The organism is Microcoleus sp. BROC3 (genome assembly GCF_036702515.1).
Taxonomy (GTDB): Bacteria; Cyanobacteriota; Cyanobacteriia; order Cyanobacteriales; family Microcoleaceae; genus Microcoleus.
Window position 1 is genome coordinate 1 of record NZ_JAUBTQ010000030.1, and the last position, 57,478, is coordinate 57,478.

Annotated in this window: 54 protein-coding genes and 2 pseudogenes (1 of these 56 cut by a window edge); 22 read left to right on the forward strand and 34 right to left on the reverse strand. The window is 44.9% G+C overall.

Translation table 11 applies throughout. The features are described from left to right. Positions 1–3: 3 nt before the first annotated feature. Both QUB30_RS19445 and QUB30_RS19450 read right to left on the reverse strand, forming a co-directional pair. Positions 4–294 carry a hypothetical protein gene (locus QUB30_RS19445; protein ID WP_333336549.1) on the reverse strand — a complete coding sequence of 97 codons (291 nt, stop codon included), beginning with the start codon at positions 292–294 and terminating at the stop codon, positions 4–6. Between the two features lie 223 nt (positions 295–517). Further along, positions 518–1,042 (reverse strand): transposase, encoded by a 525-nt coding sequence (locus QUB30_RS19450; RefSeq protein WP_333336687.1) that lies wholly within the window; start codon positions 1,040–1,042, stop codon positions 518–520. Between the two features lie 29 nt (positions 1,043–1,071). Here QUB30_RS19450 and QUB30_RS19455 point away from each other — a divergent pair. After that, positions 1,072–2,181, forward strand: a pseudogene (locus tag QUB30_RS19455) (IS630 family transposase). Positions 2,182–2,290: 109 nt separating this feature from the next. Here the strand turns inward: QUB30_RS19455 and QUB30_RS33910 are convergent. Continuing rightward, positions 2,291–2,524 carry a transposase gene (locus QUB30_RS33910; RefSeq protein ID WP_445300520.1) on the reverse strand — a complete coding sequence of 78 codons (234 nt, stop codon included), beginning with the start codon at positions 2,522–2,524 and terminating at the stop codon, positions 2,291–2,293. A gap of 474 nt (positions 2,525–2,998) precedes the next feature. Between QUB30_RS33910 and QUB30_RS19460 the strand changes: the two genes are divergently transcribed. The 6 genes and pseudogenes from QUB30_RS19460 (at position 2,999) to QUB30_RS19485 (ending at position 8,051) form a co-directional block, all read left to right on the forward strand. Next, the gene (locus tag QUB30_RS19460; RefSeq protein ID WP_333336551.1) at positions 2,999–4,081 is read left to right on the forward strand and encodes an ATP-dependent 6-phosphofructokinase; all 1,083 of its coding nucleotides are present in this window, start codon (positions 2,999–3,001) and stop codon (positions 4,079–4,081) included. 122 nt (positions 4,082–4,203) lie between these two features. Next, positions 4,204–4,665: a GNAT family N-acetyltransferase gene (locus QUB30_RS19465; protein ID WP_333336553.1), complete on the forward strand. Its 462-nt coding sequence runs from the start codon at positions 4,204–4,206 to the stop codon at positions 4,663–4,665. A gap of 49 nt (positions 4,666–4,714) precedes the next feature. Continuing rightward, positions 4,715–5,086 (forward strand): DUF2237 domain-containing protein, encoded by a 372-nt coding sequence (locus tag QUB30_RS19470; RefSeq protein ID WP_333041417.1) that lies wholly within the window; start codon positions 4,715–4,717, stop codon positions 5,084–5,086. 113 nt (positions 5,087–5,199) lie between these two features. Next, positions 5,200–5,454 (forward strand): annotated as a pseudogene (locus QUB30_RS19475) (ABC transporter ATP-binding protein); the annotation flags it as partial. A 404-nt stretch (positions 5,455–5,858) separates the two neighbouring features. Continuing rightward, positions 5,859–5,987, forward strand: coding sequence for a hypothetical protein (locus QUB30_RS19480; protein WP_333336555.1), 129 nt, complete (start codon positions 5,859–5,861; stop codon positions 5,985–5,987). 420 nt (positions 5,988–6,407) lie between these two features. Next, positions 6,408–8,051 (forward strand): alkaline phosphatase D family protein, encoded by a 1,644-nt coding sequence (locus QUB30_RS19485; RefSeq protein WP_333336557.1) that lies wholly within the window; start codon positions 6,408–6,410, stop codon positions 8,049–8,051. A 144-nt stretch (positions 8,052–8,195) separates the two neighbouring features. Here the strand turns inward: QUB30_RS19485 and QUB30_RS19490 are convergent, their stop codons facing one another. The 3 genes from QUB30_RS19490 to QUB30_RS19500 all read right to left on the reverse strand — a co-directional run bounded on the left by QUB30_RS19490 (position 8,196) and on the right by QUB30_RS19500 (position 11,967). Beyond that, positions 8,196–9,206, reverse strand: coding sequence for a leucine-rich repeat domain-containing protein (locus tag QUB30_RS19490; protein ID WP_333336559.1), 1,011 nt, complete (start codon positions 9,204–9,206; stop codon positions 8,196–8,198). A gap of 42 nt (positions 9,207–9,248) precedes the next feature. Beyond that, positions 9,249–10,589 (reverse strand): leucine-rich repeat protein, encoded by a 1,341-nt coding sequence (locus QUB30_RS19495; protein WP_333336561.1) that lies wholly within the window; start codon positions 10,587–10,589, stop codon positions 9,249–9,251. A 178-nt stretch (positions 10,590–10,767) separates the two neighbouring features. Next, on the reverse strand, positions 10,768–11,967 hold the full coding sequence (locus QUB30_RS19500) for a Coenzyme F420 hydrogenase/dehydrogenase, beta subunit C-terminal domain (RefSeq protein WP_333336563.1): 1,200 nt from the start codon (positions 11,965–11,967) through the stop codon (positions 10,768–10,770). 406 nt (positions 11,968–12,373) lie between these two features. Here QUB30_RS19500 and QUB30_RS19505 point away from each other — a divergent pair, with 406 nt between their 5' ends. Next, entirely contained in the window at positions 12,374–12,925 is a 552-nt protein-coding gene (locus QUB30_RS19505) for a hypothetical protein (protein ID WP_333336565.1), read from the forward strand. A 135-nt stretch (positions 12,926–13,060) separates the two neighbouring features. Here the strand turns inward: QUB30_RS19505 and QUB30_RS19510 are convergent, their stop codons facing one another. The 10 genes from QUB30_RS19510 to psbZ form a co-directional block, all read right to left on the reverse strand. Beyond that, positions 13,061–13,408 carry a hypothetical protein gene (locus QUB30_RS19510; protein WP_333336567.1) on the reverse strand — a complete coding sequence of 116 codons (348 nt, stop codon included), beginning with the start codon at positions 13,406–13,408 and terminating at the stop codon, positions 13,061–13,063. Between the two features lie 1,303 nt (positions 13,409–14,711). Beyond that, entirely contained in the window at positions 14,712–16,199 is a 1,488-nt protein-coding gene (locus QUB30_RS19515; RefSeq protein WP_333041424.1) for a DEAD/DEAH box helicase, read from the reverse strand. A gap of 774 nt (positions 16,200–16,973) precedes the next feature. Further along, a complete protein-coding gene (gene rimO, locus QUB30_RS19520; protein ID WP_333041425.1) occupies positions 16,974–18,284 on the reverse strand; it encodes a 30S ribosomal protein S12 methylthiotransferase RimO in 1,311 nt (436 codons plus the stop codon). Positions 18,285–18,399: 115 nt separating this feature from the next. Continuing rightward, positions 18,400–19,494: an ATP-binding protein gene (locus tag QUB30_RS19525; protein ID WP_333336569.1), complete on the reverse strand. Its 1,095-nt coding sequence runs from the start codon at positions 19,492–19,494 to the stop codon at positions 18,400–18,402. Positions 19,495–19,511: 17 nt separating this feature from the next. Further along, entirely contained in the window at positions 19,512–20,891 is a 1,380-nt protein-coding gene (locus QUB30_RS19530; protein WP_333336570.1) for an ATP-grasp domain-containing protein, read from the reverse strand. Positions 20,892–21,430: 539 nt separating this feature from the next. Next, positions 21,431–22,822: an ATP-grasp enzyme gene (locus tag QUB30_RS19535; protein ID WP_333336572.1), complete on the reverse strand. Its 1,392-nt coding sequence runs from the start codon at positions 22,820–22,822 to the stop codon at positions 21,431–21,433. Between the two features lie 240 nt (positions 22,823–23,062). Beyond that, complete coding sequence (locus QUB30_RS19540) at positions 23,063–23,866, reverse strand: class I SAM-dependent methyltransferase (RefSeq protein ID WP_333336573.1); 804 nt, start codon at positions 23,864–23,866, stop codon at positions 23,063–23,065. 2 nt (positions 23,867–23,868) lie between these two features. After that, positions 23,869–25,107, reverse strand: coding sequence for a sedoheptulose 7-phosphate cyclase (locus tag QUB30_RS19545; RefSeq protein ID WP_333336575.1), 1,239 nt, complete (start codon positions 25,105–25,107; stop codon positions 23,869–23,871). Between the two features lie 484 nt (positions 25,108–25,591). Beyond that, the gene (ribH, locus tag QUB30_RS19550; RefSeq protein WP_333336577.1) at positions 25,592–26,179 is read right to left on the reverse strand and encodes a 6,7-dimethyl-8-ribityllumazine synthase; all 588 of its coding nucleotides are present in this window, start codon (positions 26,177–26,179) and stop codon (positions 25,592–25,594) included. Positions 26,180–26,406: 227 nt separating this feature from the next. Beyond that, positions 26,407–26,598, reverse strand: coding sequence for a photosystem II reaction center protein PsbZ (gene psbZ, locus QUB30_RS19555; RefSeq protein ID WP_333243618.1), 192 nt, complete (start codon positions 26,596–26,598; stop codon positions 26,407–26,409). Between the two features lie 316 nt (positions 26,599–26,914). On the opposite strand from psbZ, the gene QUB30_RS19560 reads away from it, so the two are divergent. Next, positions 26,915–29,941 carry a CBS domain-containing protein gene (locus QUB30_RS19560; protein ID WP_333336579.1) on the forward strand — a complete coding sequence of 1,009 codons (3,027 nt, stop codon included), beginning with the start codon at positions 26,915–26,917 and terminating at the stop codon, positions 29,939–29,941. A gap of 750 nt (positions 29,942–30,691) precedes the next feature. Here QUB30_RS19560 and QUB30_RS19565 read toward each other — a convergent pair. Then, positions 30,692–32,911, reverse strand: coding sequence for an FAD-dependent oxidoreductase (locus tag QUB30_RS19565; protein WP_445300521.1), 2,220 nt, complete (start codon positions 32,909–32,911; stop codon positions 30,692–30,694). Between the two features lie 227 nt (positions 32,912–33,138). Here QUB30_RS19565 and QUB30_RS19570 point away from each other — a divergent pair, with 227 nt between their 5' ends. The 3 genes from QUB30_RS19570 to QUB30_RS19580 all read left to right on the forward strand — a co-directional run bounded on the left by QUB30_RS19570 (position 33,139) and on the right by QUB30_RS19580 (position 35,271). Then, positions 33,139–33,558 (forward strand): hypothetical protein, encoded by a 420-nt coding sequence (locus QUB30_RS19570; RefSeq protein WP_333336581.1) that lies wholly within the window; start codon positions 33,139–33,141, stop codon positions 33,556–33,558. A 91-nt stretch (positions 33,559–33,649) separates the two neighbouring features. Beyond that, complete coding sequence (locus QUB30_RS19575; RefSeq protein WP_333336584.1) at positions 33,650–34,414, forward strand: aldolase/citrate lyase family protein; 765 nt, start codon at positions 33,650–33,652, stop codon at positions 34,412–34,414. Between the two features lie 188 nt (positions 34,415–34,602). After that, positions 34,603–35,271 carry a 2OG-Fe dioxygenase family protein gene (locus tag QUB30_RS19580; protein WP_333336586.1) on the forward strand — a complete coding sequence of 223 codons (669 nt, stop codon included), beginning with the start codon at positions 34,603–34,605 and terminating at the stop codon, positions 35,269–35,271. A gap of 123 nt (positions 35,272–35,394) precedes the next feature. Here QUB30_RS19580 and QUB30_RS19585 read toward each other — a convergent pair whose 3' ends face one another. The 3 genes from QUB30_RS19585 to QUB30_RS19595 form a co-directional block, all read right to left on the reverse strand. Then, the gene (locus tag QUB30_RS19585) at positions 35,395–35,883 is read right to left on the reverse strand and encodes a hypothetical protein (protein ID WP_333336691.1); all 489 of its coding nucleotides are present in this window, start codon (positions 35,881–35,883) and stop codon (positions 35,395–35,397) included. A 362-nt stretch (positions 35,884–36,245) separates the two neighbouring features. Next, positions 36,246–36,659, reverse strand: a complete 414-nt coding sequence (locus QUB30_RS19590) for a nuclear transport factor 2 family protein (protein ID WP_333336588.1) — start codon at positions 36,657–36,659, stop codon at positions 36,246–36,248. A gap of 76 nt (positions 36,660–36,735) precedes the next feature. Beyond that, the gene (locus QUB30_RS19595; protein ID WP_333336590.1) at positions 36,736–37,575 is read right to left on the reverse strand and encodes a Uma2 family endonuclease; all 840 of its coding nucleotides are present in this window, start codon (positions 37,573–37,575) and stop codon (positions 36,736–36,738) included. A gap of 114 nt (positions 37,576–37,689) precedes the next feature. Here QUB30_RS19595 and QUB30_RS19600 point away from each other — a divergent pair, with 114 nt between their 5' ends. Beyond that, the gene (locus QUB30_RS19600) at positions 37,690–38,268 is read left to right on the forward strand and encodes a Uma2 family endonuclease (protein ID WP_333336592.1); all 579 of its coding nucleotides are present in this window, start codon (positions 37,690–37,692) and stop codon (positions 38,266–38,268) included. A 22-nt stretch (positions 38,269–38,290) separates the two neighbouring features. Here QUB30_RS19600 and QUB30_RS19605 read toward each other — a convergent pair whose 3' ends face one another. Beyond that, on the reverse strand, positions 38,291–38,512 hold the full coding sequence (locus QUB30_RS19605; protein ID WP_333336594.1) for a hypothetical protein: 222 nt from the start codon (positions 38,510–38,512) through the stop codon (positions 38,291–38,293). A 6-nt stretch (positions 38,513–38,518) separates the two neighbouring features. Continuing rightward, on the reverse strand, positions 38,519–39,697 hold the full coding sequence (locus tag QUB30_RS19610) for an ATP-binding protein (RefSeq protein ID WP_333336596.1): 1,179 nt from the start codon (positions 39,695–39,697) through the stop codon (positions 38,519–38,521). 197 nt (positions 39,698–39,894) lie between these two features. Between QUB30_RS19610 and QUB30_RS19615 the strand changes: the two genes are divergently transcribed. The 5 genes from QUB30_RS19615 (at position 39,895) to QUB30_RS19635 (ending at position 42,950) form a co-directional block, all read left to right on the forward strand. Continuing rightward, positions 39,895–40,113 (forward strand): hypothetical protein, encoded by a 219-nt coding sequence (locus QUB30_RS19615; protein ID WP_333336598.1) that lies wholly within the window; start codon positions 39,895–39,897, stop codon positions 40,111–40,113. A 77-nt stretch (positions 40,114–40,190) separates the two neighbouring features. Beyond that, complete coding sequence (locus QUB30_RS19620; RefSeq protein ID WP_333336600.1) at positions 40,191–40,988, forward strand: 2OG-Fe(II)-dependent halogenase WelO5 family protein; 798 nt, start codon at positions 40,191–40,193, stop codon at positions 40,986–40,988. Positions 40,989–41,048: 60 nt separating this feature from the next. Further along, complete coding sequence (locus tag QUB30_RS19625) at positions 41,049–41,555, forward strand: hypothetical protein (protein WP_333336601.1); 507 nt, start codon at positions 41,049–41,051, stop codon at positions 41,553–41,555. 67 nt (positions 41,556–41,622) lie between these two features. After that, the gene (locus QUB30_RS19630; protein ID WP_333336603.1) at positions 41,623–42,414 is read left to right on the forward strand and encodes a 2OG-Fe(II)-dependent halogenase WelO5 family protein; all 792 of its coding nucleotides are present in this window, start codon (positions 41,623–41,625) and stop codon (positions 42,412–42,414) included. Between the two features lie 26 nt (positions 42,415–42,440). Further along, positions 42,441–42,950 (forward strand): GNAT family N-acetyltransferase, encoded by a 510-nt coding sequence (locus tag QUB30_RS19635; protein ID WP_333336605.1) that lies wholly within the window; start codon positions 42,441–42,443, stop codon positions 42,948–42,950. Positions 42,951–43,149: 199 nt separating this feature from the next. On the opposite strand, the gene QUB30_RS19640 is transcribed toward QUB30_RS19635, so the two are convergent. From QUB30_RS19640 to patD, 9 genes are all read right to left on the reverse strand, one after another. After that, the gene (locus QUB30_RS19640; RefSeq protein WP_333336607.1) at positions 43,150–43,545 is read right to left on the reverse strand and encodes an ACP S-malonyltransferase; all 396 of its coding nucleotides are present in this window, start codon (positions 43,543–43,545) and stop codon (positions 43,150–43,152) included. Further along, entirely contained in the window at positions 43,542–43,916 is a 375-nt protein-coding gene (locus QUB30_RS19645; RefSeq protein WP_333336608.1) for a DUF433 domain-containing protein, read from the reverse strand. Before QUB30_RS19645 ends, QUB30_RS19640 begins: the two co-directional genes overlap by 4 nt. Positions 43,917–44,113: 197 nt before the next feature. Beyond that, entirely contained in the window at positions 44,114–45,109 is a 996-nt protein-coding gene (locus tag QUB30_RS19650; protein ID WP_333336611.1) for an AEC family transporter, read from the reverse strand. Positions 45,110–45,483: 374 nt separating this feature from the next. Beyond that, on the reverse strand, positions 45,484–45,690 hold the full coding sequence (locus tag QUB30_RS19655) for a hypothetical protein (RefSeq protein ID WP_015178896.1): 207 nt from the start codon (positions 45,688–45,690) through the stop codon (positions 45,484–45,486). A gap of 214 nt (positions 45,691–45,904) precedes the next feature. Next, the gene (locus QUB30_RS19660) at positions 45,905–46,405 is read right to left on the reverse strand and encodes a GNAT family N-acetyltransferase (RefSeq protein WP_333336692.1); all 501 of its coding nucleotides are present in this window, start codon (positions 46,403–46,405) and stop codon (positions 45,905–45,907) included. A gap of 171 nt (positions 46,406–46,576) precedes the next feature. Beyond that, positions 46,577–47,650, reverse strand: coding sequence for an RNA polymerase sigma factor, RpoD/SigA family (locus QUB30_RS19665; RefSeq protein ID WP_333336613.1), 1,074 nt, complete (start codon positions 47,648–47,650; stop codon positions 46,577–46,579). A 161-nt stretch (positions 47,651–47,811) separates the two neighbouring features. Further along, positions 47,812–49,485 carry an ABC transporter ATP-binding protein gene (locus QUB30_RS19670; RefSeq protein ID WP_333336615.1) on the reverse strand — a complete coding sequence of 558 codons (1,674 nt, stop codon included), beginning with the start codon at positions 49,483–49,485 and terminating at the stop codon, positions 47,812–47,814. Between the two features lie 279 nt (positions 49,486–49,764). After that, complete coding sequence (locus QUB30_RS19675; protein ID WP_333336617.1) at positions 49,765–50,352, reverse strand: zf-TFIIB domain-containing protein; 588 nt, start codon at positions 50,350–50,352, stop codon at positions 49,765–49,767. A gap of 45 nt (positions 50,353–50,397) precedes the next feature. Then, positions 50,398–50,796 carry a heterocyst frequency control protein PatD gene (gene patD / locus QUB30_RS19680; RefSeq protein ID WP_333336619.1) on the reverse strand — a complete coding sequence of 133 codons (399 nt, stop codon included), beginning with the start codon at positions 50,794–50,796 and terminating at the stop codon, positions 50,398–50,400. Between the two features lie 171 nt (positions 50,797–50,967). Here patD and QUB30_RS19685 point away from each other — a divergent pair, with 171 nt between their 5' ends. Both QUB30_RS19685 and QUB30_RS19690 read left to right on the forward strand, forming a co-directional pair. Further along, positions 50,968–51,099, forward strand: coding sequence for a hypothetical protein (locus QUB30_RS19685; RefSeq protein WP_333336621.1), 132 nt, complete (start codon positions 50,968–50,970; stop codon positions 51,097–51,099). 151 nt (positions 51,100–51,250) lie between these two features. Continuing rightward, a complete protein-coding gene (locus tag QUB30_RS19690) occupies positions 51,251–53,527 on the forward strand; it encodes a bifunctional (p)ppGpp synthetase/guanosine-3',5'-bis(diphosphate) 3'-pyrophosphohydrolase (RefSeq protein ID WP_333336622.1) in 2,277 nt (758 codons plus the stop codon). 98 nt (positions 53,528–53,625) lie between these two features. Here QUB30_RS19690 and QUB30_RS19695 read toward each other — a convergent pair whose 3' ends face one another. The 3 genes from QUB30_RS19695 to QUB30_RS19705 all read right to left on the reverse strand — a co-directional run bounded on the left by QUB30_RS19695 (position 53,626) and on the right by QUB30_RS19705 (position 55,246). Next, a complete protein-coding gene (locus tag QUB30_RS19695) occupies positions 53,626–53,985 on the reverse strand; it encodes a type II toxin-antitoxin system PemK/MazF family toxin (RefSeq protein ID WP_333336624.1) in 360 nt (119 codons plus the stop codon). Next, positions 53,979–54,233 (reverse strand): hypothetical protein, encoded by a 255-nt coding sequence (locus tag QUB30_RS19700; protein ID WP_333336626.1) that lies wholly within the window; start codon positions 54,231–54,233, stop codon positions 53,979–53,981. Before QUB30_RS19700 ends, QUB30_RS19695 begins: the two co-directional genes overlap by 7 nt. A gap of 92 nt (positions 54,234–54,325) precedes the next feature. After that, positions 54,326–55,246: a glycine betaine ABC transporter substrate-binding protein gene (locus QUB30_RS19705; protein WP_333336628.1), complete on the reverse strand. Its 921-nt coding sequence runs from the start codon at positions 55,244–55,246 to the stop codon at positions 54,326–54,328. A gap of 178 nt (positions 55,247–55,424) precedes the next feature. Between QUB30_RS19705 and QUB30_RS19710 the strand changes: the two genes are divergently transcribed. Both QUB30_RS19710 and QUB30_RS19715 read left to right on the forward strand, forming a co-directional pair. After that, a complete protein-coding gene (locus QUB30_RS19710) occupies positions 55,425–56,792 on the forward strand; it encodes an aldehyde dehydrogenase (protein WP_333336630.1) in 1,368 nt (455 codons plus the stop codon). 389 nt (positions 56,793–57,181) lie between these two features. After that, positions 57,182–57,478, forward strand: partial view of a 4a-hydroxytetrahydrobiopterin dehydratase gene (locus QUB30_RS19715; RefSeq protein ID WP_333336632.1) — the 5' portion only. Its footprint extends 54 nt past the window's final position; 297 of the gene's 351 nt are visible here — the first part of the coding sequence; it begins with the start codon at positions 57,182–57,184; its stop codon lies beyond the right edge, outside the window.

The window sequence follows — 57,478 nt, forward strand, 5'->3', positions numbered from 1 at the left end:
ATTTTACTGATGATAGGTAAAAAAGTGATGGTAGTCTTTATCAGTATTTATACTCATAACATAAGTGACACGCTCCCCACCAAACTCTTGTTCTACATAAGTCACTAACTCATCTAAATTCCAATATTCTTTATTCATTAACCACTCGACTACTACATCCGTTTGTCGCTCGGTCAAATACCCTTGTGAGCCTTTATATCCTAGTTTTATTCCTTCGATGCCTTGGGTTTTAAGAATCTTTTTCCAATAACCCACAAAGAATTCACTTACACCGGCGCATTTTGCTGATTTCATAGTAAAGCTTACCGGAGAGCGCCATCCTGACAGCTATTGCTCGTTTTAGTTCTCTGGCATCGATATCGCTTTTAATGAAAGATTCTCATTGGGCTATTTCTTTTTCCATATCTTTTTGTGGAAGTTGTAAGTTATTCATTTTTTTTGTCATAATCAAGTATTGCATATAATTGTACCGTAATCCTGATAATGATTTAGGATTGCTATAGAACCCATTTGATATCTAAGAAGCCAGCCTCTTAATCATCAACCTAATAAAACAAAGATTCATCTTGGCAGTTGCATTATCTAAAGTTCTCTCGAAGTTTTTGATGAGAATTTTACACCGCTCCATCCAAGCATTCGAGCGCTCGATGACCCACCTCGCCTTAACTGGCACAAATCCCGATTGTCCTCTTTCTTCTTTTTGTTGTTTCGAGGGTTTTTCCGAGAGTTCAAACTTAATTTTGGTGAGAATCTGTGGGTAAATTTTCTTTAACTCAGTAGTCAAATGGTCGGGGTGATATCCGTGGTCTAGCAAGATAGTGATTTTGGGAACATTAACGGGTTTAGACTTGAAGTAATCGATGTTTTTAGTCAACATCTCAATCAAAGCTGCATCATCTGATAAACTTGCTTTTGTGCAGTGAGTGAAGAAGGGAAAGCCAAGCGTGTCAACTGCTAAGTGCCTTTTTATACCATTCGTTGATTTGTAGAAACAATATCCTTTCGATTCAATAAGCTGTTGTGCCTTTAAATAGGGTATAATAAAAGTTTAGTTAGTCAATCCATACAAAAATGCCAGCCCAAAACCATCTCAATCCCCAACAAATAGAAAAACTACAGAAAGCTTTAAAAGAGGAATAAAAGGCAAATGTCAGAGAAAAAATTATGATTTTATTATTGCTCAATGACGGTAAAACTCAATCTAAAATCGCTGATTTTTTGGTTGTTCAGTAAACAAAGTATCTTATTGGTGTGTAAAGGGAGACGCCGACAATCTAGAAACTCTAATAGATGAAAGGATGAAGGGAAATCACAAAAAAGCCACAGATAAATATATAGAGATATTATTAAAAACTATAGAAAAATACCCTCAAGAATTAGGATATGATTTTGGATGATGGACAGCGCAGAGATTAGCAACATACTTAGAAGAATCCACAGGAATAAAATTAAGTGGAGGACAAGTTCGGAGGATATTAAAGAAAAAAAAGTATGTTTACATCTGGGCTAAGTATAGCCTAGAGTCCAAGAAAAATCCTGAAAAAAGAACAGCGTTTAAAATAAAGATAGCAGAATATTTAAAAGTAGAAAAATCAACTCCAGAACGATTACAGGTATGGTTTTGGGACGAGAGTGGATTTAGTTTAAGAGTCACCTGAAGAAAGAACTGGTGTAAAAATGGAAGCCGAAAAAAGGTCAGAGGAGACCGAAGAAAAGGCAGGGTTAATGCAATGGGAGGAGTGAGAAATTCCGATAAAAAGGTGGGTAGAGTTCCTCAATAAAGGAAATTCATATAATTTTTATCAAGTGCTAAAACTGTTTCATGAATAGCTAATTAATGAATGGGTATCAGCAGGAAATCAAGCCTCAGAATTTGCCGATCGAGGAGCCAAAATAGTGATTATTCTTGATAATGCTAGTTTTCATAAGAAAGAAGAGTACCTGAAAATAATTGAAACAGAAATGCCTAATCTTCATTGAGAATTTCTCCCCGAATACAGCCCAGACTATAACTTAATTGAATTAGTATGGCATTCGGCAAAAGAATATATTGCCAATCGACTTTTTACATCTATTGAAGAGCTAGAGTATTTATTGCACCGCCTGTTAAATGAAGGGCAATTAATCATTAAATGGGGTCGTAAAATCAAAAATAAGGGCAATGCTTGTATCACAGTTTAAATGTGCAACAGCTTACTGGCATTACAGGTATTTTTTACTGCTTGCGAGTCGAGCATCATCAATGTAGTCCATTTCGGTTTTTTTTTACTTGCGCTCGAACTTGAAAATGTCAGACTCGCATTAATTCTTCTATTACCCCTTGTTGTCGCCACTGTTTGTAATGCCAATATACGGTTGAGTAGGGAGGTAAATCTTTGGGTAGGTCTGCCCAATTGCAACCATTCTTAAGTTGGTAGAATATGCCATTTAAAATTTCTCGCTCGTGTCCAGTTAGGGGGGCGAGTTTTCTTTTTGTGGGGCAATATTTGCTTGAGTAAGGGTGACAAAATTTCCCATTCGGCATCTGTAAGATTAGTAGAGTATGGCATCGCCCGAAAAAGTGTTTTGAGGGTAATTTTACATTAATTCAGTAATTAGGGACAACCAATAACCCTTCCCCGTTTTGGTTGACTCTCAAACATGGGGCAATTGAATGCCGAGCGCCCGAGAGTGTGCCAGCGCCCGAGAGTGTGCCAGCGCCCGAGAGTGCGCCAGCGTCAAAAGATGTCAAATGGGTTCTATATGACCAAATTACATGAATCAACCGGGTTTTTGCGTCCAGGACTGTTGGAGTTAGGTTTGCTTCTGCTTCGTTAACATAGAGGAGTAGAGTTTGTCAAGTGGATATCTAGAAATTATTGGAGATCGATCGCACCGTGAGGCATTAAGAGTGCGATCGATCCCCCGAAATTTCCAATTCTATCGAAATTCTGAAATTTTTCATAACTAATACCAGAGATTTTACAATCAGAGTTCCAAAAAAAGTCTGACAACAATTATGGGAAAACACAAGTGCATCGGCATCCTCACCAGCGGGGGTGACTGTGCGGGTTTAAATGCAGTGATTCGAGCCGTCGTACACCGCGCAGTCGGAACTTACAATTGGAAGGTTTTGGGAATTCGTCAAGCCACCAAAGGATTGATGAGCCGCCCCCCTCAAGGAATCCCCTTAGATATTGAAAAAGTAGACCCTTGGCTGAGTATTGGTGGCACGATGTTAGGCACGACAAATGAGGGAAATCCTTTTGCTTTTCCGATGTCAGATGGGACATTACTCGATCGTTCGGATGAAATTATCGAAGGCTATCATCTATTAGGTATTGATGCCTTAATTGGCATTGGCGGCGACGGCAGTCTCGCCATTCTCCGAAAGCTTGCAAAACAAGGCAATTTAAACTTAGTTGGTATTCCTAAAACTATTGATAATGATGTGGGAATTACCGAGCGTTCCATCGGTTTTGACACTGCTGTAAATATTGCCACAGAAGCACTCGATCGCTTGCATTTTACCGCAGCAAGTCACAGCCGCGTCATGATTCTTGAAGTCATGGGACGCGATGCCGGACATATTGCGATTAGTGCCGGAATTGCTGGGGGAGCTGATATAATTCTGATTCCAGAAATTCCTTACAAAATTTCCCAAATCTGCGAAAAAATCCGAGAACGTCAAGAACAGGGTAAAAACTACTGTTTAATTGTAGTAGCGGAGGCAGTTCGCACTGAAGAAGGCGAATTATTGATGCACACAAATCGATTAGGTCAAAGTCGGTTGGGGGGAATCGGTCAGTATTTAGCTGATACAATTTCTGACTGTAGCGGCGCAGAAACGCGGGTTACTGTTTTGGGACACATTCAGCGTGGGGGTACACCTTCGCCGCTAGAAAGATTGATTGCTTCGGCTTTTGGCATAGCCGCTGTTGATTTAATTGCTGAGGAAAAATACGATCGCATGGTAACTTGGCAGCAGCGGGAAGTTATGAGCGTTCCTTTAGAAGATGCTATCTCCAAATACAGAGCTGTAGAACCCTATTCTACTCTCGTAAAAACAGCTCGCGGTTTGGGAATTTGTCTGGGAGACTAGAAAATTTAGGACTTGCGCAAGGCAGCAATTTTTCCTCTATCTGTAGGGTGCGCACTCCGCACCTTACTACTACAGAGAGGGTGATTGTCTTCAATAATTTATCCTATAAATAGGAATAATTTATGATAGTACGAACCTACGAAATCGGTGATACCCAAAAAATCATAAAATTGTTTTACGACACGGTGCACGAAGTAAATATTCGGGATTACACAAAAGCACAAGTAGATGCTTGGGCACCAGCAGATATGGATATCGAAAGTTGGACTAAAAGTTTAAGCAGTAAATTTACCTTCGTAGCAGAAAAGGGTGAGAAAATTGCAGGTTTTGGGCAACTGGAAGCCAACGGTCATATCGATTGCTTTTACTGTCATCAAGCTTTTCAAAGGCAAGGAGTCGGCAGGCTAATTTTAAAACAAATTGAGTCAAAAGCCCAAGACTTAGGAATTAACAAGTTATTTACCGAAGCCAGCATTACAGCTAGACCTTTTTTTGAAAGCCAGGGATTTATTGCGATTAGAAAACAAGAAGTAGAACGGCGAGGACAACAATTCATCAACTTTGTCATGGAAAAAAATATATAAACAACGATTTGTGTAAAATTAGATCGAAGAGTTTTACTCAGGAGTTGCGATGGTGACGGAAGCTACAAATGTGCTGGGCGGAAAGTTAGAGACTTGCTGCACTTCGCCAATGACGGGCTATTATCGAGACGGCAAATGCAATACAGGTGGTGGCGACTTTGGGGCTCACACTGTTTGTGCTCAACTTACGGAAGAGTTTTTGCAATTCACTAAATCGAATGGAAATGATTTGAGCACTCCGGTTCCCGAATTTAATTTTCCAGGTTTGAAGCCTGGGGATTGCTGGTGTTTGTGCGCCTCTCGCTGGAAGGAAGCAATGGATGCGGGAGTTGCGCCGCCTGTCGTTTTGGCTGCGACTCACGCCTTGACTTTGGAATACGTTTCTTTGGATGAATTGAAGCAGCACGCTGCTGATTTGTAGGAGGATGTTGGTGTGCGATCGCTTTTAGTCAATAAGGGCGATCGTCTTTTTCTGATGAACATCAAGTCAATGGATTTGAGATTTGAGATCGATCGCTACTCAAATATTTAAGTGCGATCGCTCGTCATTTCGAGATTTTACTATTAGAGGAACCTACGGCTTTACTCGATCCTGATTCTCAGTGATATTTGGTGCCCGCGGTGCAGCGTTTGGTCAAAAATTGCGGGCTGACGGCTTTGTGGGTGACTCACCGTTTGGATAAGTTGAATTATTGCGATCGGGCTTTTTTGTTGGAGAAGTGTGAAGTGCTCGCTCGGGGCGATGCACCAAGGTTAAAGCAGCGGTTGATGCAAATTCAGGAAGTTTAGTCGCTGAAGTTTGGCCAGAATTAGCGATCGCATTTCATCGGAGGTGATATTAAAGGTAAAACAAGGATGACTAACGGGACTTAGACAAAAACTGAAGCCATTTTGGCTTCAAACGCAGATAGAGAAATACTTTTAGCTAGAATTGGTCTTAACCTAGTTATACCAAGGGTTTCAGACATTTTTAGGTGATTGATTTCTTTCCATTCCCTAGAGAGGGTTTCAGCTTTTAAAGGGGCTGGAAAATGTTTAAGTCCCACTAAAAAGCTGGCTGTGTAAGTCTTCTTTTTTCTTCCTTCTTTCTTCTACTTAAAGATCGCGATCGCGACACTGTATAATCCTGTATAATCCTGTGAAGGCTATTTTGAGCCACCAGGGTCATTCAACAAAACTTCATATTTTTCCTTATGTTAGACGCTAAAACTCTATTTCAGGAAACCTACTATCTGGCTAAAAACCCAGAGGTAGCAGCCGCTCTAGCCAAAGGGAACTTCCAAAACGGATTTGAACACTTCACCCAATTCGGTCAATTTTAGGGTCGCAACCCTAGCGCCCTATTCGATACTAATTATTATCTCCTAAATAACCCTGAGGTTGCCACCGCTGTCAACAGCAAAGCTACCACAGCAATACAACACTTTATTAATTTTGGAGAATCAGAAGGCCGCAATCCTAGCCCATTCTATAACAACAGCTATTATCTAGGGAAAAATCTCGATGTTGCTGCGGCTGTCGATCGCGATGAAATTACTGGTATTGGTCACTTCATCCAATTTGGTGAATCGGAAAACCGCAGTCCTAGCCCTTTATATAACGATAGCTATTATCTGGCAAAAAACCCAGATATTACTGCTGCTGTTGAGCGCGACGAACTCACTGGCATTGAACACTTTATCAATTTTGGTGCTGCTGAAGGGCGAGATGTCACCCCATTTATTAAGTCTGGTAATTCAACCTTGCCAAATGGCGTTGCTTCTGGAGATACCACCCAAACTTCAACGGTTTTGTTGACTCGCAGCACAGTTCTTGGTAATGTTGTCTTTGAATACTCCACAGATCCAAACTTCGGTAACAGTCTCGGTACGATCGCGAAAACTGTCACCGATATTACCGTACCGGTGAAAGCCGAACTGACGAATTTAAAGCCTGGTACTCAATATTTTTATCGAGTGCGTGATGCCGCTGGCACTTCAGCAGTTGGGCAATTCCGCACTGCGGCTGAATTGGGAAGTCGCAAAGGTTTACGATTTGGAGTAGCAGGCGACTGGCAAGGTCAACTTACTCCTTTCCCCGCTATTTCCAATGCGCCGGAACGCAATCTCGACTTTTTTGTTCGCATCGGCGACTCCGCTTATGTAGACGATCTATCCCCAGATTTGCCAGGAGTCAGACAACCTAGAACTTTTGAAGAGTTTAGCACCAAATACAACGAAGTCTATTCTCAGCGTTATGGCCTCAATACTTGGGGTGATTTGCAGGCTTCTACCAGCATCTATTCTAGCTGGGATGACCACGAACTCACGAATGATTTTGCTGGGGGTGCAACACCTGCTGAGTCGCCGCAAAAAGAGGGGATTTTCGGGACGGGGGGAGGCTTTGTCAATGATACACCGGTATTTGATAAAGCTTTACAAGCATTTCAAGCTTACAACCCCGTGCGAAATGATTTTTACAGCAATACGGGCGATCCTCGTACTGCTAACGAGCAGAAACTGTATCGCTATAATACCTTCGGCAGTGATGCAGCTACATTTGTGTTAGACTTGCGCTCTTTCCGAGATAATTCTTTGAAAAGTATTCCAGAAACTTCTGACCAGGTTACTGTTAATAAGTTTCTCAATGATGCCTTTACGCCCAATCGCACGATGTTAGGAGGGGCGCAACTTCAGGATTTGAAAAATGACTTACTGAAATCTCAACAAAATGGCATCACTTGGAAGTTTATTATGTCAAGCGATCCGATTCAAAATTTTGGGATTCCGGTTGCAGGCGATCGCTGGGAAGGTTATGCTGCTGAACGAACAGATTTGCTGCGTTTCATCAAAGAAAACAACATCAAAAATGTGGTTTTTGCGACCGGAGATTTTCACGGATATGTCGTGAATAATGTCACCTATCAAGAAGCCGCAGGTCAGCCGCAAATCCCTACGGATGTTATTGATGTAATGACCAGTCCTGTTGCTATTCAGTTGAACATCGGGCAAGGCCCGTTTGCCGCCCCCTTTGGCCCCGCAACAGTTGCTTTTACGCCCGTCGCTTTGCTGCCACAATCGGAAAAAGATAGGTATAATTCATTGCCGACCAGGGAAGAAAAAGATGCTTTTGTCCGCAACATTCTGGATACTCGGACAGCGCCGCTAGGATACGATCCAGTTGGTTTGGAAGGTTCTGGGATTGACGCTAGACTGATTCAGGGAGAGTATTTAGGAGTGCATACCTACGGCTGGAATGAGTTTGAAATTGCTCCTGAGAGTCAGCAGTTGCGGGTAATAACTTATGGTATTGAACCTTACACGCAGTCGCAACTTGATGCTAATCCCAGTGCGATTATCAATCGAAAGCCGTTTATTGTCAGTGAGTTTGTTGTTAATCCTAAGTGATTAAATAGACTTCTTGCAAAAATATCTAGGCGATTGAAATCGCGGTGACACAAACTAAGTCCGGATGGTGCGCGGACTTTCAAATGATAATTAGGGTGATTTGTGTCCTAATTTTTTACCTATAATTTTCGGAACTGTAAAGTTTTATGGTTGATTTGCTGGTTCCCACTTACAGATAGACTCTGGTTTGAGAGGGCAAGTTTTGGGAGAGATCGGATTTTCGCTGAGGTAGAGATCAGTCAGTTTAGTCAAAGATTCGAGCGGTTTGATGTCGCTGATTTGATTGTTAGCGAGGACGAGCCGAGTCAGGTTACTCAAAGATTCCAAGGGTTGGATGTCCCTGATTTGATTGACAAGGAGGTCGAGCACGCTCAGGTTAGTCAAGGATTCTAGCGGTTTGATGTCGCTGATTTGATTGTAGCCGAGGACGAGAAAAGCCAGGTTAGTCAAGGATTCTAGCGGTTTAATGTCGCTGATTTGATTTGTTTCGAGGAAGAGCATTTTCAGGTTAGTCAAGGATTCTAGCGGTTTAATGTCGCTGATTTGATTGTTGCTGAGGAAGAGCAAAGTCAGGTTAGTCAGAGATTCTAGCGGTTTAATGTCGCCCAGAAGATTGTTTCTGAGCCAGAGCGAAGTCAAGTTAGTCAAAGATTCTAGCGGTTTAATGTCGCTGATTTGATTGTTGTCGAGGAGGAGTACAGTTAAGTTAGTCAAGGATTGTAAGAGTTTGATGTCGCTGATTTGATTGCTGTCGAGGTTGAGATAAATCAGGTTAGTCAAGTATTGCAAGGGTTTGATGTCGCTGATGTTATTGTTTCGGAGGTCGAGGACAGTCAGGTTAGTCAAGGATTGTAAGGGTTTGAGGTCGCTGATTTCTTTGACCTTGAGGTCGAGTTGTGTGACCGTCGAAAGTTTCTGATTAGCCGCATCGCACTCAGTAGTCCCTGCTTCCTTCAACAGTAGCTCAATAGTATGGTTAGTTTCAGGACTCAAAGAATCTTTTTCGCGACACCAGTCAGCAAATGTTCTGTTTTCCACTCGCGTTTCTGCGGCCTTGGCAGACAGTCCACTTCCAGATAATGCTAGGATCGCACAACAACTAAGTGCGATCGACTTTTGTAACTTCATGTGTTTCTGTGCAACTATGAGTGTCATAATCTTGTACCTCTAATTTCCCCAACAGTAAAGTTTGAGCATTTAATTTGAGGGTTCCCACTTACAGATAGACTCTGGCTTTAGTGGGCAAGTTTTGGGAGCGATGGGATTTCCGCTGAGGTCGAGAATGCTCAGGTTACTCAAAGATTTCAAGGGTTGGATGTCGCTGATTTTATTGTTGCTGAGGCTGAGAGAAGTCAGGTTAGTCAAGGATTCTAGCGGTTTGATGTCGCCCAGAAGATTTGTATCGAGGAAGAGCCCAGTAAGGTTAGTCAAGGATTCGAGCGGTTGGATGTCGCTGATTTGATTGTTGCTGAGGACGAGAACTCTCAGGTTAGTCAAGGATTCGAGCGGTTTAATGTCGCCCAGAAGATTTCCGCTGAGGACGAGAATGCTCAGGTTAGTCAAGGATTCGAGCGGTTTTATGTCGCTGATTTTATTGCCTCTGAGCTCGATCGCACTCAGGTTAGTCAAGGATTCGAGCGGTTTAATGTCGCTGATTTTATTGTCGCTGAGGCCGAGCGTAATCAGGTTAGTCAAGGATTCGAGCGGTTTAATGTCGCTGATTTTATTGCCGCTGAGGTCGAGTTGAGGCACGTTAGTCAAAGATTGTAAGGGTTTGATGTCGCTGATTTGATTGTTGTGGAGGGATAGCGCAGTCAGGTTAGTCAAAGATTGTAAGGGTTTGATGTCGCCCAGAAGATTGTTGTCGAGTTCGAGCTCTGTCAGGCTAGTCAAGGATTCTAGCGGTTTGATGTCGCTGATTTGATTGTTTCCGAGCGCGATCGTAGTTAGGTTAGTCAAGGATTCGAGCGGTTTGATGTCGCTGATTTGATTGTTTCCGAGCGTGAGCCAATTCAGGTTAGTCAAGGATTGCAAAGGTTTGATGTCACTGATTTGATTGTTGTGGAGGGAGAGACGATTCAGGTTAGTCAAAGATTGTAAGGGTTTGATGTCGCTGATTTGATTGCCGCCGAGGATGAGAGAAGTCAGGTTAGTCAAAGATTGTAAGGGTTTGAGGTCGCCCAGAAGATTGTTGCTGAGGGAGAGCTCAGTCAGGTTAGTCAAGGATTCCAATGGTTTGATATCGCGCAGATGATTGTTAAAGAGGTCGAGTTCTGTGAGACTCGAAAGTTTCCGATCGGCTGCATCGCACTCAGTAGTCTCAGCTTTCTGCAGCAGAACCTCAACTGTATGTTTAGCTTCTGGACTCAAATCAGCTTTTTGGCGACACCAATCGGCAAATGTTCGTCCGTTGTTTCCCGATCGCACTTCTGCAGCTTTCGCAGACAGTCCATTTCCCGATAATGCTAGGATCGCACAACAAGTAAGTGCGATCGACCTTGGTAAATTGATATATTTATGTGCCACTATAAGTGTCATAATCTTATATATCTAATTGAAAGTTAAAGCCATCTTGCAAAAACAAAACCAATAATTAATTCAGTCCTTTTCAAAGGACTTAAGCTTTGAGGCAGGGGTTGAAACCCCTGCCGGACTGAAGGAAAGAGGGCAATATCATGTCCCTGCAAAATACCTCTTAAAAACTCTCCGAATCACCTCACTCAGGCAACTTATACTGCGCGACAATCCGCTTAGCATACTCCGGCACATGAGCCTCTAATTTCTCCGGGTAATTGCGCTTCACGTACAGATAATTGCGAGTGAAATGAGAATCAATCGAAAACCGAGCATATTCTAAACCCTTCGGCCCAATTCTCTCAATAAATACTCCCATTAACTTCGCCGCCCACATCGGCAAAGTCACTCCTTTTTCATAAGCCGGAATGCTTTGCTGAACGGCTTCTTTTCGGTTTCCCTTAGACATCACCGGCTGAGTATTTAACTGATCCGTTACCAAGTCTAACATCTCTTGCCCGGTGTCATTTCGCACCACAATCCACTGCCAGCCAAAGGGTGCGCCCATGTAGCCCACAACTAAATCAGCTAAAGAATTCACATAATCAAAACAGCTCAAACAAGAAGGAGCAAAAACATCTTTCAATTCCTTAGTATTCAAGCCAAAAAACGGCACTTTTTCTTCCGAACCGTCTTCGTGCTTGAAGTGAACGTTAAAGTCTTGCATAAACTCATAAGATACAACCGTTTCGGGAGAACGGCTAGTCGTATCTAGGAATTTTTGCAAGCCTGCACGGCTGACATTATCCACGCAGGGAGTTCCCAAAACGTAGAGCTTTTCTAAACCGAGTTTTTTCTCGACTGTTCGCAAGGCTTGAATTTGACAGCCGACGCCAATTACTAACAGCCGCTTCATCCCTGATTGTTCGATTTGTTCTAATACTGAAAGATTGGGAGAGAGAGTTGGTTTGTTGACTTTTGCTGCCAGAATTTCTGCGCGATTTCTAGCAATAATCGGCATCGGCTGAAAGCGGTCTTCCTTAGTATTTTGTACGCAAACAACGCCTTCTACAATTCCTTTTTCGAGCATTTCAATGGCAATTGTGCTGACGATTCCCGTCCACTGAGCGCCCTCAATTGGTTCTTTTTTTCGAGCCGCCATCATGTTTTGACTGACTCCGAAATACCAATCGTCGGGATTGTCGAGATTGCGCGATCGCCCGTGAATCTCTGCTTCTAATTCCGCGATATGCTGTGTTAAGAAAGCACAAGATTCCTTGACATAATGAATGTAATATGTATCGCACAAACCGCACTCGCTGCAAAGTTCTTTAGCGGGGCGGCGGCTACCCGGTTTGAGGGCTTTGGATTTTTGGTGTTTAGTAGAATCTGTTGCGGTCATCTAAATTGCTAATTTTATCGAGATATGGCTTTTGTTAGGATATCACAGCAATTTCCGCTGATTTACCTCTTTTATTCTTTCTTTCAGTCCCGGCAGGCGGACGCAAGCTTGTGCGGAAGCAAATTCGGTTCGCCCGAAATTGGCGGTTTTCAAAGCTTAAAAAATATTAGTCAGGACTTACCTAGGTTGCGCTAGAAACCGGGTTTCTTGCTGAATACCTCACTGTTCAACCTAAGATTTATGGTAAAAACCGGGTTTCTGTGTGTAGTTTTGGTAAAAAAAATCCGGTTTCAAAGCATCGCCCTGCGTCCAGGAGTGTTTGTGTAAGTCCTATTAGTATCAATCCGGATCGAGCGGGCGATCGCACGAATAAATTGCCAAATAAAGCTATAAAAAAATGGTAAAAATGTTTGTGACAACAGCCGTCGCTGGCATCATGATGAATCTCGCAATTTCGAGCTTAGGATTTGCTGCGTTAGTTCGCCCTGTTCCCGCTATGAATCAAACTGTTGCGACTCTAGAAAGAATGCTCAGCGCGACACAAAAGCCGGCGGCGCTGAACTATTCGCGCCTGGGGATTGGCGGCGTTCGGTTGGGGATGCCTGTAGAAGAGGCCAAACGCAAGTTGGGAAAACCGCAGCGCGACGAAACTAAACCTGCTGGGCCTGGCATCGGCGGCAAGATTCGCACGCTAACCTACTCAGGATTGACGGTAGCTGCATGGGAGGGTAAAGTTTATTTAGTTTCTACTACCAATCCCAAGTTTCTGACAATTGATGGTGTGAAGCTAGGAGATAACAGCCAAAAAGTCGTTAAAGCTTACGGTTACGGGTCGCAATCAGTGCAGGGTGGAGTGACTCGGTTGACTTACAGCAATGACCAAAAGGCTTCTAATTTGATTGTGGAAATTAAGGGCGATCGCGTGCAAAAAATTCTTGTGAGCACGCAGCTAAACTGAACTATTAAACAACAGTGCAAAAGTCCCGGTTCACAAGTTTGTAGTAAGCACTTTATTCCTTATTTATGAGGATTTTTAGCCTTTCGGTGAGTTGACTGGAGGGCTTTTTCCTCATGCGCGATCGCCCGAGTCTCTTTAATCCTCTTCATCCTCATCCGACAATTTTGTCATTTCCTCAGCAATTAGTGTCTGAAAATCCTCTCCGCAGTGAACGTTGAGATGGATTGCAGCACTCAGGAACTCTGCTAGAATTTCAGCTTTTTGTCGCTCGCTCAAATCAAGTAACTGAAGCTGATGGATTAAAGTAATCACATTTTGACACTCAGTACCCAATTCATCAATTAACGTTCTCAGTGTAGAATTAGTTACAGAAATTTTCTTTCCCATAAAGTAGGCGATTTCGGTGGCGATCGCGTGTTCGGACGGAAACGGAGGTACTGTTTTGATACTGTACGGGTACTGTTTTGGTACTGCACAGTTCACCTTTTTTCTCCCTACTTGTCAGGGAAATTAGTTGAATGGAAACGAAAACCCCTAAAGTAACACTGACTTAAGGGGGTTTTGTTGGTTCTGACGGGTTGCGCGTTGTATCCAGACAAAACAAACCCCCCAGTTTTGCGCCGGGGTTTGTTAGGGTGTTGAAGCGCGATCGTGTTTGTCTTGTGTCTGAAAACCTTACTGAATCGGCTTTTTACTCTTTTATGGAGTTTTTTTATTATTCGCCCAATAAAGCCTCTGGCATACCTAGCATCCGAAGGAGCGACTTAAAAATTTTATCTACCACAGGGTTTAAAACATTCTCTTCCAATTTATAAATCATTATTGCAATGGGAATACCAATAATACTTATATATAACGGTAGCTTAAGTGTCCAAAGACAACACAACATAAACAATCTAATACACCCCCAACAAAAAAATATCGTCACCCAAGAAAATGCTTGGATCACACCTATTATAGGATTGGTATCATTATTTTGAGAAAACATAGACTTAACCTCGATTTTCACACTATTTATTTATTTAGTGATAATTTATTATAACACGCTAGATTGATACCCTCAAACAAATAGAGTTAACCATGATTCAATCAAGGGTCGGGCGTAAAAGCCTTACCCAGTAATGTTTTTATGGCTTTTGAAGCCCAAAAGCGTCGGGCGTAAATTTTGCGCGATCGCGCAACCCGGACAAAATAAACCCCAGTTTTGCGCCGGGGGTTTGTTAGGGCTTTGAAGCGCGATCGCGTTGTACTCTGTTGGGCAAAATAAAACCCCAGTTTTGCGCCTGGGTTAAAAGTCAGGGTGTTGAAGGTTAGCGTGCTCGCTAACTTGCATATTGACTTATGTTGTTTTGGAATAATTAAACCGCAGAGAGCGCAGAGGGCACAGAGGAAGAGAAGAGAGAGATGAATCTGGACTTCCCCCTGCAAATATACTTACATAGGCTCAAAAGCCTATCATTGCAAAAGTTTCCATTGTTGAGTAAAATTTCTGTAGCCATGTAGGTTATTCACGCCTGCAAGCTTACGCCAATTATATTGAATCTATTGCGTTCTGCGCGATCGCCAAAACGGCTATTGCTTTAACTTGGGTACAGTTTTTTCACTCAACAATTGAAACCTATAATTGGTAAAGGTTTTAGATATTTTATTACATTTGTACGGGGAAGTCCAGATGAATAATTCCGATCTCAACGGATTTGATATTACCCATAAAAAAAAGTAGAGGTGCGATCGAGCGCATCTCTACAAAAATTCTAAATAAGGTGCACATTGTGCACCCTACCAATTAGCTGTTCTGGGGAACAGGAGCACTCGGTGCTCCAGAAAAAGTCGGCGCTGGTACAGAATTACTCGGTGCACCAGTCTTAGCCCGCTTTTTGATCAAGATGGGCTTGACGCTGTTTTCTGCACCAATCGGGGGATCTTCTTGTTGAGCGTAATCAGCGCCCATCCAAGCAGGACGGCTTTGATCGAAAGCCATTTGCAAAGCAGCAGCGGCGATCGCGTGGGAGTCGTACTCCTCGGATAACTGAGATACCAGAGGTAAGAAAGATGCCATCCGTTCGCCAGCCAAAGCTTCGCGAACTTTACCCTGCATCTTTTCCAACTGACGAGCTTCAATTTGCGCCCGTGTCGGAATATTTCGCACCGTCAAGCTCGATCGCACGTGGCGTTCAATCAAGCGCAGTTTGCGGCGATCGACCGGTTGAATCAGCGTAATCGCTGTTCCTTCGCGACCAGCCCGGCCCGTGCGTCCGATCCGGTGAACGTAGCTTTCCACACTGTCGGGCAAATCGTAGTTAATCACGTGAGTCAAGTGATCCACGTCCAAACCCCGCGCCGCAATATCAGTCGCCACTACCCAGCGCACCTGACATTGGCGGAACCGATGCAGCAAGCGTTCCCGCTGTGCCTGATTCAAATTACCGTGATACTCATCAACGCTGTGACCGGCTGCTTGCAGTTGGCTGGTGAGTTCTGCAGCCGACTGCCGAGTCCGCACAAAAATCAGTGCAGATTCCGGGTCTTCCATTTCTAAAATTGGCTGTAGGGCTCTTGCCTTCGACCAGCCGCGGGGAATCATGTACACGCCTTGGCTGATGCGCTTTGGCGTTGCTTTTGGCTGTTCTACGGTGACGTTGACTGGGTTACGCAAATGCCGCGCCACCAATTTGCGAATGGAAGCTTCCATCGTCGCCGAGAAAAATGCCGTTTGACGTTCTTTTGGTGCAGCATCCAAGATTTTTTCCACATCTTGGATAAAGCCCATGCTCAGCATTTCGTCAGCTTCATCCAAAACCAGCCACTTTACCTTGTCTAGTTTCAGGCTGCCACGGCTGAGCATATCCAATATGCGTCCGGGTGTACCGACAACGACGTGCACGCCGCGCTTCAAACGCTGCATTTGACGATCGATCGATTGACCGCCGTACACTGTCAGAACTTGCAGAGAGCGACCCACTTTTACCGGGCCGTCGCTGCTGATGCCGCTCAAATCACGGATGGCTTCAGTTACTTGCATCGCCAATTCGCGAGTCGGCGTCAGCACCAGTGCTTGCACCGCAGTTACATCTAAATCAATCCGCTCCAAGATGGGCAACGAGAATGCTGCCGTTTTGCCTGTCCCTGTTTGGGCTTGACCCACAACGTCGCGACCTGCTAGCAAGTGCGGAATTGCTTGTACTTGGATGGGAGTAGGTTCTGTAAAGCCTAGTGTTTCCAGATGGAGAACGAGTTCTTCCGAAAGACCTAAGCCTTCAAACAATAAATTCATTAATGCTCCTAATAACGAGTCTTAGCCTTCTAAGTTGCCCAACTCGGATGCGGATTTCTGCTCTAGGGCAGGAACTCATAAGAGTTCTTTATGGTGCTGCGCCTGCGCGCACCTTCTTAAATAGCAATCGAGTATAGGGCAGCTCCGTCGATGGTGACTAAATTTACCAATTCGACAGCCGTCTTTGATTTTGTGACATCACCGATACCAACCGCCAGGGGTCGGGTTATAGGCTTCCAACATTCTTAAAACAGGACATTGGACTTCCTTTGAGGTACTTGCAAGCTTTCCCTCTTAGGCATTTTATAGTGAGGATCATGACCAGCCCCACTTCACTACATAGTAGTAACAGGTTGTTTGGTTCAGGCGCTATCCCGCAATCCGTCGCCTGCGGGATTGAGCGGGGGATGGGGCGACCGTTACCGCCTATCCATCTCAACACTCTTTCGGGATACCGTTGTGGTGTAGGGCGGACGGCGAAGCAATCTCAAATTATCCCCGCTTATTTCTGGCTTGTTATCATCATAACTCTTTACATTCAGAAACAAAACATTAAATTCGTTAAAATTTTCCGATGTTCTGTAGAGATTACCGCACCCCGACGGGGAGGGTCGATTGCCAGAGAGGGGCTAAAAAAGTTTAGAACCCCTTTGCTACATATCTTTGCACAATTGTGTACTAACCGTTACTTTTGCTGCACAATCCGCTAATCATTTTTGGCTGGTGTCCAATTTTTGTTCGCCGCACCGTCTCAGGCAACAGTTCCAGCAATACTTACACTTGACCGTAGAGGTCGTAGACATCTGCACCAGTAATTTTCACAGATACGATCGAACCCAGTCGCGCTTCTCCTGTGACATAGACGAGTCCATCTACTTCTGGGGAAAACCGAGCGGATCTACCAATCAACTCGCCTGTCTCTGGTTGTTCTTGTTCTATCAGGACATCAACTACCTGACCGACAGACTCTTGATTCTTCTTCAATGATATAGGTTGTTGTGCCGCCATTACCGAATTGCGCCGCATTTCCATTATTTCTGCAGGTATTTGCTGGGGCAAGCTAAAGGCTGGGGTTCCTTCTTCTGGCGAAAATACAAAAACTCCTACGTGATCGAATTCATGGCGCTTGACAAATTCCAGCAAGTGTGCTGCGTGTTCGTCGGTTTCGCCGGGGAAGCCAACAATAAAAGTTGTTCGCATCACGGCGCCGGGAAGTGCTGCTTTGAGCCGATCGACTATGGCATCATTGATCCCAGCTTGAAAAGGCCGATTCATCGCCCGCAGAATTTCCGGGTGCGAGTGTTGCAGGGGTAAATCCAAATACGGCAAAACGTTGGGTGTTTCGCGGATGGCTGCGACAACTTGCGGAGTCAAACCTGTAGGATAGGCGTAGTGCATCCGAATCCAAGGTACATCTACTTCACCCAAAGCCCGAAGCAATTCGGCTAGTTTGGGTTCGCCATAAATATCTTTGCCGTAGTTGGTGGTAATTTGAGAAATTAAGATAATTTCCTTTACCCCTTCCGATGCCAATTGCTTAGCTTCGGCGACGATAGACTCGATCGTCCGCGATCGTTGATTTCCGCGCAAGTGCGGGATAATGCAAAATGCACAGCGGTAGTCGCAGCCTTCTGCTATTCGCAGATACGCGACACCTTCCGATGTGGTGCGGTAGCGGGGAGTAGTTTCGTCAGCGATGTAAGTAGGTTCTGAGGAGACGAGGGAAACTCGATCGCCCTTTTCCACCTGCTGCATAACATCGACTATTTTGTGATAGTCGCCCGTGCCGACAATTGCGACTGCTTCGGGCAATTCGTCCAGCAATTCCTGCTGAAAATGCTGTGCCATGCAGCCGGTGATGACTACTTTTTTATTAGCTTCGGCCAATTCTACCAAGGTGCGGACCGACTCTTCTCGCGCCGCTTGGATAAAACTGCAAGTATTGACTACAACATAATCGGCTAATTCTTCATTAGAATCGACTTGATAGCCCGCTTGAGCCAGCAAGCCGATCATGTGTTCGGTATCAATGCGATTTTTTTCGCAGCCGAGGTGACTAAATGCGATCGTTGGCTTCGTTGCCATGCAGTAATAGTTAGTGTTGCGCTATTTTTGAGAACGTTTTATGGTATCACACAATTTCAAAAATTGCAAGTTATCCTTACTTAGTTGCACCAATTGCCAATTCATCACTAGAGTGTCAACGCTCAACCATCATTGCCGTGCTACCCGAATTTAGATTACTTGTTGCACCGTTCGTTGTACCCGATCGACCTTGTAAGGCATTTTGCAGCATACTCTGAAACAAAGTATCCAGAGAAATTCCTGATGCTTTGGCCATAACCGCAATCACGCTTTTTTCGGCCAAACAACAGTACAGCCCCGCTTCTAAGAACCAAGGTTGTCCATCGGGGTCGATGCGAAAATCAAATAAACTGTAGTGGCGACAGCCCAAAGCGATGTGGCATTTTCTGGCCTGGGCCCAAACTCTCTCCGTAATCGGATCGCTCTTGTCAACTATCCACGGCCTGGTACTATTTTTAGTGGAACCAGTCAAGCTACCATCGTCATTTTGTTGGAGCTTATCGGCATAAGTCCGAATCGGTTGGGTATCAGGATCTACAGGATACTCTTCCAGCGGCAAACAGACTAGCTCGCCAGCTTGGACAATAATCCCACAGCGAACTTCTCTACCCAATTCAATGAATTTTTCTACTAGCACTTCCTCTGAATGAGTCAATGCTGTCTGCAAAGCCGCATCATAGTCAGCAGCATTTTTAACTAAGGCAACTCCCAGAGAATTATCCGCATTCAGTGGCTTGAGCACCACCGGAAAATCAATTGAAGGTCTCTCGCCCGCGCGGACAACTTCTCCCAACGGTACCCTTACCCCAGCGGCCGCTACTACTGCCTTAGCCTTCGCTTTGTCAGCAGTCAGTGACATCACCTCTGGGGTATTACCCACGTAAGGAATATTCAGCAGATCGAACAAGCTGCGGTATTGAGTCATGCCGGGGATGCAAAACATCTGCGGTACCATTACGTCAATCTTTAGCTGTGTCAGCACCTGTACAGCGCCCGCTAGAGACAGGGGATTAGCAGCCGCGATCGCACTCGGATCGAGAGAGGTGGGAAAACGCCATTGGCCACCGGGAGAAATATAGGCTATATGAAATTCATAGAGTGCTGGATTAGCAGTTTGCTCCAAACAATATGGGGCATAAAAGCGCGACAATTTATCGTAAAATTCACTGTCTGCCGCTCCGACTAAATGCAAAACCCGTAATACTGACATACTCAATCTCCCCCTATTTACAGAATTATTCCACTATGAAAATAAATTTTCATCCACTCTTTCGGCTGACGCAAATTTCCCCATAACAACAAGGGAATGTGCCAATGATGCACCATCAAAAACGGTAGCGGATCGTCCCACTCGAAGATGGCATCTTTGCCTTGGGCGATAATTTTTAACCGCTCATAAACTAGCTTGGGCGACCACAAATGAGTCACCAATCGCCAAATTTCCTGGTAAATCCAGTAAGTCGGGCGACTAGATGCCAAAGGCTGCACTGTCTGCGGTAAAGGGTCCGGTTCCAAATAAGCTTTTGCCACATCGGGATGGTTGTAAAACATCGTGATGGCTGTATGGGTGCGCGGGTTGCATTCGATCGCGTAAATCTCTCCATCATCCGCCGCTTCAATGAAATCAAAAGAAACTTGTCCTGTCAGATTGAGACTCTTGGCAAACTGACGAATCCAATTTTCGATATCCGGGCGATCGACATTCTGGTAATTCAGCTGAAACGCCGATGATTTGCAGCAACAGTGCAACTGAATATGACCATCACGAACTGTACTGTGAGTGCAGTATTCTTGCCCTGGAATATACTCTTGCATAATCCAAGGTTTACTCTCGGAAATTGGTAATGAGTTGACAAAAGCGGCTGTTTCTGCTGGGGTCGCGCAGGGTAACTTAGTGAGATCGAACCTGTGGACACAATCGTAGGGAATACTTTTGATAATATATGGACGCTGTGCGTCACTAAAATCAAAATCGATTACTTGTTGGGGATTAGTAATGCGGTAGGACTTCGGAACTCGCAGCCCCAACGCTTCGGCGGCTTTTGCCAACTCATACTTATCATCCAAACGTGGCAGAGTTTCGACATCTATGTGCATTACCTTACAGTGAGGAGAAAGTACCTTTTTGGCTTTGGCATCGTAGTAACTGCCCTCTGGACTACTGACGGGAACGAAAACATCAACTTTCTCTTGTTGGACAATTTTTAAGAGTGCTTGAGGGTATTCCTCTGCCTGGAGATTTGGTACTGTGTAAAAGCGATCGACTGCCCAAGAGTATCGATTACCCATCAGCCAGTATTCGTGGGTTTCAACCAAAATTACCCGATGACCGGCTTTATGGAAGGATCTCGCTAGCTGTAATGCTTTGGTCGTCTTGCCGCCGTTAATCAAAATCGTTTGGGGAGAGTCCGCGATCGTTCGAGACTGAAACGGTTTGAGGATGATGCATCTCAGTAGGGCGATCGCTGTTAAAGCGAGATTCAGGGGCAGTACCAATAGCAGCAAAATAAAGGTTGCTATGGTTTTGACTGCTGTCTGGAAGCGCCTAGAAGCCTCGTTTGTTTCCTGTTCAGATGGCATCGCTGCCGTTGAAACTGTTTCGATCATACTTTTTTACTAAGTAAATACTCTAATTAGCGGTGGTTTTTGAATGATTAAACCGCTGTTGAAGCTACGCAGGCGCACAGTCTCCAGAACAGAGAGATGAATCATGCCGGTGAAGCGCGGATTTGATATGACGCACGGGTGGTTAAAAACCGGGTTTTTTGACATCGGACTTCGTTACAGCCCGCCTGGGCAAAAAACCCGGTTTCTTTGGTTTTGACGCGTAAGTTTTGTTCTACTAAACGCGCCTAATTAAAGTCAATCCATCTCTCAGCGGCAGTAACACTTGCTCTACGCGCGGACCGTCAACTAGAGCCTGTCTGATGTGAGATAAGGGCTATCAATTGCTATAGCCATCCTAAATCATTTGTGAATTTCTTACTCCCTCCCCGAACTCGCGGGGAGGGCTGGGGTGGGGTAAAAAATTTACAACTCCTGCAAGGATTGCTATAGTCCGAGGCGACTCATTAACCCTGATAAATCACAGTAAAAATCGCTAACTGCCGAGCCGACTAAATGCAAAACCCGTAATACTGACCTGCTCACTCTCCCCCTATTTCCACAAGTTCGCCAATATTAAAATCAATCCCAATCCACCCATTCGGCTTCTTTAAATCTGCCCATAACAACAAGGGAATGTGCCAATGATGCACCATCAAAAACGGCAGCGGATCGTCCCACTCGAAGATGGCATCTTTGCCTTTGGCGATAATTTGTAACCGCTCATAAACTTGCTTTGGCGACCACAAATGAGTCACCAACCGCCAAATTTCATGGTAAATCCAGTAAGCCGGGCGACTAGATGCCAAAGGCAGCAGTGTCTGCGGTAAAGGGTCCGGTTCCAAATAAGCTTTTGCCACATCGGGATGGTTGTAAAACACCGCGATGGCTGAATGGGTGCGCGGGTTGCATTCGAGCGCGTAAATCTCTCCATCATCCGCCGCCTCCATGAAATCAAAGGAAACTTGTCCAGTCAGATTGAGACTCTTGGCAAAGTGACGAATCCAATTTTCGATATCCGGGCGATCGACATGCTCGTAATTTATCTGAAACGCCGACGATTTGCAACAACAATGCAACTGAAGATGACCGTCACGAATTGTACTGTGAGTGCAGTATTCTTGCCCCGCAATATACTCTTGCATAATCCAAGGTTTACTCTCGGAAATTGGTAAAGATTTCACAAACGCGGCCGTTTCCGCCTCAGTTGCGCAGGGTAACTTCGTCAGGTCTAACCTCCGAATAGAATCGTAGGGAATACTTTTGAGAATATATGGACGCTGTGCGTCACTAAAATCAAAATCGATTACTTGCTGGGGATTAGTAATGCGGTAGGACTTCGGAACTCGCAGCCCCAACGCTTTGGCGGCTGTTGCCATCTCATATTTATTATCCAAACGTTCCAGAGTTTCGACATCTAGCTGCATTACCGTACAGTGAGGAGAAAGTACGCTTTTGGCTTTGGCATCGTAGTAACTGCCGCCTGCACTAGTGACGGGAACGTAAACATCAACTTTCTCTTGTTGGACAATTTTTAAGAGTGCGTGAGGGTATTCCTCTGCCTGGGGATTTGGTACTGTGTAAAAGCGATCGACTGCCCAAGAGTAACGATGACCTGTCAGCCAGTATTTGTGGGTTTCAAACAAAATTACCCGATGACCGGCCTTATGGAACGATCTGGCTAGCTGTAATGCTTTGGTTCTCTTGCCGCCGCCGACCAAAATCGTTTGGGGAGAGTCCGCGAGCGCTCGAGACTGAAACGGTTTGATGATGATGGATCTCAGTAGGGCGATCGCTGTTAAAGCGAGATTCAGGGGCAGTACCAATAGCAGCAAAATTATGGTTGCTATGGTTTTGACTGTCTGGAAGCGGCTAGTCGTCGCGTTTGTTTCCTGTTCAGAGGGCCTCGCTGCCGTTGAAACTGTTTCGATCATAATTTTTTACTAAGTAAATACTCTAATTAGCGGTGGTTTTTGAATGATTAAACCGCTTTTGAAGCTACGCAGGCGCAGAGTCGCCAGAAAAGAGAGATGAATCATGCCGATGAAGCGCGGATTTGATATTACGCACGGGTGGTTAAAAACCGGGTTTTTTGACGAGGGGACTTCGTTACAGCCCGCCGAATATGGCAAAAAACCCGGTTTTTTTGGTTTTGACGCCTAAGTTTTGTTGTACTAAACGCGCCGAATTAAGGTCAATCCATCTCTCAGCGGCAGTAACACTTGCTCTACGCGCGGATCGTCAACTAGAGCCTGGTTGAATTTGGCGATCGCTACCCCATTAGGAGTAGGAGTACCTGACAAGTAGGGCTGTCCCTGCATCAAAGTGTTATCGACGCAGATCAAGCCATTGGGAGCCAACAGCTTCGTAGTTAGGAGTAAATCGAGATAGTCTCTGTATCCAGCTTTATCGGCATCGATAAATACCAGATCGAACACTTCTCCATTCTCCGCCAATTCTTTCATGGTTTCTAGAGCCGGTGCCACCTTCACTGAGATTTTGTGACCGGCAGTAGATTCGTGAAAACACTTCTGGGCAAATTCAGCTACATAAGCATCTACTTCGCAGGCTACCACCACTCCATCCACCGGCAGTGCTTCCGCCATCGCTAGTGCTGAGTACCCGGTAAACATCCCTATTTCCAGTACGCGCTGTGCTTTGGTGAGATGGACGAGAAATTTCAGCATTTGGCCTTCGAGATGACCCGATAGCATTTCCTGTTCCAACTGCCGCACTGTCTCGCCGTCAGAGAATCGCTTACTCCAATCTTCTGATTGAGTGCGCTTCACTAACGTGGCTAAGGCAGGAGATTCCGGCGTGGTACAAAGATCCAGGTACGGATCGAGACCATTTGCCAAGGAGTAGGCTTGTTGTAATTCTGCCTTGAAAGCTCGATCGAGATTATCGATTGTTTCTACTTGCGAGACGAGACTTTCGAGTTTAGCCGCTAAAATCCCGACAGGGGTAACGGGTCTCATGGTCATACCCCGGCTGTGGAACGAGTTGCAACTTTCTGCAATACCACATACATATCCTCGCCATCGCCGCGGCGCGGGTAGCCCTGACAGATTTCTCGATGAACCAGTAGGGCTTTATCCAACTCAGTTCGAGTCAAATCATTCATGAAAAAGCAGTCGCCAATGGGGCATGGAGCCGCAGCACGCTGAAGACCGTCGCGGGTACGACTGATCGATGTTGTGGCTTTCCAGAGCAGTTCTGATGTCAGATAAGGGCTGTCTATCGCTAGTCCGAGGCGGCTCATCAATCTTAAGATGCGATCGCGATCGGCGATCGAAATGTAGCCCCGCTGTTGGGCAATAGTCGCCGAAAAAGCCATATCGATGGCGACACTGTGGCCGTGGAACATCGGAATTTCCGGCGTTAGTTCCAGCGTCGGACTCCAGGTGTGACCGTAGGCAATCACCCGATTCAAATCTAGCTCGTGCAGGTTTGGTACTTCTAGGGCCAGCATTGACTGAATCGCGTTGTAGGTTAACCGATGTGCCACTTCGCGCAGTTCAGATGTGCCGTCTAAATAACCAAAATGACTGTGCAGCAATGCTTCGCCGTAGTTTTCTAACAACTCGAAGATTTCTTTGTTACCTACTACGGCGATCTTAATTAACTCTGCCATGCCGTTTCGTATTTGGTCGATCGGCAGAGTTTTCAGGAAAGAGAAGTCTAAAATTACTTTCTGCGAAGCGTGGTAAGCGCCGAGGCGGTTTTTCAGCTTGCCGTGGTTCACAGCTACTTTGATTGCCACACTGGCATCAATTAGCCCAATTAAGGTTGTCGGTACGCGAATGTAGTTAGTCCGACGGCGATAGGATGAGCAGGCAAAACCAGCTACGTCAGTAGTCAATCCACCACCCACTACCAAAACAGGCTCCTTCCGCACGAGCCCGAAATCAACGAAGGCATCTATGATGCTTTCAAAAGTTTTTAACGTCTTATCAGGTTCCTTGATATTAACTGGAAAGACTGTTAAATCTATCTCGTGATGCTTGAAATAATCCTCCATCTGTGCACCGTACAGACCGTAGACTGTTTCATCTACAACCATTAAACAGCGACCGAATTGGCGGTAACTATCCGCAATCTCAGGATTCTCCAGCTTGAAAGCACCATCGACGTATAGCAGGCTGAAATCTATTTTTTCGTACCCCTCAATCTGAAAAGCTCGATCGGTAGATGTAAAGGTAGCTTGAATGTCACCCATAAAATTTTTGCACTTTCATGTTGATAAGTAACTGTAAGTATTCAGGTAGTAGCAAAAACGCTGAATCCTTTTGCAGGAAAGCTTTCTAGGCATTCGCTTGACAAAATTGTCATTCGATATAATCTCAACTCATCTAGAAAGTTGTTTTCAGAGCTGTTTATTAAGAAGAGGTTAATTACTGATCCTACAGCATTTATACTGAAATCCCTGCTAGGAGCGAGTTTAGAGAACCTCAATACTTACACCTAAGTTAACATAGCGGATTTCAGATATTTATTCAACCTGATTCAACACCAAAATTCCATAATACCTCTTAGGGAATAGACGATAATCTAGCAATTCCACATTATTCAAAAGTTTAGGAGGAGCTCGGTCTTTGAGAAGGTATGTCTGTTCCAGAACAGGAAGTGAATCAAATGCTGCCACTTGTCAAAATCTATATTTGGAATTGTGGTCATTCTTGGCAAAATATGCTTTGTAGAAATTACAGTATTCGATCTGACGATACATCCGGGGCTATAGCCAGATTTGCTTCGCCCGACAGCACTTGACCAGCAGACCCACTAGCTAATTGACCGTAAGAGTTTACGCCCAAACCATTAACTTGACGCATCAAAGTGCTCATTTCCAAAGCACTCATCGCATAATTCCAGCCCAAATTGCTTTTAATTCCAGCCCTTTCCAAAGCTTGCTGCATCGTGTCAGTCGTCACCACCCCAAAAATCACCGGCACCCCTGTCTGAAAAGCAGCAGCAGCAATTCCCTTAGCAACCTCACCAGCCACAAAATCGAAATGAGGAGTTTGGCCCCGAATTACCGCACCCAGACAAATTACCGCATCGTAGCGGCGAGAAAGAGCAGCTTGACGAGCAATCAAAGGAATCTCAAAACATCCCGGAACCCAATAAAAATCAACTTGATTACCGTGAGGATTGATATCAACTCCGTGGCGTTTCAAACAATCTTGACACCCTTCCAAAAGTTTGTTTACAACCAAATCGTTAAAACGACCGATGACTATAGCAAACCGCAAAGATTCTGTTTGAGTAAAAGTTCCCTCGAAAACAGTCATAGTGTTCTAGTTTAGATTTTAGGTTTTAGATTTTAGATTTTTGTTTGTGAGAAGGCAAAAGTCAGAAAGTAGCAGCATCTCATCTGAATCTCAAGTGCAAAAACATACAGTGTCGCGCGGTTTAGAATAATCCTAGCTTCTGCCGAATGCCGAATGCCTTTCAATCGCTGGTGAATGCCTTCATCCTTCTATCTTTTACCTTCTTTATTCGATAGGGTTGGGTGAAATTAAACGACTAAAAAGTTCAATACACCCACTGCAATAACCAGCAAAAACCAGAGACCAGACCCGGCATAAATCAGGGATTTAGACTGATTCCAGTTTTGGGGAGAGGCATAAGCAACTGGCACGCCAACGACCATCACAAAAGACAGCAGTACCAGAGCAAGTAAAACCAGTTGAAACAGAATTGATAACATCTTTTCTCCTTTCGATATAACCGTGCGTTGATCGGAAATAGTTTCCCAGAACCGAAAAAAATCTTCCAAATTCTAGTTTTTGACAGTTTCCCGATAGTCGATCGAGAAATTGCCGGTTGATTGATACGAAAGAACCAGTGCAAATTCGGGCGTTGCGCGAACAGGCGTCAGCGGCTCTTAAGATTTTTATCAATTTTATCATTGTTCGTTACAGCACAGAAAACTGGAAAGGTTAACTTAAAGCCCGATCGACACATCCGGTTTCAGAGGGCGAGAAATTGCTACTGTTTGAGTTAGAGATGGGGGATTTTCGGCTATGGACTTAGTTTTGTGCCACACAACAGCAGATTTTGACGCCTTGGGGGCGGCGGTGGGACTTTGCGTGCTGCGCCCCGGTAGTAGGATCGTTTTGACAGGCGGGTGTCACCCGACGGTGCGGGATTTTTTGGCGCTACACCGCGACGAGTACCCACTGATTGAACGCCGATCGGTCAATCCGCAACAAATTCGATCGATTACTATAGTTGATGCCTCCCAGCGCGATCGCTTGGGAAAAGCCGCCGAGTGGCTGGATTTGCCACACCTCAACGAAATAGCGGTTTTTGACCATCACCTACAGGCCGATTTAGACATCCCCGCTACTGTTACGCAGATCGAAGCAGTCGGAGCTAGCACGACATTAATTGTCGAAAAACTCAAAAATCAAGCAGAAAACAGCGACACACCATTCCGGCTTCTCCCTTCGGAAGCAACAGTAATGGCCCTCGGCATCCACGTCGATACAGGTTCCCTTACCTTTGAGGGCGCAACTGCGCGAGATGCAATAGCTTTGGCGTGGTTGATGGAACAGGGAGCGAGTTTGCGGGTAATAGCTGAATATGTAGAACCCGGTTTGTCTCCTCAATTGCAAGATTTGCTGAGAGAAGCGCTGAATAATTTGCGATCGGAAATTTTGCACGGTTACAGCATAGCCTGGGTGCTGTTATCTACTGAAGCTTATGTTCCGGGGCTTTCTTCGCTGGCTTCTCGCTTGCTCGATTTAACTGAAACCGATGCTCTGCTTTTAGGTAATGTTTATAAATTTGGCGAAAACGAAAACAACCGCAACATCGATCCCGAGTCGCCAGTTTCCAATCGATTAACTATTATCGGTCGATCGCGCATCGAAGGAACAAACCTCAGCGAATTGTTCCAACCCCTCGGCGGCGGAGGCCACGCCCGCGCTGCTTCCCTCGCCACCCGCGATGTTGATGCCCTGCTGACTTTAAATCAGTTAGCTGACGAACTCAAAACTCAAATTCCCCACCCTCCCACAGCCCGCGAATTAATGTCGTCTCCAGTGCGGAGCATTCGCCCGGAAACATCAGTGGGGGAAGCTCATCGTATACTCCTACGTTACGGACATTCCGGGCTTTCTGTTGTGGATGCGGCGGATCGGCTCGTCGGCATTATCTCGCGCCGCGACATTGACATTGCGCTGCACCACGGTTTCAGCCACGCCCCCGTCAAGGGTTACATGAGTCCGCAGTTAAAAACGATCGCCCCAGATACCTTGCTGCCGGAAATTGAATCTTTAATGGTGACATACGATATCGGGCGCTTGCCGGTATTGGAAAACGGTCAACTTGTAGGAATTGTGACTCGCACTGACGTGTTGCGGGAATTGCACCAGCAAAAAGCGCGAGACAGGGGAAGCAATGCAGAATTGTCTTATTGTGTCATGCCCGAATCGGTTGAGCAGTTGTTGCGATCGCGCATCAGTCCCGAATTATGGCAATTATTGTCGATCGCGGCCAATCTTGCCCAAAATAGCGGCTGGCAACTTTATCTGGTTGGCGGAGCAGTCCGGGATTTACTCTTAGCGACCGATGATACACTGGCGCTAACTGATATTGATTTGGTTGTGGATGGAAAGTGCGGTTCCGACGATTCCGGTGCAGGTGTCGAGTTAGCTTCATCGCTGCAAAAACTATACCCGGGATCGCGTTTAGACGTTCACGGTCAATTTCAAACCGCCGCACTTTTGTGGCACAAAGACTCTCCTTTCGGCTCCCTGTGGGTGGATATCGCGACTGCTCGTACTGAATTTTATCCTTATCCGGCTGCAAATCCTGAAGTTGAAGCGAGTTCGATTCGCCAAGATTTGTACCGCAGGGATTTTACTATTAATGCCCTGGCTGTGCGGTTGGGTGTTCCTCGCAGCGGCGAATTGTTAGATTTTTTTTGCGGTTTGCTGGACTTGGAAGCGAAGCAAATTCGAGTTTTGCACGCCAACAGTTTTATCGAAGATCCGACGCGAATTTATCGCGCTGTGCGGTTTGCGGTGCGCTTGGGATTTGAAATTGAGCCGCAGACGGAAGGATACATCCGCCACGCTTTGGCCAGCGGGATTTATTACCGAATTCAGGGGGAAAACGGCCGAGCTCCGGCTTTGGAAACTCGGCTCAAAAGCGAATTAAAATACATTTTGCAAGCTCCTTACTGGAAAGTTGCTTTGCAAATGCTGGGAGATTTGCAGGCTTTGCGCTGCATTCATCCTAGTTTGGAGTTGGATCGGGAGTTGTGGCGGCAACTGCGTTTGCTCGATCGGTGTTTGAATGGAAGGAAGAAGGAAGGTTCGGCAACGGATTCTGTAACGGATGTAACGGATGTTAGTCCGATGTCCGTCGGAAGTTCGGCAACGGATTCTGTAACGGATGTAACGGATGTCAGTCCGATGTCTGTCGGAAGTTCGGCAACGGATTCTGTAACGGATGTCAGTCCGATGTCTGTCGGAAGAAGGAAGAAGGAAGAGACAAGAAGGAAGAAGGAAGAAGGAAGAGACAATTCCCCATTCCCCATTCCCCATTCCCCATTCCCCATTCCCCATTCCCCATTCCCCATTATCAATATTCCCGATTGGCAGATGCGGCTGGAAGTTTTGATAGCTTACTTAGCACCGGAATATCGCGGCAAGGTGGCTGCAAATCTTCAGTTACCCGCTGACAGCATTAAGCGGCTGGAAGTTTTGGAAGCCGGAAAGAATCAGTTAGCAGAGAATTTGCCTAAGTGCGAGTTGCCGAGTCAATTGGTGTTGCTGTTGAGGAATTATGAATTGGCGGTGTTAATTGCGATCGCCATACAAAGTCCGCGAAAATTCCGCCGTCAAATTTGGGAATATCTTACCAGGTGGGCGAATGTTGAGCCGCCTTTAAATGGCAACGATTTGAAGGCTTTGGGCTATAAGCCCGGGCCTGGGTTTAAACGAATGTTGGATGATTTGTTGGCTGCGAGGTTGGATGGCGATTTGGGCGATCGGGCTGCTGCTATCTCTTTCTTAGCAGAACGTTATCCTCAAACTTAGCAATACCAATTTTAAAAAAGAATGCAACAGTATTCTTGTTCCCCCCGCAATGCAGCGGGGGGGCTAGGGGGGGTCGAAGAGTGTTGCACGATTTTAGAGAAATGGTATAAGGAATGAGAATTAAATAACTTACAATGCGTGATGTTCTTGTGGGATGGGCTCTCGTAGCCCGTCCAGAAAGGGCGGGCTACGAGAGCCCACCCCACTTTCAAGAGTGTAAATTATTTAATTCGCGATCCTAAGGTGCGTCATCAGCGCGTTATTTTTTCTATAGAAGTCGCATCTTGCACCATTCTCGCTTCACAGGCTTTCCGGCCCGTTCCGCGAAGAGTAGATTTTCTCGCTTCACGGGCCGGATGCCAATTCATAAAAGGCTTATTGACAATGGTGCAACATCTCAGATACAGCACTTTTCAGGTTAGTGAGGTACACAACAGAGGTAGGGACACGGCAGTGCCGTGTCCCTACGGCAATAGAAGAGCAATCTGGGTGTACTTCATAAACGTGGAATCTGCTGTAGAACCAATTTGGAGTCTATTGCTGTAAGCGTAAGCGCTGTGCGATATGGATTTGGGATCTTTTACCACCATCGCCCCATGATATCGTTTCCGACTGCATCGGAATCATAAAATCGAGTCAACAGTTAACACTCAACTATTCAGTTTTTAGACCCCCAGTCAACAGTCATTCCGGTGTTACCGGAATTGATATGATTTCTCGTCTTGTGGCTATTGAGATTACCAACTGCGATTATTTCCAGTTTTGCCACGAACTATTGAAAATAGAAGTACCCGGAAATGCGATCGGATTCTTATTTTGTTGCAACCGCAACTGCAACACTTCCAAGTTCGGCTCGCGGGATGGCAATTCGTCCACTAATTCATAAGGTATAATCCCCTTTTCTAGGGAAAAAGCAGCCGTAACTCCCGCCGCCGCACCGGCAGACCATTCAAAAGAATGCACTCGATAAGCAGCGGCTGCTGTGTGGCTAACAGCAATACTTTTACCCGCCACTAACATATTGTCAATTTTCTGAGGAATCATTGCCCGCAGCGGAATTTGGAACGGATAAGCTTGACCTTGAGCTTTGCGAGTGCCTTCCCGTTCGGTATTTCCCGGTGCTTCCGGCGGACTGTTAGTCATGCAGGGGTGAAAGTCGATCGCATAATGACCGATACCCACAGAATCAGGATAAATCGTAGCGCGCGATCGCGATTTTGTATCCTCAACAGATTGACTTCCCACGGCCAAAGCCGGCGCGTTCAAACCACCCACAGCCAACCACAAGTTGCGATACTCTTCCTCTGACAAATTCTGGCGATAAAAATCAGCCGTAAAGTCAGTGCGAGACATATCAACTTCCCACACCGTAAAACCTTGAGGCTGATTGAAACTCGGCCGCCCAATAATGCGCCTCCCCTCCCGCATATAAGGATATTTAGAAAGTCCGTGTACCGTCCCCATCGGCGAATCTAACCCGCTCAAAAAACGATTGTTTGGATGAGGCTTTTTGACTCCATCTCCTAGCTGCGAGTCAGTAGTTCCTGTTACCAGCCAGTAGAAAAATCCTTTGGCATTTTCCTCTCCCTTTCGCAAAGTTTCCGTTCGCAAACCGCCCATCCATCCCCCCGGTTGCAATTGACCTGCCGCTTCCAACTGCGCGCGAGAATAAATTAAATTATCCTCAGCAGAACCTGGACGATAGTCATTGCCCCAAGTCCAGTTTTGCATCGATATATCCCCCGGATAAATGGGGAATTGCTTCGGGTCTGAAGGTCGCTTTTTATCGGGTCTCATGCTCCTGATTTGGCGGTAGGTGAAAACTAAGGGAAAGCTCGCCAATCTCTGCAATTCGTAGCTGTAGTAAGGAGCATATTGTTGATAAAAAGACGGCACTTGATGCTGCTGCGGTTCCTTCGTTGCCTGCATCGCAAAGGTGTAGGTAAAACCTTGAGTGCAGTAAGCGTCGCCTGTGGGGCTGGCTGAGGAAGGTTCGAGAGGGGAACGCGGGTCAATTCCGAGGCGGTAAGGAACATCCGCAAGTCCGATCAATTCGCCTGTTTCAGTGGCATCTACAACGTACCAATCAGCACCCCCCCTAGCCCCCCCTTGTAAAGGGGGGGAACTTGTGGAATTCCCCCCTTGTAAAGGGGGGGAACTTGTGGAATTCCCCCCTTGTAAAGGGGGGGAACTTGTGGAATTCCCCCCCCTTGGCAAGGGGGGGTTAGGGGGGGTTCCAGATGCTTTAGAAATAAACCGAATAATAGTTTTGTTAAATCGCGGAGAATTTTCGTAGCGATAGGCATCTTCGATAGTTTGAGAAAGAGTTTCGGTGTTGAGTGGTGGCGTGTTGGCCGCAGGTTTATGTTGAATGGCGATCGCACTTTTAATTTGTTGACCCCCAACCGTATTCCCCGTAACAGCAGGAGTAATAGCCAGTTCTTTAATAACTGTATTGGGAAACCATTTCAGCGTGCCTTTGCCTTTTCTAGCGGCATCCTGCAAGATGTTAAATAGAATTTTGTGACCGTCGTAGGGCATGAAACACGAATAGCTAACCCAACAGCCTCCGGGATTTAGCCGGCCGTAATGTTCCTTAATGCGCCCCCGCAATTCGAGGTAGCCGCGGGGGTAAAATAAGAGCGATCGCTGAGTCTCTCTTTCATCGAGTGCGGAAGTTCCCTGGGAGGAAATTTGACCGCCTACCCAGTCAGTAATTTCAGTCAGGCAAACTGTGCGCCCCGCCAGCAAACCTTCGTAAGCGGTAGCAGCGCCCGCGAGCCCGCCGCCTGCTACTAGAATGTCGCAAGTTTCAGCAGTGTCGGGATTGCGGGGAGGTGCGGCAAATACTGGCGAAGTGCTCCCTATCGCGGAAATTATGCCGAGGGTGAGGCTAAGGATCGATCGACCTTTGAGCAAAAATAGATACTGTCTAAGTTTCATCAGAGATTGTGGAATTAATTTTGACATAGCGCCAAAAACACTCGTGCCATCTAAATGTTTATTTTGCAGTATACTGGTATTTCGCTGTGTTGTCAGGGAAAACTTTTTTAGAGAAGAGGCATTAATACCAGCAACAACTATTGAACAGCCGGATCTACCTTATGCTCAAAATCGTCAAAATTTTTAGGTCATTGATTCCTTTTGAGAGTTTAACAATTACCACGAGTTTAACTTTTTCGGAAGTTTTACGCAGGTTGGACGAAGTTGTTACTCCTCCCAAAGTTTTTAGAATAATTATACCCTTTGGGCCGCCACCTGCGAAACCCTATGAAGGAACGATTTATGGCAAAACCTTCAAAATCAATCGCATCATCATCGGTCGAAATTTATTGTTCCCAATTATACAAGGAGATATACAAGCTCAACAGTTCGGTTGTTCCATCAAAATTAGGATGACTTTACATAAAATAGTCATAGGATTTTTGATTCTTTGGCTGTGGACAACTGGCAGTATAGGAATGTTTTCTTTATTTGCTTGGTTAGTCGAACCCTCCGTGGGACCAATATTTTTACCAATTTTAGGAATGTTTGTTTGTGGCTGGCTTTTGTGCTTGATTCCATTTAAAATAGAAGCAAAAGCAGCTATAAAATTTTTATCAATTCTCTTAACATAAAGTAATTTATCGCGACAATATTTGAGCTGTATTATTAAAAACAATCTGGCTTCACCTGCGGTACAAAAAACTAGACTTTCCGGGATTACCCATGCGTCAAAACAAACTCAAACAAAAAATTAAACAAGGCGAAACAGTCCTCGGTTTATTTATGAACTGCGCTTATCCCGCATTCATGGAAATCTGCGGTCACGCTGGATTTGATTTCGCCGTTATCGACATGGAACACGGCCCCCTGAACCCGCTTGCTGCTGAAGATTTGTGTCGCGCCGCCGACTGTACCGGCATTGCACCGATTGTTCGCGTCCGCAAAAACGACGGGCCGCAAATTCAACGAGCTCTCGACATCGGCAGTGCAGGCGTTCAAGTACCTCAAATTGAAAGCAAAATCGATGCCGAAACCGCTGTCAAAAGCGCTAAATACAGTCCTCTGGGCACGCGAGGCCTTTCCTTCGCTACGCGGGCCGGACTTTACACCGCCGCAGGTACAAATATCACCGATCGACTCAACGAAGAATCCTTAGTTGTGATTCATGTCGAAGGCAAAGCTGGCATCGACAACCTGGCAGAAATAGTGACTGTCCCAGAGGTGGACGTGATTTTTCTAGGGCCTTACGATCTGTCACAGTCGATCGGCATTCCCGGCCAAGTCCGCGATCCCCGAGTCATCGACATGATGCAGGAGGCAGTCCAAACCATCCGCAAAGCAGGCAAAGCCGCCGGTACTTTTGCCGAAAACCCCGAAATCGCCCAGCAGTGGATTGATGCTGGCGTTCAGTACGTCGCACTTGGGGTCGATGTTGCCGTTTTCCTGCGGGCCTGTCAGTCGCTGGTGAAAGCAGTCGATCGATTTTAGATTTTGGATTTTGGATTTTGGATTAAAAGAAGAACAAGCCCCCGGATTCATCTTGCAAGCTTTACGATATCTTTGCAATTTTTGTAGTGTCTTTTACGACACATACAAAAAACCTGCGCTAGAGTAGAAGCATACACCTCCTCAAGGCTAAATTAGAGAGGGGAGCAAGGCTTCAGGGAGTAAAATCTATGAAAACCGTATTAGAATCCATTCATTTGGATTATGCCTTCATGTTTACTTTCAAAAAAGTAAACTCGATTAAGCTAGAAGGTTTCAAGGAATTTTTTGACGATATGCCTGTCGATCCGTATGTGAAAGGTAAGTATCGTTCGAGAAGATTGTCGCGGTTTGCAGTCAACGGGACTGAGTTAGTTAAGTTACCTCACGGCTATTTGTATCAAAGCAAAACATACAATCCGCTAGTGGGTGATATCAGGCGGGAATTTGCCGAATTGGACGATCGGCTAATTGCCCTCGATAATTTCAAACAGATGATTTTTGCTTTTTTCGATTCCTGCAAAATTCACCCGGAAGCTGAAATCGGCATCCATCAAATCAGGACGACTTGTTCGCCGCACAATTTCGGCAACCCCGCGCCGGAAGGCATTCACCAAGACGGTACTGACTTTATCGGGATTTTCTCGGTTGACAGAACTAATATTGTAGGCGGGGAAACGCATTTGTACTTGGCTAAAAAAGAGAAGCCTGTTTTTAATAAAATTCTGCATCCGGGAGAATTGCTGTTAGTTAACGACCACGAGTTTTTCCACTTTACTACGCCGATTAAACCGGAATCTGAAGGGGTGGGAACCAGGGATGTCTTTGTGCTGACTTCTCCGAGTTTGCTTTGCGATTGAGGATACAGTCTTGGACGCATAACCTAATGAAGTAGGGTGCGTACTCCGCACCTTACTTCGATTACCGATTACTGCATCTCACAGAGCACCTTTTGGTTTCGCCCCCACCCATCTCGATCGTGCTTAATGCTTGGGAAAATCGATTCCTGAAATGGATATTCCTTCCATCTTCTGCACATATCGTCCTTGAGCAGCTACACATTCTGCCATTTTTTCAGCTTGTATGGGTTGACTCCTTCGATCGGGGGAGATACCTCTATACTCCCATGTACCGCGAATGTCGCCAGAGAATGCTTTTCCATTGTTTTTTAATACTAGCTCCGTGCCAGTTGCATCAATATAGTATTTCCCATTTTCCAAAGACACGCTGCTAATTGTGATAGATTCGACGCCTTTGTAGGGACTTGCAGGGCCATCGACGATCTTGATGCAGATTCTATTGTTTTGATGGGCAATCTCTCTACGGGAGTTATTGAACATTGTTCCTTGAGCGTAGTAAGCTCCTGTGGGTAGAATTGTAGAGTTCTGTTGATTACTTTGAGCAGAGGACAATGATGAGATTGACAGAAGGATAGAACTAACAATTAGTGTTTCGATCGCCAAAAATTTCATTTGCAACAAAACTCCATTAAAATTGTTTTTTCAGATTCTACACGATCGCAGATGCTCTATAAACTTCTTTAGAGTTCTGGCAAAAGTCAAATTCACCCCCCGCAAGTCCCGCCTTATTAAGGAGGGAAACAAGAATAATCTTGCCTCGTCCCCTGATTCAAGGGGAGGGTTGGGGTGGGGTGCCTTGTATTTTTGCAAGAGTTCTAATCATGACTCAAGTCCTTACTACAAACCTTTCGTTAGTAGTGAGGACTTTATTCGTCTTTCTGGCGTTTAGTCAATCATGACTCAAGTCCTGACTACAAACCTGCGTATTTTCCTAAAAAGCCAGGTTTATGCCTCTAGCAACTCACAGATAAATCTTATCGAAACTTCCGTTCAGACTCTTGAATGGGAACATCATTAATGCTAGCTTCACGTCTTCGCATTAACCCATTTTCTGCAAATTCCCACTGTTCATTACCATAGGCGCGATACCAGTAGCCAGAATCATCGTGCCACTCATACTCAAATCGAACAGAAATTCGATTGTCTGTAAAACTCCACAGTTCTTTCTTTAAACGGTAATCTAATTCCTTTGCCCATTTTCGTCTTAAAAAAGCCTTAATTTCTTCCCGTCCGCTGAAGAATTCGGCACGGTTTCGCCACTGAGAATCTTCCGTATAAGCTAAGGCTACTCGTTCTGGATCGCGGGTATTCCAGGCATCTTCAGCAGCTTGAACTTTGGCTTTAGCTGTTGCCAGCGTAAAGGGCGGTAGAGGTGGTTTAGTTTCCATCAGCTTGGTTTTTTGTGATTGTAAAAGATCAGGTGCGGGATGCTAGCGCTACAGAGAGAGTTTTGGGAATTTGATATCAATCCTCAGCATCGGGATCGATTCCCATTGCTCGCAGTCGATCGGCTAACTGCGTAACTTTTCGCTCTGCTTGTTCGGCTCTTTCCCGTTCTTGTTCAGCTCTTTCCCGTTCTTGTTCGGCTCTTTCCCGTTCTTGTTCGGTTCTAGCCCGCTCAATTTCAACTTGTTCGGAGCCAGTTAACAGCAAATTCCCCTGCGAATCCCACCACCGCAGCCAAAGCAGTTCTTGATTTTGATAGCTTCCCTGCCACAGTCCCAATTCTACATCTAGTACAGGAATGGGATAGTGACCGCGTTCGTTTGGCTCCATCCTTTGATACACAAAATCTATTAGGTGATAGACTTCTAAATTGCCAGTTCTCATTTCATAAATGCCGTAGTAAGGAATGCGGATAATTCTCTCGTACACCCAAAACTTACCGGGTTTAGTGGTGGTACCGTCAGCGGCCACAGTCAAGGGAGTACGATCGCGCTCTTCATCTCCATTACCGCTAGCAAATTCTAAAGCAATGAACGGAGCCATGTGTTCCCGCCAAAGTACATAAGAACGGCGAAAACCGTCAAGTGTTGCCGGTACATTCGGCACGTAAAACCAATCCGGTGCTTCTGCACCTCGCTCTGGCGGGTCAGTTTCTCGCCAGTAAATGCCGCAATCTTGCCCGATCGCATATTGTCCGTCTGGATGCAGTCGCTCTACAATCGGCCCGATCGAATCTGTCAGAATGATGCTCTGGGGATGCTCCTGAAAATTTTTCACAAATGTACCGTCTTCGTCTGGCAATTGGGTATGATCGGGGAATGCAGGAGGCAGACCTGTAGCAGTTATTATCTCATTCATCGTCGTTTTCCTTGCAGTTATTGTTAATTGTACTGCGAAATTTTAGAGCAATCTGATTTGAAACTTTAGCTAATATTCGCTAATATGGAAAAGCGATCGTAAAAGGTAAGTCAAATGGTTGTCGCAATTTCTAAAGCAGGATTGGGTACAGGTGCGGCTTTCCTGTCAAACGTGACATGGGAGACTCTGGAAAAGTTGGATGCTGATTTGGCAGACACTGGGGCGCGCTTAACTTATTTGGATGGGTGTTTAGAAATTATGGCCCCTTTATCTGATGCTCATGAAGAACCTAAAAATACTTTAGGTCAGGTTTTAGAAGTTTATATGCGGACGAAGGACATTCGTTTCTACGGACGCGGCAGTACAACCATCGGGATGAAGGAGTTGGGTGCACGGAAAGAACCGGACGAGTCTTATTGTTTGGGTACGCGCAAGTCGGTTCCAGATTTGGCGATCGAGATAACAGTTACAAGTGGTGGAATTGATACGCTGGAAATCTATCGTCGGGTGGGTGTGCGGGAGGTTTGGTTCTGGGAGGATGGGGTAATTTCGGTTTATTGCTTGCGTTCTACGGGGTATGAATTGGTGAGTAAGAGCGAACTTTTGCCGGAGTTGGATTTGCGATCGATCGAGTTTTATTCGCGGATGGCAGATCAATATGATGCGGTGAATGCTTTTATGCGATCGATGTAGAAGTTGAGAAGAGCGATCGATGTTACAGTTTGATACTGCTAGGATTTGACTTGGATTGAATGTATTGTTGAAATACAGGATTGAGTAAAAATAGCGCTCCCGCTCCTACTTGTACTTTTTCCAGTAAGCCGCGCCGCGCTAAAGATTGTATGGCTTGCCAAAATTCTGATTTAGATAACTCAATATCGGCAGGTGCTTGGGAAATATCTACCGCTTTATCTTGACTTGCTAACCAATGGCTCACCTTTTTTTATGACTCCGATAAACGCTCAAAGTGAGATTCTAAAATCGTTTCTAAGTCACCTAAATAAATATCATTATTATCGGTTAAAAACCGGGAAGCGCTACCGTCAAAGAATTCTAAAATTGTTGAAGCTATGATATTTAACCAGGAAGGATGACCTTGATAAAGGGCGATCAAGTCTGACCATTTTTGCTCATCTGCTAATCCTTTTTCTCTGATAATTTCTGCCGATTCTTCCCCTAACCCTTTGAGGTGTAAAGTTCGTGCAGGTCGGTTTAGTGCTTCTAAAGCAGTAATTTCTCTGGGTTGTTCCCAACTGAGGATAATTAAACAACTCTGATGAGAGGATGTGGCAATTTGTTTGAAAAATTTGCCATAGTCTTCATAGCCTGCTAAATATTGACCTGCTAATTGACTGCTTTTAAAAATATTTTGTACGTCATCAAGGATTACTAAACAGCGAGAAGATCGAAAATAATCGATGACTGTGGGTAATGGGGGTTGTGGCGATCGCCCAAAAAATTGCTTTAGTTCGGTTTGGAGGGTTGAAAGTGCGGGAGTGTTAGTGAGGCTTAACCAAATAATATAATCAAATTGGGTTTGAATTTGTTCGATGAGTTTGAGGGCGATCGCGCTTTTGCCAATTCCACTTAAGCCGTAGATGGTAATCAAGCGGGTATGGGCTTGTAATATCCATTGTTTGAGGGTGGAGAGTTCTGAGGTGCGATCGTAAAAGTAAGGGAGTTCGGGTGCGTCTGTTAAATCGATGAGGGGCGATCGGGCTTGATTTTGGGGAGATTCAGGGGGAAAGGGCGATCGCTGCTTAGCCTCTTCTGGATCTTGCCTTTTTTCACCACAGATATTGATATGACTATTAATGTTACTACTAACAATCTGTGAAGATTTACCATAATTGTAAATCGTAGATACTGCTTTTCTTTCTAAAATAGAGCGAGCATTCACCTTATTGATATCTTCTCCTAACATATCGGATAAAGTCTGCCATAATTCGGCAGCTATATTTTTAACATGGGACTTACTGCGATGGCATTTTTTAGCAATTTCTTCATATTTTAATCCTTGCCAAGCCCCTTCTAGGATAGCCATTTGCAGAGAATCTAGGTGTTTTGCAGCTTTTGTAAATACAAGATCGTCCGCCCACTGTAACATTTCCTCACTATTCATAGGCTGAGTTTTGGTTGAAGTATAGCTTAAGGTTATCTTAATTTATCATACTTTTCCGTACCTTTACAAGGTAATCATACCTGAGTACCTATAAAATAAAAAAAATCCTGACTTTATCGTACTTTTTAATCTGGTCATACAGAGAATAGGGTGATTATAATAGGCAACTAAATGAATACATTTTTAGGAGAGTCATAATGCAGAATTTAGACTTAGAAAATCGTCCCATTTTGCCCGAATATCAGTCTAATCAGGATGGTACACCCCCACGAATTGAGCTTGATGCGTTTTGGCTCCGTGCTGGGGAATATGCTTCTTCTTGCACTCCTTCTAACTGCCCTATGTTTACCCCGAATTTGGGTGAGCGTCCTAGCTTAGATGTTCAGACATCATCTTCATCAACTACAAAAGTTTAAGACCCAGAAATCCGATAGTTGAGGGCACTACTAAAACAGATTTAGTAGTGTCCTCTCTCAGTTACTCTTTTTAGAGAATGATGGATAAAAAACATTTTTTACTCGAATCAGTGACAGTTTCTTCAAAAAGCATTGCTTATAGTATAGACAAGCTCCTGTCTGGGATGATAGTTGCTGCCAAAATTAATAATTTTTATGCAGCCCATGAAATTGAGTCTATAGTTGACAACTGCAATCACATAGGGTTCAGATGGTTTGATAATTTATCGCTAGGTTATATTGGCGTTTCCATTTCTGAGCATTTATCTATGCCCAATGGTAAAAGTGAATATTTTGATCGAATCAGCAAAGTTTATATGAATCTTGACATAATTTTTGGCAGGCACAACAACCCAAAAGATAAGCTATTAAATTTCTTAAAAAATTCATTTAGTTGTGGAATAGCTTTTGACGCAAATTATCAAAATTTCTATGCTCCAGGTATTATTGAAGCTCAAATGAAGGGCCGACTAATACACATTGATGGTTCTCGACAACCATCAGTTTTACCTGGATGCAAGCCTATCAATGAACTTTCCGTAGTTCTTTATCTACAAGCCCCTGAAAAAGGGGGTGAATTACAAATTTTTAACAAAGAAGAGGAGCCATCTGATAGATATCGAGAAGTGACTTTTGAACCAAATGAGCGTGAGAAATTATTAGAGCAAATTTGCCAAAATAGAGAAAATATATTGATTCAACCAAATGCGGGCGACCTAATAATCTTTGCTAATTGCTACTATCATCAAGTTTTGCCTTCTGAAGGTCAAAAATACAGAATTGCATACCTAACCTCCATCTACTCAATTGACTCTAATCTCGTGATTTGGGTGTAGATAGAGGCCAGTTATACAAGTTCCTTTTATTCTTTTAATGACGCTCATAATTCTGTACTTATGAACAAGCTAATTTTTCCTATCAATCTAAGTAATATTGATGCTAATGATGCCCAATTTATCAAAAAGCTAGAACAACTCGATTTAAGACCAATACTTTTTAAGTTAGTTAAAGACCCTGATTCTGGAATACCCTGGTCTGAACATGAGGCAAGATTAGTGGAAATAGAATATAGACAGTATCTTTTTTTATGCTGGAAATACGGACAAAACCCTCAATTAGCGGTAGCCCCGAATAAGCGAGTGGATATGTTTTGGCATCAGCATATTCTTGACACAGGCAAGTACCAAGAAGACTGCGAATTACTTTTTGCTAAACCTTTCCAGGCTTTAATCTGTAAGTGGCTTCGTCACATCCTTAAACCTCTAGGGATGCAAGTTTATGCAGGTTATATGCAACATTTCCCTTATTTAGGTCTTCGAGGTCAAAAGGATGCTGAACTTTTAAAGCAAGCATTCGATACAGGAAAGCAGCTATTAGATTTGCATTTTCCACCAAGTAGATAATTAATCGTTGATATGCCATTAATACGATAACTTTCTATTTATGTTGTTGAAACTTTGGAGCAAATAGATGTTTAATTTTTATATTATTTCAACGAAGCTAGATTCACCAGAATTGGAAACTAATGTTGGGTGTCTTTTGAAATCAGAATTATTAGGTTTGCGTATCCCTCAGTTTTATTCTATCGATGCCTGTTATGAAATTACTGAACGTTGTCACGAACATGGCTTTTTTTGGATGGAGCCTGAATGGGGAAGGATAGGACAAACAATTGCTCAATTTCACTCTCATCCAGATGGGAAAAAATACTACTTTAGTTGTTCGCCTAAAGTGATTGAAGTTCGTAAATGGCTTTTTGGGAAATATAAAGATCCAGTCGAAAAAGTTGCAGAACTTCTTTATAATTTCTATCCTTGCCAACTGGCCTTCGATCCAGAATATCAGCAATATTATGCTCCAGGAGTAATTAGTATCCAGACAAAGGGAAGTAAATTACACGTTGATCGTGTACAATATGAATCTTATGACTGGAGTTTAGCTGATATTCATGTTCAGTTTTCTTGCGTGCTATATTTACAACTACCTGAATATGGAGGAAAACTTGAGATTTATAATCGAGCTTCGAGAGAAAACGATGTAGAGTTTGAATTTTCCCCAAATCCAAAAATTCGCACAGGAGTTGACGAAAAAATAGTAGAAGGTTATAGCCGAATAGAATTTACTCCGGAAACAGGCGATCTACTTCTTTTTAATACTAACTACTATCATCGAATTCTTAGAACAGAAGGAAATCAAAGCAGGACAACTTCCCTGTCTTTTTTGGGAATCAATAGTAAAAATCAGATACTTTTCTTTATGTAGATTGAGTTATTTAATTAATTTATAAAATGCAGAGCGTCGTTATAAGGCAAGCAATTTTTGATGATGCCGATCAGATTATAGAGCTACTAAATCACCTAGATTATGAAACAGATTTCATGTTGTATGATCCCGGCGAAAGAAAAAACAAAAAAGACCTCCAAATAAAAATAAAAAAAATATTAAAAAATCTCAGCAATCAAGTTATATTTGTAGCTGCCAATGCAGACAATCAATTAATAGGTATAATGATGGGTTTTGGTGGTCAAGTTAATCGTCAAAAACACACTATACATATTGTTATAGGAGTAAGACAAAAATTTTGCTCTCAAGGTATTGGCAAACAATTGATGCAGTTGTTAGAATTATGGGCTATAAATAACAAGGTTCATCGGTTACAGTTAACAGTTATGGTTCATAATAAAACAGCCATAAATTTTTATAAAAAATGCGACTTTATGATAGAGGGAATTAAACGAGATTCAATAATGATTAATGGTGAGTATATTGATGAGTTGTATATGTCTAAGTTAATCTGAATTTATTTAACGATTCCTAGATATTGGCGGCCCGGCCTCCTCACAAGAATATTCGATCGCTGTACGCTCTGGCTTGCCTAAACTGTAACTATCAGCAATATCGCTCGCCAACTGACAGTTAATAGCGCTCCCCCCTCCCCTCTCCTACCCAGTAGCAGAAGAAGGGCGATCGCACCTCTTCAACAACCTCGACCGCACTTCATGGGATGAAAAGGCGACTTACACCCATATAAGTATTAATATCAATCACAATTTCAACCAGACGAATTGCACAACGCTGCCGATATTCAGAGTCATTCAACAAGGGGTCAGCATCGCCAATAGTAATCACGGGTAATGATGTAGAAGTAATTTCCTCGCGCATCACTTGTTCTAGAGAGTTATCGCCCTTCATACTCCGATTGGCGGTCAATAAAATCATGTGGTTTGATTGAGCAAACCGCCAAACTACCCGATCGTCACTATCGATCGGCACACTCACTTCGTCAAAGGTGATAAATCGAATGAACACCCAATCTAGCCAGCCACTACTCACAATGCTACCTGAGAAAAGTACGGCGTGTCCTTTCAAATTATGATCGACCAAAAAATTCATGGCTGAGACTTAAGTTTTGCTTTTGCTGCTTGAAGTTTTGCTCGAATAGCTTCTTCACCAGGTTTGGGTGGTTGGGCGGCAATTCGGGCAATCAGATCGCGATTTTTTTCTTCATAATACAGCCGCAGTTCCTCAGCTTCCTTAAGAACCATTTGATACTCGGCTTCAACGGTGGCGCGATTTGCCTCGATATAAGCTAAAGCCGCATTAATTTGTTCCTCTGTAAGGTCAAACAATCCTCTGATAAACTTAGGCGGATATTGAGCCGTCACATAGTCCATGATGTCGTAGATAGTGATGCGCGTACCTGCGATCGTCAGTCCTCTTTCTGTACGGATGATAGCTGTTTGTTCGTCGGATATGCTTGTCATGCCTCTAACCTCCTAGAAGTTATTTCTATATTAGACCTACTCTCAAAAGTCTTGCAATAATCATTAGTGTTGGGTTTATTTCCTGTTTTAGTAATGCGATCCAAATCCCAGAAACCGGGTTTCTGCGATAATTTACGCATCCTTACCGAGATTTTGAGAAGAAACCCGGTTTCTAACTCCCACGCTATCGTCCAACTTCAACTAAACCCAGCTAACCAAAGGGGAAGCATCAACAGTAAACCGACGGAAGTGATGGCGATGCTGCTAGCTAACAAATCGCGATCGAGCTCGTAGACTTCTGCTAAAATCAGCACGGAAAGAGCTGTGGGCGTTCCCGACATCAACACCAACACCAACCTCGGATCGCCGCTCAATCCGAAATAACTAGCACCCAATCCGATCAGCACAGGCACAATTACCACTTTTAACAGCGACGGGATTAACGCCAGTTCAAAACTTTCCCATTTCTTAATAGACCTCAGCCGGATGCCAACCAGCAGCAAAGCACTGGCAATTACCATCCAAACTGATACCTGCAAACCCGATTCCACTGTCTCGGGCAGGGGGATATTTCTGGTGAAAAAACCAATTAAAAATGCCCACAGGGCGGGAACTGTCACCACGTCCCGGAGCTGAGTCCACCAGTGATTTTTTTGTGCGGAATTCCCGAAATAGCTAGCAATAAATACACCGAAACAATAAGTTCCAATAACGTTGTTAGTGACGCTGTACAAGACAGCCCAGTTATTGTTATCGGTGCTGATGAGAGCGGGGGTGATTGCTAATCCGACAAAGCCGGTATTCCCTAACATTGCAGCTAGGATAAAACTACCTTGGCTCGATCGCTTCAAGGAATTTACATTTAACAGAAATAAATTAACCAGAGAATTTTTGCCCTGAAAAGATGGCTTTTTAACGTGGGCCGCACTCAGCCTGCGCAATAACAGCCAAGTCAACCAAGCTAAACTCGTACTCAGAAATAACACGAATATGGCGATCGCCGGCGTGAATCCCACAGCCCCCGAAAAATCGCTTTTACGGGCTAAAACTAGAATTTGCAGCGGTATCCCAATCCAGAAAAGAAAGTGGCTCAGCAGCTTGGGAAAATTAACTGGGATGTACCGAAACAGCAGCAGTCCCAAGCCCGTCCAGATAACTAGAGGGGTATAAGCGTGAAATAAGGTTTCAATCATAAAAATTTAACTAGACAATTTGAAATGCCTTTATCTATTAATAATAATGCTAAAATCAGTTTAAGAAATGCGAATTGTCGTTAGCGGAGTCCTCGAAGAGGATCGCACTTGCCCGCTTTTTCGCCTTAGCGTGTTCGCAGCACTGCCGATCCGAAAATTGTTGCCCAAATTCCCGCACCTTGGAGGGCACAATCCTCAGACTTGCAGCCCGGAATGATTGCAGCTTTTTACCTTCACATTCACAAAAACTCTGTTAATTTGACAAATGTGCGATCGAGTTATCTTACTTTTTCCCAACAGATGTCCTGCGTTTTCCTGCCGTTTCGCTCGAATGGAAATACGGTGAGGCTAAAGCTGCTAATGAGTTGCACTCATCAATTCAATTTCAAAGCATTAACAGGCACCTCATCCCAAGAACTAACAGTCCGCAAAGTAGCAACCCAGCCCTGCTGTTTTTGCTCTGCCGTCAAATTCTGCTCAAAAGATTCGTGGCAATCCTTCGCTTGAGTCTCATCGCAACAAGCAATGCAAGAATAAAGAATGCCCGACGGATCGATTTGCTCGTTTACCCAAATAATCACGATTTACTCTCTCAATCAAAATCTACTGTTATTTAAATTTTCCTATATTTTTGTCAATTAAGTAGGTCGGTATTAATTAACCGGAGTGTGGCATTTTAGCTTAACAGGCTTTCCGGCCTGTTCTACACACAGGCTTTCCGGCCTGTTCTACACACAGGCTTTCCGGCCTGTTCCACAACAGATGAATTTTTTGTGGGGAGTAGGGGTTGGGCTTCTAGCCCGCCCTGAATTGTTTCGATGCCAAAGTTGCCAAAGACTCGCCCGCAACCCGGCAAATCCGCCAGTCGGGCATCACATCAGCACCGATACCCTTGTAAAATCCGATCGCCAATTCATTCCAATCCAAAACACTCCATTCCAAACGCCCGCAGCCCCTTTCAACCGTCAACTGCGCTAAATAAACTATCAAAGACTTGCCAATTCCCCGCCCTCGAAACTCAGGCAGCACGAACAAATCTTCCAAATAAATTCCCGGCTGAGTCAAAAAAGTAGAATAATTGTAAAAAAACAGCGCCCAGCCCACAACTCGACCTTCGCACTCCGCTAAAATCGCTTCAGCAAAAGGTCGATCGCCAAACAAATGATGCTCCAAATCAACGGCGTTGCCAGTAACGGCATGAGATAATTTCTCGTATTCAGCTAAAGCTTTAATCAAATCAAACAGCACCGGCACGTCGGCGCGGGTAGCTGGGCGCAAAATTACCTCAGAACACATAAATAAGTAGTACGCGACAATCAACAATTAAAAATACCACATCAAGACATTTTTTATTGGTAATTTTTAATTAAGCTTTTGCAACTTGAATCAGCATATTTACGGCGGGGTCGGAGTGTCCCCCACAATAATTTTAAGGTTTTTCAAAATGCCAAATCTATTTTTTTTAGCTTATTTCAACCAGCCCTTCAATCGTTCCGTCACTTGAGGGCGGCGCAGCTTTCGCATTGCCTTATTTTGAATTTGACGGACTCGTTCGCGGGACAAATTGAACAAACTGCTGACCTCTTCTAAAGTATAAGGTTCGCCGGTCAGCAAACCGTAACGCATAGCAACAATCTCTTTTTCCCGCTCAGTCAAAATACTGTCCAACACCTCCAAAATATCTTGGCGCATCATCATCTCATTCATCTGAGCTTCGGGAGATTGCGTCGCGTTATCTTCAAGAACATCCAAAAGTTCCGAACTTTCTTCCGAGCCGATGCGGTGGTTGAGAGACAAAGATTGCCGGCGTACTTGCTGGAGGTAGCGAAGCTGTTCGCAAGTAACTTCCATTTCTCTAGCAAGTTCAGTTTCAGTGGGATTGCGTTGAAGAGAACGCCTCAAATCCCGATAAACTCTTTTGAGCTTATTTAACTGTTCGACAATGTGAACCGGCAAGCGAATCGTTCGCCCTTGATTGGCAATTGTCCGGGTAATTCCTTGGCGAATCCACCAATAGGCATAAGTAGAAAACTTGTAACCCTTCTCCGGATCGAACTTTTCGGCCGCTCGATTCAAACCCAAAGCTCCTTCCTGAATTAAATCGAGAAAAGGCACGCCCCGATTGAGATAGCGTTTGGCAATCGAAACCACCAAGCGCAAATTCGAGCTGATCATTTTTCGTTTCGCCGACTGACACTGGTGGCGAAGCTGTTGCAGTTGAGTTTCGCTCACTCCCAAAGCCGCTGCGAGTTCAGCTTTTGTCGGCACTCTGTCTAATTCCTGCTGCAAACGCTGTTCTAGTTCATCCAGGGCTACCAATTCTTGAACGCGGCGCGCCAACTCCACCTCTTCGGCGGCAGTCAGTAGAGGATAGCGAGCCATTTCCTTGAACAAAGCTCCCACGGGATCGTCGGCAGACCAGTTGTTGTATGCTGACGATCGAGTTACCGTCGGACGATCGATCTCGGTGTCCTCATCCTCTGCGATTGCGAATGAGGCTTCGGGTGCCACCGCAAAACTGCCTAGGTCAGATTCTGCCATATGGTGCTTGGTGTCGGTGGGATGATTTGAAAAGTATCCCTTAACTTTAACCAATTTAACCCGAAATTTCCGAAATCCATCTAGAAGCCGGTGAGTGATTTTAGTGGCTGGTATCTGTTCGCCCCAATTTTAGTATCTGTTCGCCCCAATTTTAGACCTTTTTATTGAGTCCGAGCCAGTAAAGGAGCTGCCTGCAATAATTGCTGAGTGTAAGGGTGCTGGGGATTAGTAAAAATATCCCTAGTCTTACCGATTTCAACAATTTTTCCAGCATTCATTACCGCAATGCGATCGCAAAAAAATCTCGCCACCCACAAATCGTGCGTAATAAACAGATAAGTCAAATTAAATTCCTGCTTCAACTCCAACATCAGCTCTAAAACTTGAGTCTGCACGCTGGCATCCAGCATACTCACGGGTTCGTCGCAAATTATCAGTTGCGGGCGAGTAATTAAAGCGCGGGCGATCGAAACCCGCTGCTGTTGACCTCCCGACAGTTCCCCCGGATAGCGGCGAAAGAAATCCTCCCCTGGAGTTAAACCCACCCGCTCTAACATTTGGATTACTTGTTTTTTAGCTTCGCTGGCATTAGCTAATTTGTGAATAAACAAAGGGTCAGCAATACTTTGCCCGACAGTCATCATCGGATTCAGGCAAGCGTGGGGGTCTTGAAAGATCATTTGCATTTCGCGGCGGTGCTTCCTCACAGCATCGCGGTTTAGGGCAGTTATATCTATTCCTTGAAATTCAACTTTGCCACCAGTCGCGGTAATTAGCTGCAAAATCGTGCGTGACAAGGTACTTTTCCCGCAGCCGGACTCCCCCACCAGCCCTAGGGTTTCTCCCCGTTGTAGCTCTAAACTAACGCCGTCTACTGCTTTAATTACCTGGCGATTCCTGGAAAACAACTGATCTAATAAATTGCTTTCTAAACTGTAGTGTTGCTGCAAATTGGTTACGGTCAAAAGAGGCGAATTTGTTGAGTTTGCAGTAACGACTTCAGTCGTGATTTCCTCGAATGCTAACCCTTTGTCAGAATCGGCTTGAATGTGCAAAGCTGCTTTGAGGAGCGATCGAGTATATTCGTGCTGCGGCTGTTCAAAAACGTTTTTCACCGGCCCTGTTTCTACGACTTTGCCGCCGTACATCACCGCAATGCGATCGCAATACTCAGCCACCATCGCCAAATCGTGAGAAATCAACAAAATAGCCGTTCCCCGTTCCTCGCAAAGTCGGGTTAATTCCTGCAAAATCTGGGCTGCTACAGTTACGTCCAAACTTGTAGTCGGTTCGTCGGCCACAATTAATTTGGGATCGAGCAAAAGAGCCAAAGCAATTGCTACTCTTTGCCGCATTCCGCCGCTAAATTCGTGGGGAAATTGCGACCAGCGAGACGCGGGAATTTTCACAGCTTCCAAAATGTCGATCGCCCGTTTCTTAGCTTGCTTGCGATCCAAATTCGGTATGTGAGCTTGCAAAGTCTCAATGCAGTGTTCCCCCACAGTCATCAAAGGATCGAGACGAGTCATCGGATCTTGAAAAATCAATGCCACAGCTTCGCCCCGAAACTGTCTGAGTCGAGAGGCATTCATCTCAAACACCGACTCTCCAGCAAAACTAACTCGTCCCTCAATCAGCGTCGAATCCGGCAACAACCGCATCGCTGCCCTTCCCAAAGTTGACTTGCCGCACCCAGACTCCCCAACTAATCCGAGCTTTTCCCCCGGTTTCAGCGTCAGCGAAACCCCGTCAACGGCCCAACCGGATTGGCCCCGCCGCTGAGGATAAGCTACTCGCAGATTTTCAACGGAAAATAGAGAAGAGTGATTAGTCATTAGTCATTAGTCCTTAGTCCTTAGTCAGTGGTCTGTTGTGATGAGTCAGTTGTTAGTGGTGATTTAATTGTTGTTTAATTGTCAGTATATAGTTGCTATTAGTTTTTAACTATTAGTAAGCCTTCAAACGTTATTAGTTATTAGCAATAAAATGATTTGCTGTTTGTAAATACAAATAAAACGGGCTACCAACCAAGCTTTTATTAGTACATTATTCGCCGAGCAACCGATTACTAACAACTAACAACTAGCGACTAACAACTGACAACCATCAACTGACTAAATTTCCCTTCGCTTCAACTCAGCTCTTCGCAGTATGTAAGTAGCCGCACAATCTGCGTGAGGATGGTCTGCTAAAACTTCTGCGAGTTCCAACACATATCCGGCGATGTCCGGCCCCAGTTTCTCAGTCAGCACTTGACGTTCCCGAGAGGCGAGTTCTTGCACGCGGGCCTTAGCTTGCCAATTGGGAGAAAACATCTTGTCAATCTCGGTGTAGAATCCCAGACTTTCGAGAATGTCCCACTCGCCGTTATCGCACCAAATGCCCCCGCACAACATACAGCGCTCTATGTAAAAGGGCACTCTGCTGAAGGGAACTTTCGCCCGGGACAAATAGTGACCGTCTTCGGGACACAGCGCTGCTTTGCTGTCGTAGGGAGACGGCGTGAATTCTATGCCGAGAGTCCCTGTCGTCGCCTCTGGCTTCTGAGATTTGTTGTACCACTGGCTCTGCTCTTTCTGCCAAGCTTCGTATTCTCTGCCTGGAATCCAGATACCGTAACAGTTCGGACACCACTGCACCGACATGCTGCCGGCTAAGGTGCCGCCTTCTAAGTTGGGATGTTTACATTTTGGACATTCCACCGCTTTATTTCTCCTTGCCTTCTCAATTCCCTGTTAATTCAATTATTAATTCTGTATCTGGGCGGGCCCTGAAGAACCAGAATTTTTTTGCAGCAGCGCGCCGCAGTAGCCAATTAGCGTGTTAAGCCGCGCGATCGCCGCAGTTTGCCTCGCCTCTGCTGTCGCTGGCTGGCGCGACGCTTGCAAAAACGTGACATCTGTCCCCAATAACCGCAGTTGCTTGTGAATTTCCGTCAAATAGGACTGCTCTGGGGGTGTTTCTGAGGCGTCTAACTCACCGCTGTGGGCTCTCATAATTTGGTTTCCGAAAAATTGTTGCACTTTTCTGTATTCGATCGCCAGCGCGGCCCGATCCAGATTATTCTGTGCAGCAGTTCTTTGTAGTTGTTCTAGTGCTTGCTGTAATTCTTGGTAGCACTGGCGGCGGTCTTCGGACAATATCATGATTTTGTAAACAAATTTGTATTTATAATCAAAGTAGATTCTTGCTTAAAGTTTGCTCGTATTGAGGGAAGCCGTGCGTTTTTGCAGCAATTCCCTGTTTTTGGAGAACTTTTTTTGATTGGCTGCCCTGACTAGACCCTCCTGGCTCATGCTTTTAGTTTAGCGTTGCCTGTGAATGCCGATCGCCCGCTACCTCAAATGCTACCGCCAAAATATGCTTATTTTACCCGAGCTACAGACTGCGGCGGCGGCAGTGGTGTCACTATATTTTCCTACCTGCGAGGGGGGGCGACTCGCAATTAGATAGGTATAGTTAACAAAAAAATCGACTATTTTTTTGAATTGCAAATTGTGGCATTCAATTAGTTTAGTATAGCTAAACACATAATTTCGGCAATTCAACCGGAAACCGGCTTTTAACCATTTGTATTTCTAAGTTTTAAAGGTGTACCCCATGAACGCGAACACTCTGACTCCCTCTCCTTCGATCGATCCTGCTGTAGTTCCCGATTGGCTGCAAGAATGCCTGAATGCTCCATCGCAGCCTGATGGGGGTCCTAACCCCCATTGTTCGACTGACAACAGCTTAATTTGTCGGGCCTTTGAATTTGCCCGCGACTTGCACGAAGGACAGTACCGCAAATCCGGAGAACCTTATATTTGTCATCCGGTAGCTGTCGCTGGAATCCTCCGGTATATGGGTGGCAACAGCGCCATGATTGCCGCCGGTTTCCTCCACGACATTGTTGAAGATACAGACATTACTCTCGAAGAAATAGAACAGCGATTCGGCCCGGAAGTGCGACAGTTGGTTGAAGGTGTCACCAAGCTTTCTAAGTTTAATTTTTCCAGCAAAACAGAGCGCCTTGCTGAAAATTTCCGCCGAATGTTCCTAGCAATGGCTAAAGATATTCGCGTCATTGTCGTCAAACTGGCAGACCGGCTGCACAACATGAGGACTTTGGAGCATTTGTCCGAAGAAAAGCAGCGCACTATTGCCCTAGAAACCCGAGAGATTTTTGCTCCTCTAGCAAACCGTTTGGGTATCGGGCGCTTTAAGTGGGAATTGGAAGATTTAGCGTTTAAATACCTAGAACCGGAAGCTTACCGCGAAATTCAGGAATTGGTGGCCGAGAAGCGGGCCGATCGAGAAACTCAACTCGCAGAAGTCACAGATAGTTTGCGAGAAAGGCTTGACAATTTAGGTATTAAATGCTATGAAGTCAGCGGCCGTCCCAAACATTTGTACGGGATTTATGGGAAGATGCAGCGCCGACAAAAAGGGTTTAAGCAAGTGTACGATATTGCTGCGGTGCGGATCATAGTAGAAAGCAATGATGACTGTTATCGCGCTTTGGCGATCGTCCACGATTCTTTCCGCCCGATTCCGGGCCGCTTTAAAGATTATATCGGTTTACCAAAAGCGAATCGCTATCAATCTTTGCACACCGGAGTAATCGGAACCAGCGGCCGCCCCATCGAAGTGCAAATTCGCACCGTAGCCATGCACCACATTGCAGAATACGGCATTGCCGCGCACTGGAAATACAAAGAAACCGGCGGTTCTAGCAACACAAAAGTCACCGGCGACGACGAAAAATTTACTTGGCTGCGGCAACTCCTAGAATGGCAAAGCGACCTCAAAGACGATCAGGAATATTTACAAAGCATTAAGGACAACTTATTCGACGAAGATATTTACGTTTTTACTCCTAACGGAGACGTAATTGCTCTCAATAGCGGGTCAACTCCCGTAGATTTTGCTTACCGCATTCACACAGAAATTGGCAATCGCTGCACCGGTGCCAGAGTAAACGGGCGAATGGTAACACTAGACAAGGTTTTAAAGAACGGCGATATTGTAGAAATCTTGACCCAAAAAAATGGTCATCCGAGTTCCGACTGGCTGAATTTTGTCAAGACAAACGGAGCAAAAAACCGAATTCGTCAGTGGTTGAAGCGATCGCACCGAGATGAAAACCTCGCTCGGGGGCGCGAATTGCTGGAAAAAGAATTAGGTAAAAACGGCTTAGAATCTTTGCTGAAATCTGAACCGATGCAGTCGGTGGCTCAGCGCTGCAACTACCACAGCGTCGAAGATTTAATCGCCGGTTTGGGCTACGGGGAAGTCACTCTAAATCTCGTAGTAAATCGACTGCGAGATTTAGTAAAAGTGCAGCAAAAAATTGAAGCTGCTCCCGGAGGAGGACAGGAATTGCCCCAGCTAATACCTGCATCGACGGCACCCAAACCAGTACCGAGTTCGTCTCCGAGCAAATCGCCGATCGCAGGTGTAGAGGGATTGCTGTACCATTTATCCGGCTGTTGCTGTCCGATTCCCGGCGAAGCAATTATTGGAGTTGTGACTCGCACTCGCGGAATTTCGATTCACCGGCAAGGGTGTTCAAATGTTGAAAGCGTACCGGGCGATCGGTTGGTTCCCGTGAGTTGGAATTCGAGCGATCGCAATGCTAGCCGCCCGAATACTTATGCTGTTAACATTCAAATTGAAGCCCTCGATCGAGTCGGAGTTCTCAATGATGTTTTATCGCATTTGAAGGACAACAAAGTGAACGTCCGCAGCGCTCAAGTAAAAACCTATCCCGGTTTGCCCGCATTAATTGACTTGTGCATGGATATTGAGGATAAGGAACAGTTCGAGCGGACTTGTATGCAAATTAAAAAGATGAGCGATATTTTGAATTTGCGCAGGCTGAGTGAAGTGAATTAGGAGGACAGCCTAACTGTATTTTAGGGTGCGCTGGGCGCACCCTATCGCTCGCTGCCAAGACGTTAAGCCCAATAAAATTTAAAAGGCTAAGGAAAGTTTTACTCAGCTTCGCGAGGTTCAACTACCAGCCTAATTCCATCAAGAATTTGACGAACTCGATCGACCGAGAGTGTGCCAATTTTCTCACCTAACTGAGATTTATCGATCGTCAAAATCTGCGATACGTTAACAACACTCTGTTCTGGTAAATTAGCTTCTCCTGCTTCTAACAAAACATTTCCTCCTGGTGAATTAGCCCGTCTGAGATTTGAAGTAAGCACACAAACAAAAACCGTATTAATGCGAGAACGATTGAATAAATTGTTCTGAATGATTACATGGGGATGGAGATAACCGGGTTCTGAACCAGAAGGCTCATCAAGTTCTATCCAAAAAATATCACCTTGATTTATTACCATTCGCCTTCCACCAGCCTGCGATGAGAGCGACTCATCTTGCGAAGCAAAACTTGTTCTTCTTCAGAGAGAGGTGCTTCGCAAGCAGCATTAATTTTTTCTAACACTTGTTGATTTTCGCGGCGGCGGATAAATTCTTCAAGGGCTATTTCGATCAAAAAACTCTGCGAAATTTGCATTTCGCCAGCTAATGTTTCGGCTTGTTCAAATAAAGATGCTGGCAATGAGATAGCAGTTTTGACAGTTGTCATAGCTTTATACCTTCATTTATTTATATGAGTCTAACTAATAGTATAAGCTAACCACAATACGGTTCAGCAAACAGGCAGAACAATGAAACTCTTTATTTCGCCGGAGCGACTGGCTTTGACACGCCCAACTTTTGCTGCAAAAACTCCCGCGCCACTTGTCCGGCTTCCTGCTGTTTCCCGTCAACTTGATAGTTTAGTTTCCGCATATCTTCCTCGGAGATTTTACCGCCCAATTCTGCGAGGAGTTGACGCAATTCCGGGTATTTTTCCAAAATTTGCGCTCGCACAACCGGAACTGCTTCGTAGGGCGGGAAATAGTTCTTGTCATCTTTCAGCACTACTAAACCCAAACTTTGAATCAAACCGTCTGTCGTATTACCAGCAATCACATCTACTTCTTTTTGTTGCAGCGCTTGATAAAGCAATCCTAACAGCAATTCCTTCGGTTCTTCTCTAAATTTAATCCCGTAAGTTTTAGCCAATCCGGGAAATCCATCTTCTCTCTCGTTAAATTCTGGGCCGAAACCAGCCCGGAGGTTAGGTGCAGCTTTCCCAAGTTGCGAGAGAGTTTGTAAATTGAGTGTTTTAGCCTGATCTCCCCGCACAATAATCGCAAAACTGTTATTAAATCCCAGCGGTTCCGTCCATTCTGCTTTAAACTGTTTGGGATATTCTTGTTTGAGGTAATCGAGGACTTTTTTGGGGTCAGAAATCTGTTTTTGTTTGAGTATGTTGGCGTAAGCAGTACCCGTGTATTCGACGTACAAGTCGATTTTACCTGCTGTTAGGGATTGATGGCAAAGCGAGCCTCCGAGATTCAGTTCGCGTTCTACTTTGATATCTGTTTTAGCTTCGATATGGCGTGCTAAAATTTCTGCGAGAATGACTTGTTCGGTAAAGTCTTTCGAGCAGATGACAACTCGCTTTTCGGAACTAGAGGTACATCCTGCTACTGCAAACAAACAAAGCAGCCAGCAGGAACAGAAAAAAAAATCTTTCTTAGATATTTTCATAAGCGAACTCCGTTGTCAGTTTCACAATTATTAGCTTCTAATTTATAGCATTTCTCAATGATTTGTAAAGCCAAGATCCCCGACTTCTTGAAGAAGTCGGGGATCGAACACCGATCGCACTTTACCCAAGTTTCGTTTTCCTGTTGTAACATTTATTTATAGACATGGAGGACAAAAAATGGTAATCAGCGTCAGCGATATTATCCAGCAGCAGCGGCAATTTTTTGCGACTGGGAAAACTAAAGATGTGGATTTTCGGATCGAACAACTCAAGAATCTCAAAAGTGCGATCGTTTCCAATCAATCACGGATTGTGGATGCTGTCAAGGCTGATTTGAACAGGCCGGAGTACGAGGCTTATTTTGAAATTGGTGCGATCGCAGAAGTTAATTATGCCATCAAAAACGTTAAATCGTGGGCAAAGCCGAAAAAAGTGCCTACTTCGATCGATCAATTCCCAGCATCGGCCCGCATTTACCCAGAACCTTTGGGCGTAGTTTTAATCATCGGGCCTTGGAATTACCCATTTCAGCTAATGATATCACCCTTAGTCGGGGCGATCGCCGCCGGCAACTGCGCCATCCTCAAACCTTCTGAAATCGCCTTGCACACGTCGGCAGTTGTCGCCGACATGATTACCAAAACCTTCGATCCCGCCTACGTAGCAGCCGTCGAAGGAGGAGTCGAAATCAGCCAACAATTATTAGCAGAAAAATTCGATCACATCTTCTTTACAGGCGGCACAAAAATCGGTAGAATAGTCATGGAAGCCGCCGCCAAACACCTGACACCTGTCACATTAGAATTGGGCGGCAAAAGTCCTTGCATTGTAGACTCAGATATTCAAGTTGAATACACGGCTAAACGCATTGCCTGGGGCAAATTCATCAATGCCGGTCAAACTTGTATCGCTCCAGATTACCTGTTAGTTGATAAAAAAGTTAAACCGGATTTGATGCAGGCAATTAAAACAGCAATTCACGGATTTTACGGCGACGATCCGCAGCAAAGTCCTGACTATTCCCGAATTATCAATCAGCATCATTTAGGACGTTTGGCAGAGTTTATCAAAGACGGAGAAGTGGTCGTCGGCGGTCAAACAAACCCCGAAGATAAATATATTGCACCGACGGTTCTCGACAAGGTTTCCTGGGATGCGCCTGTGATGAAGGATGAGATTTTCGGGCCGATTTTGCCAGTTTTGGAGTATGATGATTTGGGGGAGGCGATCGCCCAAATCAACGCCCGTCCCAAACCTTTAGCTTTGTATTTGTTCTCGAAGGATAAAGAGAAACAAGAGCGAGTTTTGCGGGAAACTTCTTCGGGGGGAGTTTGTCTCAACGACACGGTTATGCAAGTCGGAGTAACAAGTTTACCTTTTGGCGGAGTTGGCGACAGCGGCATCGGCACCTATCACGGCAAAGCAAGTTTTGACACTTTTTCGCATCAAAAAAGCGTTCTGCAAAAGTCATTTTTACTTGACTTAAAATGGCGCTACGCTCCCTATCTAGGTAAGTTGGATTTGATTAAGAAAGTTATCGGTTGAGCGATCGCACTTGCAGGGGCGGGTTTACAATATAAGCGAGATAGCCAAATCAACCCGCCCCCTTCCTGATATTATCGGTTAAGCGATTTCACGGTGAACGATAATTTCCAGAATTTTTCAAGGATTGCTCATCTGTTTTATGAACGATTTCCATCACAATGTCTACGTAACTCTTAACTCACATCTTGCACCATTCTCGCTTAACAGGCTTTCGGGCCTGTTAAGCGAAGAGTGAATTTCTCGCTTCACGGGCAGGAGAACCCGCCCATAAAAATATTATTGAAAATGGTGCAAGATGTCACTCCTAAAGGACTGTTGCCCCGTCCCAAATAATTCACATTAGAAATGTCTATAATGTCTTTTAGCATCTTCTCGATAACAAGCCATTTATGGAACCTCTATCAAAAGAACGGTGTGCCGCCTGCCGCCAAAACTCTCCCCGCGTCACAGCTTACGAAATTGTCCAACTCAAATCTCAAATTCCAGACTGGGATTTTATCGAAAAAAATGGCATTCCCCAGTTAGAACGCACCTACAAATTCCCGGATTTCAAAAGTGCGATCGCCTTTACAAACAGCGTTGGCGAAGCAGCAGAAACCGAAGGACATCACCCCGCACTGTTAACCGAGTGGGGAAAAGTTACCGTTACTTGGTGGACTCACGCGATTTCTGGACTGCACCGCAAT

What these genes read in the sequence shown, in the direction of transcription:
- QUB30_RS19445 (WP_333336549.1), bottom strand. Translation starts at nt 294, where the DNA reads ATGAAATCAGCAAAATGCGCCGGTGTAAGTGAATTCTTTGTGGGTTAT.
- QUB30_RS33910 (WP_445300520.1), bottom strand. Translation starts at nt 2,524, where the DNA reads ATGCCGAATGGGAAATTTTGTCACCCTTACTCAAGCAAATATTGCCCC.
- QUB30_RS19460 (WP_333336551.1), top strand. Translation starts at nt 2,999, where the DNA reads ATGGGAAAACACAAGTGCATCGGCATCCTCACCAGCGGGGGTGACTGT.
- QUB30_RS19465 (WP_333336553.1), top strand. Translation starts at nt 4,204, where the DNA reads ATGATAGTACGAACCTACGAAATCGGTGATACCCAAAAAATCATAAAA.
- QUB30_RS19470 (WP_333041417.1), top strand. Translation starts at nt 4,715, where the DNA reads ATGGTGACGGAAGCTACAAATGTGCTGGGCGGAAAGTTAGAGACTTGC.
- QUB30_RS19480 (WP_333336555.1), top strand. Translation starts at nt 5,859, where the DNA reads ATGTTAGACGCTAAAACTCTATTTCAGGAAACCTACTATCTGGCTAAA.
- QUB30_RS19490 (WP_333336559.1), bottom strand. Translation starts at nt 9,206, where the DNA reads ATGACACTCATAGTTGCACAGAAACACATGAAGTTACAAAAGTCGATC.
- QUB30_RS19495 (WP_333336561.1), bottom strand. Translation starts at nt 10,589, where the DNA reads ATGACACTTATAGTGGCACATAAATATATCAATTTACCAAGGTCGATC.
- QUB30_RS19500 (WP_333336563.1), bottom strand. Translation starts at nt 11,967, where the DNA reads ATGACCGCAACAGATTCTACTAAACACCAAAAATCCAAAGCCCTCAAA.
- QUB30_RS19505 (WP_333336565.1), top strand. Translation starts at nt 12,374, where the DNA reads ATGTTTGTGACAACAGCCGTCGCTGGCATCATGATGAATCTCGCAATT.
- QUB30_RS19515 (WP_333041424.1), bottom strand. Translation starts at nt 16,199, where the DNA reads ATGAATTTATTGTTTGAAGGCTTAGGTCTTTCGGAAGAACTCGTTCTC.
- rimO (WP_333041425.1), bottom strand. Translation starts at nt 18,284, where the DNA reads ATGGCAACGAAGCCAACGATCGCATTTAGTCACCTCGGCTGCGAAAAA.
- QUB30_RS19525 (WP_333336569.1), bottom strand. Translation starts at nt 19,494, where the DNA reads ATGTCAGTATTACGGGTTTTGCATTTAGTCGGAGCGGCAGACAGTGAA.
- QUB30_RS19530 (WP_333336570.1), bottom strand. Translation starts at nt 20,891, where the DNA reads ATGATCGAAACAGTTTCAACGGCAGCGATGCCATCTGAACAGGAAACA.
- QUB30_RS19535 (WP_333336572.1), bottom strand. Translation starts at nt 22,822, where the DNA reads ATGATCGAAACAGTTTCAACGGCAGCGAGGCCCTCTGAACAGGAAACA.
- QUB30_RS19540 (WP_333336573.1), bottom strand. Translation starts at nt 23,866, where the DNA reads ATGAGACCCGTTACCCCTGTCGGGATTTTAGCGGCTAAACTCGAAAGT.
- QUB30_RS19545 (WP_333336575.1), bottom strand. Translation starts at nt 25,107, where the DNA reads ATGGGTGACATTCAAGCTACCTTTACATCTACCGATCGAGCTTTTCAG.
- ribH (WP_333336577.1), bottom strand. Translation starts at nt 26,179, where the DNA reads ATGACTGTTTTCGAGGGAACTTTTACTCAAACAGAATCTTTGCGGTTT.
- psbZ (WP_333243618.1), bottom strand. Translation starts at nt 26,598, where the DNA reads ATGTTATCAATTCTGTTTCAACTGGTTTTACTTGCTCTGGTACTGCTG.
- QUB30_RS19560 (WP_333336579.1), top strand. Translation starts at nt 26,915, where the DNA reads ATGGACTTAGTTTTGTGCCACACAACAGCAGATTTTGACGCCTTGGGG.
- QUB30_RS19565 (WP_445300521.1), bottom strand. Translation starts at nt 32,911, where the DNA reads ATGTCAAAATTAATTCCACAATCTCTGATGAAACTTAGACAGTATCTA.
- QUB30_RS19575 (WP_333336584.1), top strand. Translation starts at nt 33,650, where the DNA reads ATGCGTCAAAACAAACTCAAACAAAAAATTAAACAAGGCGAAACAGTC.
- QUB30_RS19580 (WP_333336586.1), top strand. Translation starts at nt 34,603, where the DNA reads ATGAAAACCGTATTAGAATCCATTCATTTGGATTATGCCTTCATGTTT.
- QUB30_RS19585 (WP_333336691.1), bottom strand. Translation starts at nt 35,883, where the DNA reads ATGAAATTTTTGGCGATCGAAACACTAATTGTTAGTTCTATCCTTCTG.
- QUB30_RS19590 (WP_333336588.1), bottom strand. Translation starts at nt 36,659, where the DNA reads ATGGAAACTAAACCACCTCTACCGCCCTTTACGCTGGCAACAGCTAAA.
- QUB30_RS19595 (WP_333336590.1), bottom strand. Translation starts at nt 37,575, where the DNA reads ATGAATGAGATAATAACTGCTACAGGTCTGCCTCCTGCATTCCCCGAT.
- QUB30_RS19600 (WP_333336592.1), top strand. Translation starts at nt 37,690, where the DNA reads ATGGTTGTCGCAATTTCTAAAGCAGGATTGGGTACAGGTGCGGCTTTC.
- QUB30_RS19610 (WP_333336596.1), bottom strand. Translation starts at nt 39,697, where the DNA reads ATGAATAGTGAGGAAATGTTACAGTGGGCGGACGATCTTGTATTTACA.
- QUB30_RS19615 (WP_333336598.1), top strand. Translation starts at nt 39,895, where the DNA reads ATGCAGAATTTAGACTTAGAAAATCGTCCCATTTTGCCCGAATATCAG.
- QUB30_RS19620 (WP_333336600.1), top strand. Translation starts at nt 40,191, where the DNA reads ATGATGGATAAAAAACATTTTTTACTCGAATCAGTGACAGTTTCTTCA.
- QUB30_RS19625 (WP_333336601.1), top strand. Translation starts at nt 41,049, where the DNA reads ATGAACAAGCTAATTTTTCCTATCAATCTAAGTAATATTGATGCTAAT.
- QUB30_RS19630 (WP_333336603.1), top strand. Translation starts at nt 41,623, where the DNA reads ATGTTTAATTTTTATATTATTTCAACGAAGCTAGATTCACCAGAATTG.
- QUB30_RS19635 (WP_333336605.1), top strand. Translation starts at nt 42,441, where the DNA reads ATGCAGAGCGTCGTTATAAGGCAAGCAATTTTTGATGATGCCGATCAG.
- QUB30_RS19640 (WP_333336607.1), bottom strand. Translation starts at nt 43,545, where the DNA reads ATGAATTTTTTGGTCGATCATAATTTGAAAGGACACGCCGTACTTTTC.
- QUB30_RS19645 (WP_333336608.1), bottom strand. Translation starts at nt 43,916, where the DNA reads ATGACAAGCATATCCGACGAACAAACAGCTATCATCCGTACAGAAAGA.
- QUB30_RS19650 (WP_333336611.1), bottom strand. Translation starts at nt 45,109, where the DNA reads ATGATTGAAACCTTATTTCACGCTTATACCCCTCTAGTTATCTGGACG.
- QUB30_RS19660 (WP_333336692.1), bottom strand. Translation starts at nt 46,405, where the DNA reads ATGTGTTCTGAGGTAATTTTGCGCCCAGCTACCCGCGCCGACGTGCCG.
- QUB30_RS19665 (WP_333336613.1), bottom strand. Translation starts at nt 47,650, where the DNA reads ATGGCAGAATCTGACCTAGGCAGTTTTGCGGTGGCACCCGAAGCCTCA.
- QUB30_RS19670 (WP_333336615.1), bottom strand. Translation starts at nt 49,485, where the DNA reads ATGACTAATCACTCTTCTCTATTTTCCGTTGAAAATCTGCGAGTAGCT.
- patD (WP_333336619.1), bottom strand. Translation starts at nt 50,796, where the DNA reads ATGATATTGTCCGAAGACCGCCGCCAGTGCTACCAAGAATTACAGCAA.
- QUB30_RS19690 (WP_333336622.1), top strand. Translation starts at nt 51,251, where the DNA reads ATGAACGCGAACACTCTGACTCCCTCTCCTTCGATCGATCCTGCTGTA.
- QUB30_RS19695 (WP_333336624.1), bottom strand. Translation starts at nt 53,985, where the DNA reads ATGGTAATAAATCAAGGTGATATTTTTTGGATAGAACTTGATGAGCCT.
- QUB30_RS19700 (WP_333336626.1), bottom strand. Translation starts at nt 54,233, where the DNA reads ATGACAACTGTCAAAACTGCTATCTCATTGCCAGCATCTTTATTTGAA.
- QUB30_RS19705 (WP_333336628.1), bottom strand. Translation starts at nt 55,246, where the DNA reads ATGAAAATATCTAAGAAAGATTTTTTTTTCTGTTCCTGCTGGCTGCTT.
- QUB30_RS19710 (WP_333336630.1), top strand. Translation starts at nt 55,425, where the DNA reads ATGGTAATCAGCGTCAGCGATATTATCCAGCAGCAGCGGCAATTTTTT.